The organism is Ruegeria sp. CH8, assembly GCF_056536985.1.
Genome location: NZ_JBQFQR010000005.1, coordinates 1 through 56487, shown reverse-complemented (window position 1 = coordinate 56487; position 56487 = coordinate 1). Strand labels below are relative to the sequence as shown.

General features: G+C 56.6%; 58 protein-coding genes, 3 tRNA genes, 1 pseudogene and 1 riboswitch (1 of these 63 only partly in view). Of the genes and pseudogenes, 38 read left to right on the top strand and 24 right to left on the bottom strand.

Annotated elements, in window-relative coordinates:
- Positions 1-376, bottom strand: partial view of an arylsulfatase gene (locus ACR0ER_RS07105; RefSeq protein ID WP_480768321.1) — the beginning only. It extends 1061 nt beyond the left edge of the window; the window shows 376 of its 1437 coding nt (coding positions 1-376); its start codon is at positions 374-376; its stop codon lies off the left edge, out of view.
- A 253-nt stretch (positions 377-629) separates the two neighbouring features.
- Here ACR0ER_RS07105 and ACR0ER_RS07100 point away from each other — a divergent pair, with 253 nt between their 5' ends.
- The 3 genes from ACR0ER_RS07100 to ACR0ER_RS07090 all read left to right on the top strand — a co-directional run bounded on the left by ACR0ER_RS07100 (position 630) and on the right by ACR0ER_RS07090 (position 3718).
- Positions 630-2576, top strand: a complete 1947-nt coding sequence (locus tag ACR0ER_RS07100; RefSeq protein ID WP_480768320.1) for a DUF3604 domain-containing protein — start codon at positions 630-632, stop codon at positions 2574-2576.
- Between the two features lie 579 nt (positions 2577-3155).
- Complete coding sequence (locus ACR0ER_RS07095; RefSeq protein WP_480768319.1) at positions 3156-3425, top strand: tyrosine-type recombinase/integrase; 270 nt, start codon at positions 3156-3158, stop codon at positions 3423-3425.
- Positions 3426-3553: 128 nt separating this feature from the next.
- On the top strand, positions 3554-3718 hold the full coding sequence (locus ACR0ER_RS07090) for a hypothetical protein (RefSeq protein WP_480768318.1): 165 nt from the start codon (positions 3554-3556) through the stop codon (positions 3716-3718).
- A 527-nt stretch (positions 3719-4245) separates the two neighbouring features.
- Here ACR0ER_RS07090 and ACR0ER_RS07085 read toward each other — a convergent pair.
- Positions 4246-5004, bottom strand: a complete 759-nt coding sequence (locus ACR0ER_RS07085; protein ID WP_480768317.1) for a 1-(5-phosphoribosyl)-5-[(5-phosphoribosylamino)methylideneamino]imidazole-4-carboxamide isomerase — start codon at positions 5002-5004, stop codon at positions 4246-4248.
- Positions 5005-5103: 99 nt separating this feature from the next.
- The gene (locus ACR0ER_RS07080) at positions 5104-5922 is read right to left on the bottom strand and encodes an alpha/beta hydrolase (RefSeq protein ID WP_480768316.1); all 819 of its coding nucleotides are present in this window, start codon (positions 5920-5922) and stop codon (positions 5104-5106) included.
- Positions 5923-6020: 98 nt separating this feature from the next.
- Here ACR0ER_RS07080 and ACR0ER_RS07075 point away from each other — a divergent pair, with 98 nt between their 5' ends.
- Together ACR0ER_RS07075 and ACR0ER_RS07070 are read left to right on the top strand one after the other, a co-directional pair.
- The gene (locus ACR0ER_RS07075; protein ID WP_480768315.1) at positions 6021-6323 is read left to right on the top strand and encodes a TetR/AcrR family transcriptional regulator; all 303 of its coding nucleotides are present in this window, start codon (positions 6021-6023) and stop codon (positions 6321-6323) included.
- The gene (locus ACR0ER_RS07070) at positions 6275-6697 is read left to right on the top strand and encodes a TetR/AcrR family transcriptional regulator C-terminal domain-containing protein (protein WP_480768314.1); all 423 of its coding nucleotides are present in this window, start codon (positions 6275-6277) and stop codon (positions 6695-6697) included. The genes ACR0ER_RS07075 and ACR0ER_RS07070 overlap by 49 nt, the downstream gene beginning before the upstream one ends.
- Positions 6698-7234: 537 nt before the next feature.
- On the opposite strand, the gene ACR0ER_RS07065 is transcribed toward ACR0ER_RS07070, so the two are convergent.
- The 4 genes from ACR0ER_RS07065 to ACR0ER_RS07050 form a co-directional block, all read right to left on the bottom strand.
- Positions 7235-7642, bottom strand: a complete 408-nt coding sequence (locus ACR0ER_RS07065; RefSeq protein WP_480768313.1) for an adenylate/guanylate cyclase domain-containing protein — start codon at positions 7640-7642, stop codon at positions 7235-7237.
- Between the two features lie 873 nt (positions 7643-8515).
- Positions 8516-9118 (bottom strand): NAD(P)H-dependent oxidoreductase, encoded by a 603-nt coding sequence (locus ACR0ER_RS07060; protein WP_480768312.1) that lies wholly within the window; start codon positions 9116-9118, stop codon positions 8516-8518.
- On the bottom strand, positions 9115-9507 hold the full coding sequence (locus tag ACR0ER_RS07055) for a nuclear transport factor 2 family protein (RefSeq protein ID WP_480768311.1): 393 nt from the start codon (positions 9505-9507) through the stop codon (positions 9115-9117). The genes ACR0ER_RS07060 and ACR0ER_RS07055 overlap by 4 nt, the downstream gene beginning before the upstream one ends.
- Before the next feature lie 20 nt (positions 9508-9527).
- On the bottom strand, positions 9528-10022 hold the full coding sequence (locus tag ACR0ER_RS07050) for a nuclear transport factor 2 family protein (protein ID WP_480768310.1): 495 nt from the start codon (positions 10020-10022) through the stop codon (positions 9528-9530).
- A 141-nt stretch (positions 10023-10163) separates the two neighbouring features.
- On the opposite strand from ACR0ER_RS07050, the gene ACR0ER_RS07045 reads away from it, so the two are divergent.
- The 7 genes from ACR0ER_RS07045 to ACR0ER_RS07015 all read left to right on the top strand — a co-directional run bounded on the left by ACR0ER_RS07045 (position 10164) and on the right by ACR0ER_RS07015 (position 16612).
- Positions 10164-11060, top strand: coding sequence for a LysR family transcriptional regulator (locus tag ACR0ER_RS07045; RefSeq protein WP_480768309.1), 897 nt, complete (start codon positions 10164-10166; stop codon positions 11058-11060).
- A 544-nt stretch (positions 11061-11604) separates the two neighbouring features.
- A complete protein-coding gene (locus ACR0ER_RS07040) occupies positions 11605-12789 on the top strand; it encodes a tyrosine-type recombinase/integrase (protein ID WP_480768308.1) in 1185 nt (394 codons plus the stop codon).
- 813 nt (positions 12790-13602) lie between these two features.
- Positions 13603-13968 (top strand): hypothetical protein, encoded by a 366-nt coding sequence (locus ACR0ER_RS07035; protein WP_480768307.1) that lies wholly within the window; start codon positions 13603-13605, stop codon positions 13966-13968.
- A gap of 287 nt (positions 13969-14255) precedes the next feature.
- Positions 14256-14924 (top strand): hypothetical protein, encoded by a 669-nt coding sequence (locus ACR0ER_RS07030; RefSeq protein ID WP_480768306.1) that lies wholly within the window; start codon positions 14256-14258, stop codon positions 14922-14924.
- A gap of 103 nt (positions 14925-15027) precedes the next feature.
- Positions 15028-15252, top strand: coding sequence for a helix-turn-helix transcriptional regulator (locus ACR0ER_RS07025; protein WP_480768305.1), 225 nt, complete (start codon positions 15028-15030; stop codon positions 15250-15252).
- Between the two features lie 133 nt (positions 15253-15385).
- Positions 15386-15607: a hypothetical protein gene (locus ACR0ER_RS07020; RefSeq protein ID WP_480768304.1), complete on the top strand. Its 222-nt coding sequence runs from the start codon at positions 15386-15388 to the stop codon at positions 15605-15607.
- Between the two features lie 183 nt (positions 15608-15790).
- Positions 15791-16612 carry a hypothetical protein gene (locus ACR0ER_RS07015; RefSeq protein ID WP_480768303.1) on the top strand — a complete coding sequence of 274 codons (822 nt, stop codon included), beginning with the start codon at positions 15791-15793 and terminating at the stop codon, positions 16610-16612.
- A gap of 366 nt (positions 16613-16978) precedes the next feature.
- Here ACR0ER_RS07015 and ACR0ER_RS07010 read toward each other — a convergent pair.
- Positions 16979-17054, bottom strand: a tRNA-Lys gene (locus ACR0ER_RS07010).
- Positions 17055-17266: 212 nt separating this feature from the next.
- On the opposite strand from ACR0ER_RS07010, the gene dapF reads away from it, so the two are divergent.
- Positions 17267-18109, top strand: a complete 843-nt coding sequence (gene dapF, locus ACR0ER_RS07005; RefSeq protein WP_480768302.1) for a diaminopimelate epimerase — start codon at positions 17267-17269, stop codon at positions 18107-18109.
- Positions 18106-19362, top strand: coding sequence for a tRNA (N(6)-L-threonylcarbamoyladenosine(37)-C(2))-methylthiotransferase MtaB (gene mtaB / locus ACR0ER_RS07000; RefSeq protein ID WP_480768301.1), 1257 nt, complete (start codon positions 18106-18108; stop codon positions 19360-19362). Before dapF ends, mtaB begins: the two co-directional genes overlap by 4 nt.
- A gap of 12 nt (positions 19363-19374) precedes the next feature.
- Here mtaB and ACR0ER_RS06995 read toward each other — a convergent pair whose 3' ends face one another.
- The 4 genes from ACR0ER_RS06995 to petA all read right to left on the bottom strand — a co-directional run bounded on the left by ACR0ER_RS06995 (position 19375) and on the right by petA (position 22666).
- Positions 19375-19788, bottom strand: a complete 414-nt coding sequence (locus ACR0ER_RS06995) for a nuclear transport factor 2 family protein (protein WP_480768300.1) — start codon at positions 19786-19788, stop codon at positions 19375-19377.
- 144 nt (positions 19789-19932) lie between these two features.
- Positions 19933-20718: a cytochrome c1 gene (locus ACR0ER_RS06990; protein ID WP_480768299.1), complete on the bottom strand. Its 786-nt coding sequence runs from the start codon at positions 20716-20718 to the stop codon at positions 19933-19935.
- A gap of 17 nt (positions 20719-20735) precedes the next feature.
- On the bottom strand, positions 20736-22067 hold the full coding sequence (gene petB, locus ACR0ER_RS06985; RefSeq protein WP_170329788.1) for a cytochrome b: 1332 nt from the start codon (positions 22065-22067) through the stop codon (positions 20736-20738).
- 14 nt (positions 22068-22081) lie between these two features.
- Positions 22082-22666 (bottom strand): ubiquinol-cytochrome c reductase iron-sulfur subunit, encoded by a 585-nt coding sequence (gene petA, locus ACR0ER_RS06980; protein WP_480768298.1) that lies wholly within the window; start codon positions 22664-22666, stop codon positions 22082-22084.
- A gap of 484 nt (positions 22667-23150) precedes the next feature.
- On the opposite strand from petA, the gene ACR0ER_RS06975 reads away from it, so the two are divergent.
- Complete coding sequence (locus ACR0ER_RS06975; RefSeq protein WP_480768297.1) at positions 23151-23597, top strand: c-type cytochrome; 447 nt, start codon at positions 23151-23153, stop codon at positions 23595-23597.
- Between the two features lie 50 nt (positions 23598-23647).
- Here ACR0ER_RS06975 and ACR0ER_RS06970 read toward each other — a convergent pair whose 3' ends face one another.
- On the bottom strand, positions 23648-24256 hold the full coding sequence (locus ACR0ER_RS06970; protein WP_480768296.1) for a glutathione S-transferase: 609 nt from the start codon (positions 24254-24256) through the stop codon (positions 23648-23650).
- Positions 24257-24368: 112 nt separating this feature from the next.
- Positions 24369-24513: riboswitch (FMN riboswitch) on the top strand.
- A 72-nt stretch (positions 24514-24585) separates the two neighbouring features.
- Between ACR0ER_RS06970 and ACR0ER_RS06965 the strand changes: the two genes are divergently transcribed.
- From ACR0ER_RS06965 to cobO, 5 genes are all read left to right on the top strand, one after another.
- Positions 24586-25026, top strand: coding sequence for a 6,7-dimethyl-8-ribityllumazine synthase (locus ACR0ER_RS06965; protein WP_480768295.1), 441 nt, complete (start codon positions 24586-24588; stop codon positions 25024-25026).
- Between the two features lie 94 nt (positions 25027-25120).
- Positions 25121-26221: a chorismate synthase gene (gene aroC, locus ACR0ER_RS06960; protein WP_480768294.1), complete on the top strand. Its 1101-nt coding sequence runs from the start codon at positions 25121-25123 to the stop codon at positions 26219-26221.
- On the top strand, positions 26205-26879 hold the full coding sequence (locus ACR0ER_RS06955; RefSeq protein WP_480768293.1) for an HD domain-containing protein: 675 nt from the start codon (positions 26205-26207) through the stop codon (positions 26877-26879). Before aroC ends, ACR0ER_RS06955 begins: the two co-directional genes overlap by 17 nt.
- A 32-nt stretch (positions 26880-26911) precedes the next feature.
- Entirely contained in the window at positions 26912-27847 is a 936-nt protein-coding gene (locus ACR0ER_RS06950; protein ID WP_480768292.1) for a DMT family transporter, read from the top strand.
- Between the two features lie 58 nt (positions 27848-27905).
- Positions 27906-28505, top strand: coding sequence for a cob(I)yrinic acid a,c-diamide adenosyltransferase (gene cobO, locus ACR0ER_RS06945; protein ID WP_480768291.1), 600 nt, complete (start codon positions 27906-27908; stop codon positions 28503-28505).
- 33 nt (positions 28506-28538) lie between these two features.
- Here cobO and ACR0ER_RS06940 read toward each other — a convergent pair whose 3' ends face one another.
- From ACR0ER_RS06940 to ACR0ER_RS06920, 5 genes are all read right to left on the bottom strand, one after another.
- A complete protein-coding gene (locus ACR0ER_RS06940) occupies positions 28539-28733 on the bottom strand; it encodes a hypothetical protein (RefSeq protein ID WP_480768290.1) in 195 nt (64 codons plus the stop codon).
- A 201-nt stretch (positions 28734-28934) separates the two neighbouring features.
- Positions 28935-30503 carry an alkaline phosphatase D family protein gene (locus ACR0ER_RS06935; protein ID WP_480768289.1) on the bottom strand — a complete coding sequence of 523 codons (1569 nt, stop codon included), beginning with the start codon at positions 30501-30503 and terminating at the stop codon, positions 28935-28937.
- A gap of 133 nt (positions 30504-30636) precedes the next feature.
- Positions 30637-31002, bottom strand: a complete 366-nt coding sequence (locus ACR0ER_RS06930; RefSeq protein ID WP_480768288.1) for a hypothetical protein — start codon at positions 31000-31002, stop codon at positions 30637-30639.
- Positions 31003-31111: 109 nt separating this feature from the next.
- A complete protein-coding gene (locus tag ACR0ER_RS06925; protein WP_480768287.1) occupies positions 31112-32062 on the bottom strand; it encodes an AraC family transcriptional regulator in 951 nt (316 codons plus the stop codon).
- Between the two features lie 125 nt (positions 32063-32187).
- Positions 32188-33054 (bottom strand): branched-chain amino acid aminotransferase, encoded by an 867-nt coding sequence (locus ACR0ER_RS06920; protein WP_480768286.1) that lies wholly within the window; start codon positions 33052-33054, stop codon positions 32188-32190.
- 159 nt (positions 33055-33213) lie between these two features.
- Between ACR0ER_RS06920 and ACR0ER_RS06915 the strand changes: the two genes are divergently transcribed.
- The 7 genes from ACR0ER_RS06915 to ACR0ER_RS06885 all read left to right on the top strand — a co-directional run bounded on the left by ACR0ER_RS06915 (position 33214) and on the right by ACR0ER_RS06885 (position 39165).
- Positions 33214-33726 carry a MarR family winged helix-turn-helix transcriptional regulator gene (locus ACR0ER_RS06915; RefSeq protein WP_480768285.1) on the top strand — a complete coding sequence of 171 codons (513 nt, stop codon included), beginning with the start codon at positions 33214-33216 and terminating at the stop codon, positions 33724-33726.
- Positions 33723-34424, top strand: a complete 702-nt coding sequence (locus ACR0ER_RS06910) for a response regulator (RefSeq protein ID WP_170329803.1) — start codon at positions 33723-33725, stop codon at positions 34422-34424. Before ACR0ER_RS06915 ends, ACR0ER_RS06910 begins: the two co-directional genes overlap by 4 nt.
- Positions 34425-34493: 69 nt before the next feature.
- Complete coding sequence (locus ACR0ER_RS06905) at positions 34494-35420, top strand: histone deacetylase family protein (protein WP_480768284.1); 927 nt, start codon at positions 34494-34496, stop codon at positions 35418-35420.
- Positions 35417-35659 carry an exodeoxyribonuclease VII small subunit gene (locus tag ACR0ER_RS06900; RefSeq protein ID WP_058272726.1) on the top strand — a complete coding sequence of 81 codons (243 nt, stop codon included), beginning with the start codon at positions 35417-35419 and terminating at the stop codon, positions 35657-35659. The genes ACR0ER_RS06905 and ACR0ER_RS06900 overlap by 4 nt, the downstream gene beginning before the upstream one ends.
- A complete protein-coding gene (locus ACR0ER_RS06895; protein WP_480768283.1) occupies positions 35660-36526 on the top strand; it encodes a polyprenyl synthetase family protein in 867 nt (288 codons plus the stop codon). It begins immediately after the preceding gene.
- 16 nt (positions 36527-36542) lie between these two features.
- A complete protein-coding gene (gene dxs, locus ACR0ER_RS06890) occupies positions 36543-38471 on the top strand; it encodes a 1-deoxy-D-xylulose-5-phosphate synthase (RefSeq protein ID WP_480768282.1) in 1929 nt (642 codons plus the stop codon).
- Between the two features lie 268 nt (positions 38472-38739).
- Positions 38740-39165: a hypothetical protein gene (locus ACR0ER_RS06885; protein ID WP_480768281.1), complete on the top strand. Its 426-nt coding sequence runs from the start codon at positions 38740-38742 to the stop codon at positions 39163-39165.
- A 62-nt stretch (positions 39166-39227) separates the two neighbouring features.
- On the opposite strand, the gene ACR0ER_RS06880 is transcribed toward ACR0ER_RS06885, so the two are convergent.
- A tRNA-Thr gene (locus ACR0ER_RS06880) sits at positions 39228-39303 on the bottom strand.
- A gap of 183 nt (positions 39304-39486) precedes the next feature.
- Here ACR0ER_RS06880 and ACR0ER_RS06875 point away from each other — a divergent pair.
- Genes ACR0ER_RS06875 through arsB form a run of 4 tightly spaced genes read left to right on the top strand, consistent with a single transcriptional unit; the run spans position 39487 to position 43626 of the window.
- A complete protein-coding gene (locus ACR0ER_RS06875) occupies positions 39487-40320 on the top strand; it encodes an arsenate reductase/protein-tyrosine-phosphatase family protein (RefSeq protein ID WP_480768280.1) in 834 nt (277 codons plus the stop codon).
- Positions 40317-41315 (top strand): ArsJ-associated glyceraldehyde-3-phosphate dehydrogenase, encoded by a 999-nt coding sequence (locus tag ACR0ER_RS06870; RefSeq protein WP_480768279.1) that lies wholly within the window; start codon positions 40317-40319, stop codon positions 41313-41315. Before ACR0ER_RS06875 ends, ACR0ER_RS06870 begins: the two co-directional genes overlap by 4 nt.
- The gene (arsJ, locus tag ACR0ER_RS06865) at positions 41312-42577 is read left to right on the top strand and encodes an organoarsenical effux MFS transporter ArsJ (RefSeq protein WP_480768278.1); all 1266 of its coding nucleotides are present in this window, start codon (positions 41312-41314) and stop codon (positions 42575-42577) included. Before ACR0ER_RS06870 ends, arsJ begins: the two co-directional genes overlap by 4 nt.
- Positions 42574-43626 carry an ACR3 family arsenite efflux transporter gene (arsB, locus tag ACR0ER_RS06860; protein ID WP_480768277.1) on the top strand — a complete coding sequence of 351 codons (1053 nt, stop codon included), beginning with the start codon at positions 42574-42576 and terminating at the stop codon, positions 43624-43626. The genes arsJ and arsB overlap by 4 nt, the downstream gene beginning before the upstream one ends.
- 18 nt (positions 43627-43644) lie before the next feature.
- On the opposite strand, the gene ACR0ER_RS06855 is transcribed toward arsB, so the two are convergent.
- Positions 43645-44658, bottom strand: a complete 1014-nt coding sequence (locus ACR0ER_RS06855) for a LacI family DNA-binding transcriptional regulator (protein WP_480768486.1) — start codon at positions 44656-44658, stop codon at positions 43645-43647.
- Positions 44659-44875: 217 nt separating this feature from the next.
- Between ACR0ER_RS06855 and ACR0ER_RS06850 the strand changes: the two genes are divergently transcribed.
- The 5 genes from ACR0ER_RS06850 (at position 44876) to ACR0ER_RS06830 (ending at position 50110) form a co-directional block, all read left to right on the top strand.
- On the top strand, positions 44876-46180 hold the full coding sequence (locus tag ACR0ER_RS06850) for an extracellular solute-binding protein (protein WP_480768276.1): 1305 nt from the start codon (positions 44876-44878) through the stop codon (positions 46178-46180).
- 72 nt (positions 46181-46252) lie between these two features.
- Entirely contained in the window at positions 46253-47134 is an 882-nt protein-coding gene (locus tag ACR0ER_RS06845; RefSeq protein WP_480768275.1) for an ABC transporter permease subunit, read from the top strand.
- Between the two features lie 11 nt (positions 47135-47145).
- Complete coding sequence (locus ACR0ER_RS06840) at positions 47146-48039, top strand: ABC transporter permease subunit (protein WP_480768274.1); 894 nt, start codon at positions 47146-47148, stop codon at positions 48037-48039.
- Positions 48040-48050: 11 nt separating this feature from the next.
- On the top strand, positions 48051-49097 hold the full coding sequence (locus ACR0ER_RS06835; protein WP_480768273.1) for an ABC transporter ATP-binding protein: 1047 nt from the start codon (positions 48051-48053) through the stop codon (positions 49095-49097).
- A complete protein-coding gene (locus tag ACR0ER_RS06830; RefSeq protein ID WP_480768272.1) occupies positions 49094-50110 on the top strand; it encodes an endonuclease/exonuclease/phosphatase family protein in 1017 nt (338 codons plus the stop codon). Before ACR0ER_RS06835 ends, ACR0ER_RS06830 begins: the two co-directional genes overlap by 4 nt.
- Positions 50111-50438: 328 nt before the next feature.
- Here the strand turns inward: ACR0ER_RS06830 and ACR0ER_RS06825 are convergent, their stop codons facing one another.
- Both ACR0ER_RS06825 and ACR0ER_RS06820 read right to left on the bottom strand, forming a co-directional pair.
- On the bottom strand, positions 50439-51125 hold the full coding sequence (locus ACR0ER_RS06825) for a LamG-like jellyroll fold domain-containing protein (RefSeq protein WP_480768271.1): 687 nt from the start codon (positions 51123-51125) through the stop codon (positions 50439-50441).
- 165 nt (positions 51126-51290) lie between these two features.
- Positions 51291-52433, bottom strand: a complete 1143-nt coding sequence (locus ACR0ER_RS06820; RefSeq protein WP_480768270.1) for a helix-turn-helix transcriptional regulator — start codon at positions 52431-52433, stop codon at positions 51291-51293.
- Positions 52434-53064: 631 nt separating this feature from the next.
- On the opposite strand from ACR0ER_RS06820, the pseudogene ACR0ER_RS06815 reads away from it, so the two are divergent.
- Both ACR0ER_RS06815 and ACR0ER_RS06810 read left to right on the top strand, forming a co-directional pair.
- Positions 53065-54282, top strand: a pseudogene (locus ACR0ER_RS06815) (IS3 family transposase).
- Positions 54283-54413: 131 nt separating this feature from the next.
- Entirely contained in the window at positions 54414-55247 is an 834-nt protein-coding gene (locus ACR0ER_RS06810) for a class I SAM-dependent methyltransferase (RefSeq protein WP_480768269.1), read from the top strand.
- 665 nt (positions 55248-55912) lie between these two features.
- On the opposite strand, the gene ACR0ER_RS06805 is transcribed toward ACR0ER_RS06810, so the two are convergent.
- Positions 55913-56053 carry a hypothetical protein gene (locus ACR0ER_RS06805; protein ID WP_480768268.1) on the bottom strand — a complete coding sequence of 47 codons (141 nt, stop codon included), beginning with the start codon at positions 56051-56053 and terminating at the stop codon, positions 55913-55915.
- Positions 56054-56381: 328 nt separating this feature from the next.
- Positions 56382-56458 (bottom strand) — tRNA-Met (locus ACR0ER_RS06800).
- Positions 56459-56487: the final 29 nt, after the last annotated feature.

Genomic DNA, 56487 nt, shown 5'->3' with positions numbered 1-56487 from the left:
TGGCCGTGTTGTATCCTGCATCCTTTAGCATCTCGGCCATCGTGATTTCCCACTGAGTTAGGCCGTAGACGCCGCCCCCCAGTGGGACCGTGTGGTTGCCGCTTCGGATACCGTATCGGCCTGTCATGGTCGCTGCACGGGACGGCGTGCACTGGCTTTCCACATTGAAGTTTGTGAGTCGTAATCCCTCCGCAGCGAGGGCGTCCATCTCGGGAGTCGCTGTACCTCGGATTATGCCGCCTCCATTGAACCCTGGCTCGCCCCAACCAAAATTATCTAGAAATATGAATACGATGTTTGGTTTGTCTTGAGCTGAAGCGACCGTGGAAAACAAAAGAGTTAAGGCCAGTAGGAATGTTCGCGATAACCACTTCATAACAGCGCCTCCAATCAAGATCACGGGCTCAAGACTGACGAACCAAATCACCAGTCGTCAAGAAAGTCGTCTCATTGCGGTACTTTTTCACCGCGGCTGAGCGTCAGAGGTAAGGGCGAAGCTGCGGCCCCGGACTAGTCGAACTTCTCCTGAGGTCTTTTGAGTTCATCTAAGAAAAACCGCTGTTTTCCTTGACGAACAGTCGGCTCAGATGTTGCCATAGGCTGGCATTCAGTGCGGCTGGGAGGTTCCAATGAAGTTTTTTCTGACGACATCGACAGCAATAGTTTCCGCAGCATTCATATCAAGTTTTTCAAATGCTCAAGAGGCCGCACAAGGCGGGCAAGTCGGAGAGATGACCATATCGGTTGATGATATGCGCGAACCCGCGCCTGCTGATTTCTCACCTTATGCAGGTCGAGACTTTCCTACACGACCTCTGTGGGGTGACACTCACCTGCACACGTCAAATTCGCTCGACGCGCGCGGGTTTGGCGTCATCCTGAGCCCAGACGATGCTTATAGATTTGCACGCGGTGAGGAAGTCACTACCTCGCACGGCCTTCGGGTGCAGTTATCGCGTCCCCTCGACTGGCTTGTCGTTTCCGATCACTCGGACGCCATGGGCGCCATGAATGAGATCGTCGCAGGGAATTCTACCCTGATGCGTGATCCAACACTTCGAGACTGGAACGAACGTCTTAACGCCGGTGGAGATGTTGCTCTCGGCGCAACAATGGAAGTTATAGAAACCTTTGCGGGTATAACCGGTGATGCTCTTCCCGAGGCTGTTTCAGATCGCAGGTTCGTACAATCCGTTTGGGACGAATTCACGCAAACTGCGGATCATCACAACGACCCTGGCTCATTCACTGCGTTCATCGGGTACGAATGGACGTCCACAGAAGGAGGCAACAACCTCCACCGTAACGTGATCTACCGAGATGATGCCATTCGCGCACGGCAGATGCTGCCATTCACAACCGCAGAAACCTTTAATCCCGAACGTTTGTGGGACTGGATGGAAACTTATGAACTAGAGACTGGCGGCCGTGTATTGGCCCTTGCCCACAACGGCAACGTCTCCAACGGCCTGATGTTTCCGGTCGAAACCAACCCGGAAACGGGTGAGCCTTTGACCGAAGACTACGCGGAGCGGCGTGCTAAGTGGGAGCCGATGTATGAGATCACCCAGATCAAGGGTGACGGAGAAACTCACCCTTTTCTCAGCCCGAACGATGAGTTTGCCGACTATGAAACCTGGGATAAATCCAATCTGGGTCCGACACCCAAAGAAGACTGGATGCTTCAGTACGAATACGCGCGCGAGGCTTTGAAGAATGGTCTCAAATTAGAGGCTCAGCTCGGCACCAATCCATACAAGTTCGGAGTAGTGGGCTCGACCGACAGCCATACGGCTTTGGCAACGGCGGAAGAAGACAATTTCTTTGGCAAACACTCAGGTGTCGAGCCGGAACCTGGCCGTTGGCAGCATGTCGTTGGCGAGTTTGATGCCTTGAGGATTCTCGGGTGGGAAATGGCGGCCTCTGGCTACGCAGCAGTTTGGGCTGAAGACAACACACGCGAAGCCATATTCGACGCCATGGAACGGAAAGAGGTTTATGGGACAACCGGTAGTCGCATAGCGGTCCGTTTCTTTGGTGCCTGGGACTTTACGGAAGAAGATGCAAGATCCCGTTTGCCCGCCGAAATAGGATACGAAAAAGGCGTTCCGATGGGTGGGGACCTCGCCGACGCGACAGAAGGCGCGGACGCCCCAACCTTCCTCATCGCTGCCCTGAAAGACCCGTTTTCCGGCAATCTCGACCGTATTCAGATTGTGAAAGGTTGGTTAAATGCCAACGGCGACACTGAAGAGCGGGTCTATGATGTGGCTTGGTCGGGAGATCGAGAACCTGATGCGGACGGCAAGCTTCCAGCGGTGGGGAACACCGTGGATGTTGCAACGGGCACGTTTACCAATTCTATAGGGTCTCCAGAGTTGATCACTGTTTGGAAGGATCCTGAATTCGATCCTTCAGTTAGGGCTTTCTACTATGCCCGTGTCCTAGAAATTCCCACACCGAGGTGGACAATTTATGACGCAGTTCGGTTTGGAGACGAGTTGCCTGCCGAGGTGCCCACGTCAACGCAAGAACGCGCTTATACTTCGCCAATTTGGTATTCTCCCAAGGGCTAAGGCCTTCAAATACTCACGTTGATCACAACTAGTGCCTTGCAACCCCTCGGGTAAATTCGGTTGGCATACTCTATCCACACTAACGTGCGCTTAGGGCTCGAAGCAGTCATTCATCGAATTCTGTCGGGCTAATGGTCTGTCCCGACATGGCCATTGGCAGGTATGCGGACAAAGCTGCCGACCGAAAATTCGCCCGCTCCCACCGATCCGTGCTACCCATTCTTCGCCGTCAGCCAGTGGAGGAGAAAGATGAACTACAAGCGAACGTTGGTATCCAACGGAAATGGGACAGTTTAGGTTAATTTGATAAGAGAGGGTTTCTGGCTCATCGTAACCGCCAAGGAGTGGAGATGAGAAAGAAACCCGGAACCAAGAAGAGCTACGGTGAGAAAGTCGTCAAAGACATCCGCCGAGCCACCCGCACGCAGTATTCAGCGGAAGAGAAGATCAGGATCGTGCTGGACGGACTGAATGGTTGGTGTAGTTCTGTGCCGTCCGTAGATCCAACACCCCCCATTGGAAGGTGGCTACGCAGAGCGTTTCATACTTCAATCACGATGTGCAACGTCTGTTACGAAAATGGTGCTGGCAGCCATTCTGTTAGCGAACCTGTCAGAACCTTGGAAAGTGATCTATAAAGCGGCAGAACCGAAAGACTTATGGATACACGGTCTTCGCCACACTACGCCTAGTATCGCTGTGGGCCAAGGTGTGGCCTTTCCGATTATCGAGCGCTTGCTTGGCCATACACAAACACAAACTACAGCTCGCTATGCGCACGTTGATAGCGATCCCGCTCTTGCTGCCGCTAATGCAATTGGAAACGTTGTCGGTGACACACTTAGATAAGGGTGGCTGATAGCGGCTTATCTGTCAGGCGCGCGGCCAAGAGTATTGGAAGCGATGTGAAGACAGCCGCGCGGGCTTTCCATGACCTACAGGCTAAAGGGTTTATAGTTCTCACTGAGCACGCCCGAATGGGTGACAAGGGGCGTCCGACCTCACCGGCTTATGTGTTGACTGAATACCCGCTGTCGCATTCCAAATGCGGTCGCAAGCTCTATGAGAACTGGTGTGAAGGGTATGACTTCCCAGCACATAAAGCACCCGCGTTGAACCCGACCGGTAAGAACGGGCAATGACTTCACAGTAAAACGGAACTGGAATTGGGGATTAGGTAGCTGTTCCACTGGCTGCTCTTATTTAAAGAGTACGGCCATTCCAATCACTGCGACAATGATGGCACCGCCCAAGAAGGCGCTGGCTTGCTTAGCCCAAAAAAAAGAAAATTCGACCCTTGTAGGATGGTGACTTCGGATCATACAGGAAGTTGTCACTATCCCGCTTCAACGCATGGTTCACTGAGAAGTACCCGCAAATGTATTGCAGATAGTCGAACAAGACGGTGAGACATCCAAGAAAGCCAGACATATTCAAGAGAAACTCGTAACTTTGCACAATTGACTTAGGGAACTCGTTACTAGACCCGTGAATAGTGAATGTTAGGGCGATTAGGCCAAATCCAATGAAACGGCTACTTTCTCCAATACGGCCACTTACATCCTTTTTATCAAGTAGACGATTGTCCCGGCTCCTTTGTTTTTGCTCATCAGGATCTACACTTTGCAAGGCTATCTCCTATTTTTTCTTAGTTGATGGCCCTGGATCGTCAGTCCCCCCCGACCTTGACAAAATCTGTCGCAGGTTCATTCGCGGTCTTGGCAACCTCCAACGCCTCACCCAGATCAATCGACTTGCGGAACAATGCGCGCCCAATCAGCGCACCGGAAATGTTGTGGATATAGGACAGTCGCAAGATGTCATCGACGGTGCGTACCACACCGCTTGCGATGATCGGAGTTCGGGATTTTTCGGCTAGACCGGAGATAAGGCCAAGCTGAGCTTCGACATCTTCCATATCGCTGTCGATGTCCGTCACGACGATGGCAGCAAACGGTGTATTCTCGAAGGCTTCGATGAACGCTTCAGGTGTAAAGGCGCTCTGACTACGCCAACCCTCGGTCACCACCAAGCCCTGCCAGACATCCACCGCCAGAACGATCTGATCCGGATAAAGCTTGGCCAGCTCTTTCACCAGAATGGGGTCTCGCGCGGCAAGAGTGCCGATGACAATCCGGCCCGCGCCTTTGTCGATCCAGTGTTCGACCTGCTCGCGCGAGCGCATACCACCGGCCAGTTGTACGGGTATTTCGGCACTTCGAATGATCTCTTCGACCAGCTCGGCATTGGTGTCCCGGCCTTCGATTGCGTCTAAATCTGTCAGATGCATCCAATCGGCACCGGCTGATGCCCAACTCCGGGCCTTCACGACTGGATCGACGTGCCACAGAGTCGCTGCGTCCAGCCGCCCCTTGTCCAGCGTTACGCAGCGGCCCTGCTGCAACTTCATCGTAGGGTAAATCATCATTCTTAAACGACCTCACCTTTAAAAATGCTCTTTGGAAATCAGTCAAACGAAGAGATTTCTCAAGCTGCCCAAGGCTCTTAACGGTATCAGTAACTAGAATTAAATACTGGAGACACCAAATTCTATCTGACTGAAAGTTGGACTGCCAAACGCAAAGTACGATCTCACAACAAAGAGCTCTACATAATGAACGAGTCCAAATAGATTGCCTGCATCTGGTCCCAATGCCCCGGCCTTCGGGGGGGGGTGTGCGTCGCGGGGGGTAGTCCTATTCACATTTTTTAGTTCTGGGGGCTTTTTTGGCTTAATGGCGAGGGCTTCAAAGGAAGCTATGTAGGCCGTTAGGTTCCTGTCAAAGCTGAAGATTCCACAAGGACGGCTTGGAATAGTACGAAATACAGCGTGTTTTGATGCCATTTCCATAAATTTAGGCGCTATAATCAGTAAAAAGACGGTAAAATCCCACGTTCTAATCACTCCGCTGTCGTCCCTTTGCCTCTGGTTTCCAAAATGATTGAAATGGGGATACACACAAGAAGTGGGGGCACTGGTCTGGGCAGAGAAAACCCTGAAGATTGAACCACCCTGACACACGCCGAGACCATAGATTTCCTCAACGATGGGCAGCGTGCCGAGGTAAGACACAGCATCCCATATGTTTTCGATCAGCCGGAACATGTACCGGCTTTTCTTGTACTCACCCGGCAGCGCCGGAGAGTCGCCCATACCCAAGTAGTCAAAGCCCAAATAGATGAATCCTCGCGCTGCCATCTCTGGGCCATTGGTCGCAGGGATTTGCCCTCTGACTTGAGGGAACGGGCTCGCGCCAACGAGTGTCTTGTACTTCTTATTCGGATCAAAGTCGTTGGGGAGGTACAGCTCGCCGACCAAATCCACACCGAAGAATTTGAAGGTCACTTGGTTTTTACCTGCGCTGAGAGTTTAGTCTGTCATGGTTTTGGTCCTTTCGGGTTGAAGGCGCTTTGCCTTGCAAAAGTAAATTGTGATGTTTACTTATGGAGTGGCGGAGCATTTGTAAACACATCTTTTTACTTTTTGAGGCAAAACCTGTGAAGCGTACTGAAAAGAAACGGAAAGATATCATAGACGCAGCCGTCGATGAGTTCCGTGAGCAAGGGTTTCTAGGGGCGAAAACCACTTCCATCGCGAAGAAAGCGAACGTATCGAGTCGCACGCACTACAATCACTTCGAAAGCAAAGAGGTGCTGTTCGACGCGATCTCAGAGATCAGTTGGAGCAAAACCAGAGCATGGAGCCGGTCGCCTACGACCAGGATCGCGACATCGCCCAGCAACTAAAGGACGCTCTTTGGCGATACATCGCGGTTATAACAGACGAGACAGCCATTGGTTTGAACCGAATGGTCTTGTCAGAGCTGATCCGCGACCTCGACCGGTCTCGTAAGTTCTTCACAGAAACCGAAACCCACGATTATCCGATAACGCGGTTGATCGGAGAGGCCATGGAAGCTGGAGTGATCCGAAAGGCCGATCCGGTTTTTGCAACCAACCAGCTCCTCGCGCTTGCAAAAACTTCTTCTTCTGGCCGGAGTTTTTCCTGGGCGAGAACCCGACGCCCAAGAACGTACTGGACGATTGCGTCGCCATGTTTCTGGCGCACTACAAATCGGACGTTTGATTGGCGAAAACGAACGGCAGCAAAGTCCCGATAGCGGTTATCGCCGCCACCGACGCGCAAAGGCTGCAATTCGGGATGAATCAGGCAGTCAGATTGCAAGCTTCCACGTCGACAAACCGGCCCATTATGGTCTTTCATCCTAACCGTATCCGCCGCGTTGCAGCTTCCTCAAGGCAGACATTGATTGAAGTCGCGGCATTCCAGTATCGCCCGCATTGCCGCCGACGTTCCGAGCATTCTCTTTAAGCGCATCATGAGGAAGTTGTAGTAGGCCAGCACCGAGGCACGAAGCTTCCGCTCCCCTCTACGTCCGCCTTGGAGGCAGCGCCATCAGCGAAATCACACCTCGGATGGGCTGCGTTCATTCTTTATTGGCCCGTTTCAATAGTTGAACTTCACCTGAAACAGACATTCGTATTTCAACCAAATCCAGAAGAATGTGGCCAACCTGTGTTCTTCTCTACTTCCGTCGATTGGTATCAAAGTGCAGAAGTAGCTACCTGCCCCGCGCAAAAGAAACACTCTTGCAATCGGTAGAAAAATAACAACCGCGTTCGCCTAATAGTTGATTTCAGGAGCGTTTCTCTCGGGTCTTAAACACCTCGATTTCCTCGGGCAAACCGCGGACAGAATGATAGCTAGCTGACTGGGTACTATGCGCCATGTGCTTGGCGACGCCCTGTGTCACCAATATCTTTTCGTCCAGTTTCTTACACAGGTCCTGAACCCGACTAGCCACGTTCACAGCCTGACCGACGACCGTGAAATCCAAGCGATCAGGGCTGCCGATGTTACCAAAGGCGACGCGATCGAAATCAATGCCTGTAACGAATTCGATTGGCTCCTTTCTCTTTTCGACGGCCGTATCGTTGTAGTCGCACAGGTTGGCCAGGGCTTGTTCAGCCGCCTGCACCGCAGATCCGCACGAGGCTTCCGCGTCGTCATCAACATTGAATACAGCAAGTATGCCGTCCCCCATGAATTTGAGAACATCACCTCCATTTTTTTCTGGATGGGTGACACAACCATCTCGAAATACTCACCCATCATGACAAGCAAGTCGCCTTCGGGCCAAGATGAGGCTTTCTCGGTAAAGCCACGGAGATCCGCAAACAGGATGGCGGCGGAAACTGTTCTGTGTTCTCCGCGCTTTATGTGCCCCTGACCGACTTCTTCGGTTGGACCGTGACCCAGATAGGTTTGAAGAAGGCTCTTTTGCGACTGGCGCATCGCGATGGGTTCCAAAGCAGCAGCAAGTGCGTATCGCGTGTCGTCGATGTATCGGATATGTGCGTCCGAAAACCCTGCCTCCGCGTTCGAGGTGAAGCTGGTGCCCTGCACCGATCCATTGCCATGCTCCAGCGGGATGGCCAGAAAATCGGTGGCGCCTGTTTCGGCTAGCTCGGCATAGACCGGATGTTCCGTCAGAAGGTCGAGATTCGTCAGGCTTTTGCGCAAGGTGCGCCGCTGCGTGACGACATATTCAAACGGGCTGCCGTGCCACGCGCTGGTTGCCAGAACCGTGGTCGGCACGGTGTAGCGGCGGGTTTCTTCTGGTGTCCAGATGATCCCCCACGCGCTGAGCAAAGGGTTGGAGTAATTCTGGGCGATCCGTGCGCGGGCCAAAGGTACGCCAAGCGCTGTCAATCCTTCGCAATACCCTTTGACGATGAGCCTCTCGTCGCCCAGCAGGCGGCCTTTGGAAATCAACCAGTGGTTCAAGTGATCAGTCTCGGTCACTGTGGTCTCACACTCTGGTACTGCGCTGATAGTCTACCTGTCATTGACCGCGAAAGAACCCGCGTCGGTTGAAAAATTCGCCTTTTTTTACCCGACGCGGGATCGGCCGGCATCAGCTCACTGCCGCCGCCAGTGAGGGGTCGTCTTCCAATTGCTTGAGCAAACGGGCCTGTCTTACCTTGGGGTCCAGCTCGGGGTCGCTCAAATAGGCCAGCATATGGGGCACGTTTTCGTCAATCTGTTCCTGACAGGCCACCGCCATGCCATGGGCCGCGAAAGGCCTTAGATACGTCATATCGGCCAGGTTCGCCGTCTGTTGGAACGGTTTCAGAAACTCTGCCATCGTAAAGTTGTTGTATCCGCCAGCGTGATAGCTGTGCTCGGGACCTCCGGTCGAGACAAGGATGAGGAACTCGCGGCCTTTCAGTTGATCACCGCCCGGCCCATAGGCGAAACCATAGTTCAGCACCTGATCCATCCAGGCTTTCATCACCGGGGGCGCGGAATACCAGTAGAATGGAAACTGGAACACGATCCGGTCATGGGCCAGCAAGAGGGCCTGTTCGGCTTCGATGTCAAAACGCATCTCACCGCCGCCAATGGCGGTCAGATCGCGGGTTGTCACGTCGGCGGCTTCTGAAAGTGCATCAAACCATGCGCGGTTGATGCGCGATTTGCTTAGGTCCGGATGAGCTGTGAGCACGAGGGTTTTCATGTATCTGCCTCTTGCAGGAGTGTTGCGGAATAATGGGTGATCAGCGGGCGGCCATCGGGTCGTTTTTCAAAGCGCCAGTTTTCCTGAACGCGGGCTTCAATGTGGTCCCCCGCAAAGGTCGTGGCGCGAAACAGAACTTCGAACTGGGCTGCGCCGGGTGTGATTGTGATCTTGCTAACGTGATGCTCGGTTGGACGTTGCAAGGTTTCAAGCACGTCACGATACCAAGCACGCACGCGATCATGCCCGTTGAGAGTGGTATCGACGTCAGGCATGTCCCAGTCCACATCTGGGTGGAGGTCAGGCAGGAACGCGTCGATCGGATCCAGCCTGTCAAACCGGGCAAACCAGTCGGTGATGAAACTGCGGATTTCGGGGTAATCGGTCACTTGAATCACCTATTGATGGTTTACTTGGCCAGTCGCTCAGGGATCGGAGCCAGTGAGTATTGGGACCAGAAAAACGTGTTTGCCGCATCCTGATCGGCGGACAAGTTGGTGGCTTCGACGATCTTGCCATTCTCGATCCGGTAGACGAGGGCCCATGTCGTATCGACATTCGGTTTGCCATCGGCGTTCGACCAGCCACGGTGGATATCGACCACATGGGTCTCGTCCGCGCCGAAATAGATGGGTTCGGCCTGAAATCCGGCGGTGCCCAGTTGTTCGAAAAAGGCCAGCACCTCATCCCGACCGGTCTTGGTTCCAGACAGGGGATGGCGGCCCGGGATGTGCCATTTGACGTTCTCGTCCATCACGGCTGCGATGCCGTCCAGATTGTTGGCGCCATAGGCGGTAAAGAAGTCCTGTACGACCTTGATGTTGTCTTCGGGGGATGCGGCCATGGTAGTCTCTCCTGTGATCAGCGCAGCGGTGAGGGCAGCAACTTTGGTCAGAGTGTTCATCTTGTTTCCTCCTGAATACGTGGTGACAGCCTTCTGGGCTGCGATGACACGAAGATAATAACTCCGATGGTACGTGATAATTCATTCTTCATTCACTTCTTTCATGTATACAGTCTAATAATGGAGTAATTCGGGGACACTATGCGCCTGCCACTTTCCACCCTCGAGATCTTTACCGCCATCGCGCGCCATGGGTCGTTGCGTGCTGCGGCCGAGGTGCTGGGCATAAAACCGTCGACCGTCAGCCATCAGCTGAAAGCGCTGGAAGAACAGCTGGGCACCGCGCTTTTTGTCCGGACGACCCGCTCAATCAGCTTAACAGAAGCCGGACAGGCCCTGATCCGTGGCGCAGGCCCTGCCTTCGACCAATTGTCCGAAGCAGTCGAAAGTGCCCGCAGCACCGGTCACGCCGCGCGGGGCACGTTGAAACTGGCGATGCCGGAATTCGCCTACCACCTGTATGTTGGTCCGGCGCTCAAGAGTTTTTGCGGCGAATACTCCGAAATCGAACTGGAACTGTCGCTGACCGATGCGCTGTCAGACATACTCGGCGAGGAGTTGCATGCTGGATTCCGTCTGGGGGATCGTGTGGCGCAGGATATGGTGGCAGTGCGGTTGACGCCGCCGCTGGTGGTGACCGTTGTCGCCAGCCCGGATTATCTGGCGGCACGGGGCATCCCAGAAACGCCGCGTGATCTGCTGGGGCACACCTGTATCCGCTACAGGTTCCAATCCTCGGGCCAAATAGCCCCGTGGAGCTTTCAATCGAGCGAGGGAGCGTATGACGTCGATGTGCAGGGCAATCTGATCGCCAACGCGCTTCCAGCCTCCGTCGATCTGGCTAAACGAGGGCTGGGCCTCGCCTATACATTCAAGGACTATGTCGACACCCAGATCGCTGCAGGAGAGTTGCAATCGGTTCTGGACGACCACATGGGCCCCACTCCTGGTATTTTCATGTATTTCCCGCGTGAGTATAAATCCATGATGCCCCTGAGGCTGTTCATCGACCACATAAAGACCCAGCAACGTATTTGAGCCTGCGCGCGCAGGCCCCACATATCGAATATTGCCAGCCGGAGCCGCCCTTGCCCCTAAGATACGCTGATACTACCCGTCAGAACCGTTGCTGAACAGTGATGCGATGCAGCGCCCTTCGGCGGCTGGATTGATGTCCGTGCGGTGTTTTCGCGCCGAACCTGATCGGATGCCAGAGGAGGTGTTTTCGGAACACCACACACGTTTAATGAAACGGTTTTCTACACGTTTCTACGTCAATCTATGCAGCGTGGTTGCTAGGTGGTTGCTGTAAGCGTGAGAAGATCTCGCTTATTTTTGCCAACCCTTTGAAAAAAGTGGTGAGCCGTGCAGGATTCGAACCTGCGACCCACTGATTAAAAGAACGGCCAGAGCCATTTCTCCGCTTTTCGCCAGATTTCGCCACATTAACAAAAATGAAGCGAAAACAGTAATTTACATTGACCACGCTTGCGCCTTGAAGTCATGACTTACTCCAGAATTCGCCGCCATTTGCTTCCGTATAGCTTCCGGAAGCAGGCCGGAAGCAAGGAGTGTTCTGGATATGTTCAAACTGACCAAACGCGCGGTAGAGGGGCTTTCTATTGAGGCCAAGGAATACCTTGTCTGGGATCGGGACATGCGCGGCTTTGGCCTGCGGGTCTATCCGTCCGGCAAGAAGACTTATCTGGTTCAGTACCGGGCTGGACGCCGGACGCGACGGATCACCATCGGGCAGCACGGCGTCCTGACTGCCGAGGAAGCGCGGACGCAAGCCAAACAGCTTTTGGGTGACGTGGCGCGCGGGTCGGACCCTTCAGCCGAGAGGCAGGCCAAACGGCGCGCTCCGACCGTGGCGGGGCTCTGTGACCGTTTCCTAGAGGAATATGTCGACCAGCACTGCAAGCCGACCACTGCCCGCGACTATCACAGTGTGATCCGCCGGTTCATCCGGCCCAAGCTTGGCCCTATCCCGATTGCCGAGGTGACCCGCGCCGATGTGGTGGCCTTTCATCACGGGCTGCGCAAAACGCCCTATCAGGCCAACCGGGCGGCGGCGATGTTGTCAAAGCTGTTCAATCTGGCCGAGGATTGGGGATTGCGGCAACCCGGATCGAACCCCGCACGCCGGATCAAGAAATTCCGCGAAGAAGAAAAGAAACGCTACCTGTCCGACGCGGAACAAATACGGCTTGGCGAAGTGCTGGCAGAGGCGCTGGAAGATGGCACAGAGACTGTTTACGTGGTTTCGGCACTGCTGTTGCTCATTTACACCGGATGCCGCCTCAGTGAGATTCTGACGCTGCGCTGGGACTATGTAACGTCGCACCATCTGGAATTGCCGGACAGCAAAACCGGACGCCGCCGCATCCCCCTGCCGAGGGAAGCCTATGACATCCTGATGGATCTGCCCCGGCAACCGGGCAATCCCTACGTCATATTGGGCGAGTCAGAAACCGGGCCGCTCAACAACCTGCAAAAGCCGTGGCGGCGTATACGTAAGGCGGCTGGTCTGGACGACGTCCGTATACACGATCTAAGGCACACATACGCCTCAGTGGCGATGAGAGACGGGATCGACCCGTTCACCCTTAAGGAGATTATGGGACATAAGAACCTGACCACGACCCTGCGGTATGCACATCTGGCAGATGATGCGGTGCAGCGGGCGGCGGGATCGGTGGCATCGCGGCTGGCTCGCGCCGTACGGAAAGACGTGCGGGTCACCCCTTTGCGGGTCGTTCAATAGTCTCAGATTGCTGCGATCCGCCGCTTTGGCAGCAAAGTCGCAAGGTGAAACTTGGGAGCGGGTATTTGGAGCGGATGCCGCTAGGTAAGGTTGTGCACCGAATCTCTGAACCCCAATCGCGTTGCCAAAAAACAACGCGCAACACCCGAGTTCTTTTTTTGACGCGAGAAAAATAGGCACAAAAAGTCTTTGTAAAACAAACATGAAATTTGCCGCTTAAATTTTAGGCAAACAGAACGAAACCTTTAGTTTTTAAGATGAAACGCGTATTCAACACCAATTTATCCGCGCACTTATCCACAGAAGTCGTGGATGTCTTACGTGTTGATTGAAGTCAGCAGTCATGTAAAACAGGTGATTCCAAGAATCTGGGTTACAGACCTGCATGATTCATCGTTGGAACTCCCCCGCGAATTATCGGAAGTGAGCTTGGCCCGGCTTGCTGGTTTCAGCGCCAATTGACCCTGCGCTTCGTATGGAGCAAAGCGCGCAGGGCGTCGTGATGATTTACGGCTTTTGAGTTCGGTGCTCCTGCGACACCACCAAGGGTTGTTGTGTTCACCTACATTACACAGGGACCAACTTAGGAGCCGCGACACCCTACGTATAGGTATAGCTGATTAAGTGATGACCCCAAATCGGTCGCGGTGAAACTCTCCACCTTGCGTGCAATCGCTAGGCAAACACCGATATGAATCAGTGCCTGCGAGAGATTTCAAACCGGACACCGAAAAAAGTCTCAGATTGCCACTGTTAAGCCTCATTCTCGTAGTCAGTCCGAACCATAACCGCATGTATGTAAAGGAGTATTTCATGCGCAGGTTTTTCACTGCCGTTGCCCTGTTGTCTTTTGTTGCTGCCTGTGCGCAGTCGCCAGATAAGGTCGGTGCCACGTATGTCAGCCCGGCTATCTTCGATGGGCGTTCGTGCCAGCAGTTGCACGCCGAGCGCAACCAGATTGCAAGCAACGTTAACAAGTTGACGGCAGACCAAAAGAAAGCCGCGACGGATGACGCAGTTATTACAGGCGTGACACTGGTTCTGTTCTGGCCTGCCGCGTTAGCAATGGCTGCCACACAGGATCATGCCGACCAGTTGGCGGCGGCCAAGGGGAACTACGACGCCATCACGCAGGCCATGCAGGCGAAGAATTGCCCGCAAGTCGGGGTGACTGGTTAAAGCTAACTAGTAGCAACAAGGAAAGGGGGGCGGTAAGGCGTGCTCCCTTTTCTTACGGTGCTTTGCCGCCGCCAACTTTTCCAGCAATACGGCACGTCTCCAAGACTGTACTCAAGAAACTCAGCGTGCGCGGCCAAGAATAAGAGAAACTCAGCACAGCGGGTTGTTCAGTAACGTTACCTTACATAGGGAAAGCAGCAAGGAACTCGGCGCTCTACATATAGGTTACGTTACATAGAGCACCACGCGGCAACCATAAGATAGATAACAACATAGGCTCAGGACATATGCTGGGTAATCACGACGAGAAAAGCGAATTAGACTTAGAAAACATGTGGAGCCAGATGCGTCTCCCCTTACCCGTCGCGGAAGGGTTTATTACGGACATTGGTTGGATTTCTCAGCACTACCACCCCAAAGATCGGCGAATAGCACCACTGCCAGCGAAAGAGCGCAAAGCAATCTACAGCAAGCTAGACAAGACCGTCAGTTCTTTGCTGGACCAGCTTTCCAACTTACCGCCTTCTATCCAATGGGAGTTTGACGAAGTAGGTATGGGCAACGAGCCGGAAACCTACTTTGAAGACTCGTTGGGTTCTGATCACGAAGGTCTTGGCTACAGCGAGCATCTCGTAGATGTGGTTCAAGAAAAATTGCCAAAGATACAATTCCTGATTGGCGAGGCACTGGAACAGCACAAGCGTCCGCGTGCCAGACCGAAGCAAAATGAAAGTCTGGAAGAAACAATCCAGAGGCTCGCGCAGGTCTTCCAACATTATACTGGCCGCAATCCGATGGAGAAACGCCGCTACGACGAAACCGACTTGGATCAGCCTTACAAAAGTGACTTCTTTAGTTTCCTATATGCATTCTTCTGGGTTGATCCCAACCACAGGTTCCCGACATCGCAAGCCATCGGCAACGCGACATTGCGCGTGTTTGGCCTTAAAAAATAGGGGATGTCATAAATGGACAGATTTTGAGCCATATATGACATTAGAATAATCCGCGCCTACGCTGCATTCTGGTTGCAACGAAACGAAATGCAGCGAGGCGACCATGCAAGCACAGATTGACCCAGATTACTTCGACCGGCTTATCGACGAAAAAGAAGCCGCCAACTACCTTTGCTACTCCGTTCGTGCCTTGCAGAACTGGCGCGTGCGAGGCGGTGGCCCAATGTTCGTAAAAGTGTCCGGTCGCTCTGTCCGCTATACGCGTCGCGATCTGCAAAAGTGGATTGCCGAAAAGCGCATTGCTAACACCAGCGCCGCACCTTCCTAACATTTGAGTTTTGCCCGCTCAGAGTTGGCAGCGCTGAGCGGGATTTTGGGGCCGGATGGCTCTCAGGGGCGCGGGGTGTCGCCACCTCGCGCCCTTTCTGTGCCTGCCAAACGGTTCAAACAAGGAGTTCACCATGACACAGCAACCCGCATTCAAATTCAAAATCGGGCTGATCAACGCAACGATCTGGGACAATGACGGGTTTTTCTCCGTCGATATCTCACGGTCCTACAAGAACGGGGAAGGTGACTGGCGTACCACCAGTGCGTTTTCTCACAATGATCTACTGAACGTCGCCAAATGTGCTGAACGAGCAGAGAATTGGATTTCTCGGAAGCAAGCTGCCACCAGCTAATAGCATCCGCCGGGCTTACTGCCCGGCCCTAAAACAATGGCTGCCCCGCCGGAGGCACTATTGAAGGGCGCATCAGCGCCCGCCACTTTGCAAACCCTAACCAAATCACGCGGCGTTCGCCGAAAGAGGGGGGTGATTGTAGCACCCCCCTCTGGAAATACCGAAACCCAAGGAGACCCAAAAATGCAAGTTGTTCATCGAGGCTTCGACACAATCGCACTTTCGATTCAGGCGAATATCTCGCAGGAGCTATTCGACATGTTGAATACCGAAAGGGAAAGAGCCGAAGAAGTGCGGCATCCCGTTCCGTTCAGCTATGGTGGCGCGGACTTTGATTTGTTGCCCCACGGTGGCAACGGATATCGCTTTATCCTCAAGGGCGGGCCCTTGGACGTTACTTGGTTCATCAAGAAGCCAAATGCGCGCGACCCGTGGGGCATTCGGGTATCAGTCGGCTCAACGCTTCTTGCGACGCAAGGACTCGGGTATGCACGAGCCTACATAGACAAGACCCTTGCTCGGCTCGGAATCCGCTTCGAGTCTCACCAAGTCAGTATCAGCCGCGCCGATTTTTGCGTTGATATCCTCGCGCCGGAATTCGAACTTGTTCCGGAAAATTTTGTCATTCACAGCCATACGAACCGAGCGGATTATCTTGCCGCTCAAGATGACATGCGCAGCAACGGTAAATCCGGTCAGTTTACGTCTGTCACGGTTGGTAAAATGCCGGGACGGCAAGTCATCATCTATGACAAACGCAGAGAAGTCATCGACAAGAAAAAGCCGATCTGGTGGGACATTTGGAACACCAATCTTGAACGGGATGGTTCATCCCATTTGGATCATTCTAATACCTCTCAGAGTCGCGTGTGGCGTGTTGAGGTTCGTGCGGGAAAAGACTTGCTTAGCCGCTGCAATGAGATGCGCTGTCCCTTAATATCCGCAACGGCGTACATGTGTTCTTCCCGCGATATCACCGCATACCAATTGTGCTGCAGTACTTGATGGGCAAATCTCTTGTCCACCAAAGCAACAAGATTACGACTTGTCGGTATCAGAGAAAATTCTTCGGGTTCGAGTGTATCGGCCAGAGCGAGAATGCTCCGGCGCATACGATCTATAAAATCAGTCATGGCAGCTTCAATGTTAATACAAGAGCAAACGGTTCTTAGGCCCGGATGCAAATAGTAGACCCGCCTGCGTTGCGCTGCAAAACTGCTACCACGCGCTCATCACTGATGCTGGACCTGTGACTCTACCGCAACGTATTAATTCTTGGTCGCGGTGCTTCCGTATTGCTTCCGGTATTCAGTCAGCCAGAATCAACAGCGCGCGAGCGACTGCACAAGATTTTGATATTACTGAAAAAAGTGGTGAGCCGTGCAGGATTCGAACCTGCGACCCACTGATTAAAAGTCAGTTGCTCTACCAACTGAGCTAACGGCCCACTCTTTTGTCTGGATCTTGTCGATCCGTGGCGCTCTCTAAGGCATTTTCCCGACCGGGTGCAAGTCCTTATTTTACGCCTCGTTTCGCCTTCACTTAACTTGTTTCCAGCGTCCCGATAGGCGGCCTAATTAGGCAGGTGGCGAGGGGGGGTCAACCCCTTTTTTCAGGAATCTTCACCGCAGGGTGGATTCCTTTCCAACGCAGGGTTATATGCGCGCCATGCAACGAATGCTGACCTCCGGTTTGCCCTTCATGAAGATGCACGGGCTGGGCAATGACTTTGTCATTGTCGATGCGCGCGCGCAAAGCGTTGAGATTACACCCGCCCTGGCGCGGGGAATCGGACATCGGCAGTTCGGTGTCGGATTCGACCAGCTGGCCGTGATCGAAAACGGCGAATCGGATGCGCATCTGGTGTTCTACAATGCCGATGGGTCGACCTCGGCCGCCTGCGGGAATGCCACGCGCTGTATTGCGCGTTTCCTGATGGAGGAAACCGGCAAATCCGAGCTGACGCTGACCACCGAACGCGGCACTCTGTATGCACGCGATGCAGGCGAGGGGCTAACCTCGGTCAACATGGGCGCGCCGCAACTCGACTGGCAAGAAATCCCGCTGGCCGAAGAGGTCGACACGCTGGAACTGCCGATTGAGGGCGGACCAACCGCCACCGGCATGGGCAATCCGCATTGCACCTTCTTTGTTGAGGACGCCGAGGCCATCCCGCTGACAGAATTCGGTGCGCGCTACGAATACCACCCGCTCTATCCCGAGCGCACGAACGTGCAGGTGGCACAGGTTATCGGCCCCGACCACATCCGGATGCGGGTGTGGGAACGCGGCGTGGGCATCACGCTGGCTTCGGGATCGTCTTCCTGTGCAACCGCCGTTGCCGCCGCACGAAGGGGTCTAACCGGGCGCAAGGTGCAGATCGACCTGGACGGCGGCACCATCTGGATCGACTGGCGCGAGGATGGCGTCTGGATGACCGGACCCACGTGTCACGTATTCTCGGGCACCCTGACACCCGAGTTTCTGAGGACGCTGGGATGAGTGCCCCCAAATTCACCACTCTGGGCTGCCGCCTGAACGCCTATGAAACCGAGGCGATGAAAGAGCTGTCGCAACAGGCCGGCCTGACCGATGCGGTTGTGGTGAATACCTGCGCTGTCACGGCCGAGGCGGTGCGCAAGGCGCGGCAGGAGATTCGTAAACTGCGGCGCGAAAACCCCAACGCACGGCTGATCGTGACGGGATGTGCGGCTCAGACCGAGCCCGAAACATTCTCACGGATGGACGAGGTCGATGCTGTCATCGGTAACACCGAGAAAATGCAGCCCGAGACCTGGAAAGGCATGGCGGCGGATTTCATCGGCCAGACCGAAGCGGTGCAGGTCGACGACATCATGTCGGTCACCGAAACCGCCGGCCATCTGATCGACGGATTCGGCACCCGCTCCCGCGCCTATGTGCAAGTCCAGAATGGCTGCGATCACCGCTGCACCTTCTGCATCATTCCCTTTGGCCGTGGCAACTCACGCAGCGTCCCTGCTGGCGTGGTGGTAGACCAGATCAAGCGGTTGGTGGACCGGGGCTATAACGAGATTGTTTTGACCGGCGTGGACCTGACCTCATGGGGCGCCGATCTGCCCGCGCAACCCAAGCTGGGCGATCTGGTGATGCGTATCCTGAAGCTGGTGCCGGACCTGCCGCGCCTGCGGATCAGCTCGATCGACTCGATCGAAGTGGATGAAAACCTGATGCAGGCCATCGCCACCGAGCCCCGCCTGATGCCGCATCTGCACCTGTCGCTGCAACACGGGGACGACCTGATTCTGAAACGGATGAAACGCCGCCACCTGCGTGACGATGCCATCCGCTTTACCGAAGAGGCTCGCAAACTGCGCCCCGCGATGACCTTTGGCGCTGACATCATCGCGGGCTTCCCGACTGAGTCCGAGGCGCATTTCGAAAACTCGCTGAAGCTGGTCACCGACTGCGACCTGACCTGGCTGCACGTCTTCCCCTATTCCAAGCGCGAAGGCACCCCCGCAGCCCGGATACCGCAGCAGATCAACGGAAACCTCATTAAGGATCGTGCCGCCCGTTTGCGTGCTGCGGGTGAAGCTCAGATCGCTAAACACCTGAGAGCCCAAGTTGGCGAAGCCCATCGCATCCTGATGGAAAACCCGCATATGGGCCGCACCGAACAATTCACCGAGGTCACGTTCAGCGCCCCTCAAACTGAAGGGCAGATCGTAACCGCCAGAATTTCCGGTCATACGAACACTCAACTGACTGCCTGAGCGGGACCTTGCTCAACCGGTGACAGCTGATACGGCGGCGGTGTCGTAGAATTCCTCGTATTCGCAGACCAATCCGTCGCGAAACCGGCAGATGATCACAATCGGTGTTTCCACCTTCTTGCCGGACACCTTGTGCTTCCAGGCGCATTCACCGATTCCGACGACTCGATCATCCTGAGCGATAGTGTCTTTCAAAGTCCAGTGTTCCATTTCGAACGCGGCTGTCAGGTCTTCTAAATACTCCCGCATCTCAGCCCTGCCATCGCGCGAGCAGCTGAAATCCAACCCGTACTTTCCCCGGCCCAGCGAGCGCATACACAGATCCTCGGTTGTGTACTTTTCCCACATCCCTACGTCCGAAGCCTTACAGTCGTTCCACTCCTCAAAAGCCTTCCACATCTTTTTGACATTGTTCTGCGTGTCCATAACCCGCTCTCCCAAATGAATTGCACTAAAAATACATGCCCTCAAAGCATTCAGGGCGGGGTGAGTATAGCATCGTGAAACTCTCAAACAAAAAAAGGCCCGGCGCAACGCACCGGGCCTCTATGAATTCATAGGTTAAAGCGATCAGACGGTCTTCTTACCCTTCACAGCGGCCCAAAGGCGCTTGTTGACAAGGTACAGCAGCACCGACAGCAGCGACAGGAAGATGACGCCGACGAAGCCCGAGTATTTGCGCTCCATCATCTTCGGCTCGGCCGTCCACATCAGGAAGGCAGCGATATCCTCGGACATGGCTTCAACTGTGGCCGGGTGACCATCGGTGAACTCAACCTGATCGTCGGCTAGCGGCGGTGCCATCGAAATCCAGCCACCGGGGAAGGCGGTGTTTTCGTAAAGAACCGTGCCCGCCTCTTCTTTTTCGTGGCCGGTATAGCCATCCAGCAACGAGGCGATGTATTCCGCGCCACCCATGCCTTTGAAGAACTGGTTGATACCCAGACCGTAGGGGCCGTGGAACCCGGCGCGGGCCTTGGCCATCAGGCTGAGGTCCGGAGCGCCAACGCCGTCATTGGCCGGGAAGTGATCGGTCGGGATCGCCGGGCGGAAATCGTCCAGCTCAGGATCGAACACTTCGAAGTTGCCCGCCGCATAGGCGATGACTTCTTCTTCCGAATAGCCCAGATCTTCCAGCGTCCGCAGTGGCACGTATTTCAGACCGTGGCAGGCCGCGCAAACCTCGGTATAGACCTGAAGGCCACGCTGCAGCTGGTTTTTGTCCCAAGTGCCGAAGGGGCCTTCGAAGGAAAAGCTGAAGTCCTCGATATGCTGCTCGCCGCCACCTGCTGCGAAGGACGCAGCAGGAGCAAGGGCCAGAGCAAACGCGGCACCGATTGCAAGTTTCTTGAACATGATTCCGGTCCCTCTTCTTACTCGGCCGGCGTGGCGTCGGCGTCAGCCTTGCCATAATGCGCGTTGAAGTCTTCTTCGATGGTCTCGGGCTGGGCCAGAGGTTTCTCGATCACACCGAGGATCGGCAGGATCACGAAGAAATAGGCGAACCAGTAAGCGGACGCGATCAGCGAGAAGGTCGCGTAGGGCTCTTCCGCGGGCATCGCACCCAGCCACATCAGGGCAAAGAAGTCGATGACCAGCAGGTAGAACCACCATTTGAACATCGGACGGTACTTGCCCGAACGCACGCTCGAGGTGTCCAGCCAGGGCGCCAGGGCCATGGCCAGGATCGCACCGAACATCGCAATCACACCAAAGAACTTGGCGTCAACGATGCCGCCGGTGATGAAGCTGGCGAACTGAACAACCCAAACTTCACCGGTGAAGGCGCGCAGGATCGCGTAGAACGGCAGGAAGTACCATTCAGGCACGATGTGTGCAGGCGTAACCAGCGGGTTGGCTTCGATATAGTTGTCCGGGTGGCCCAGATAGTTCGGCATGAAGCCGACAACCGCCCAGAACACGACCAGGATCACGGCCAGTGCGAACAAGTCCTTGATCACGAAGTAGGGCCAGAACGGCAGCGTGTCTTTCTCGGCCTCGGCTTTGGAACCGCGACGCACATCAACACCCGTGGGGTTGTTGTTGCCGGTGGTGTGGAAGGCCCAGATGTGCACGATCACCAGCGCCGCAATAACGAACGGCAGCAGGTAGTGCAGCGAGAAGAAACGGTTCAGCGTGGCGTTGTCCACCGCGGGTCCGCCCAGCAGCCAGGTCTGGATCGCCTCACCCACAAACGGGATCGCGCCAAACAGGCCAGTGATCACGGTCGCGCCCCAGAAGGACATCTGACCCCAGGGCAGAACGTAACCCATGAACGCGGTGCCCATCATCATCAGGTAAATGAGCATACCAACGATCCACGTGATCTCACGCGGGGCTTTGTACGAGCCGTAGAACAGGCCACGGAAGATGTGGATGTAAACCGCGACAAAGAACAGCGACGCGCCGTTCATGTGCAGATAGCGCAGCATATAGCCGCCATTCACGTTGCGCATGATGTGTTCGATGCTGGCAAAGGCCAGATCAACATGCGGGGTGTAGTGCATCACCAGAACGATACCGGTGACGATTTGCAACGCCAGGCAGAACGCAAGGACGATGCCCCAGATCCACCACCAGTTCAGGTTCTTGGGGGTGGGGATCATGATGGTGTCGTAGATCAGGCCGACAATCGGCAGGCGGCTGTTCAGCCACTTCTCGCCGTTTGTCTTCGGCTCGTAATGATCGTGGGGAATTCCGGACATAAGTTGGGTCTCCCTTAGCCGAGCTTGATGGTGCTGTTGTCCACCCATTCAGCGGGCGGGACGGGCAGGTTTTCAGGCGCGGGGCCTTTACGAATACGTCCGGCTAGATCGTAGTGCGATCCGTGGCAGGGGCAAAACCAGCCACCAAAATCACCGGCATCGCCCAAAGGCACACAACCCAGGTGGGTACACACGCCCATCTGAACGATCCATGCGCCCGCTGCTTCGCCCTCAGGCGACGGCATTACGCGGTTGGCATCGGTCGCCGGGGCGTCCGCATTCAGGTTGAAGTTGCGCGCCAGCGGGTCAGGCAGGGCGCCGACGCCTTCGGCATCCTGTTCCTGCGCTTTCTGGATCTCGGCACCGGTGCGGTGACGGATGAACACGGGTTTGCCCAGCCATTTCACGGTCAGCTGCGTACCCGGCTCAACGCCGCTCACGTCCACGCGGATTGAGGACAGCGCCTGAACGTCTGCCGATGGGTTCATTTGGTTGATCAGGGGCCATACGGCTGCACCCGTCGCAACGACACCTGCGCCGCCAGCGACGTAGTAGAGGAAATCTCTGCGGGTGCCTTCGTTGTCTTCTGCGTGGGACACGAGGTTTTCTCCGATTCCGGCGCCCGCAATTGCGGGCAAACATGCATCAGCACCGCATCAAAGCGGCGTCTCATCGCGGCTATCTAGCCGGGAGAAATCGGTTCGTCCAGCGGTCATAGGCGCGCACTACGCCGCATCTGGGCATTCATGTCACAACGAAAGGGTTATTTTTCAAGTTTTGGACAGGTTTAAGTGGGGAAATCCGCCGGTCACCGGAAGCAGGGGCCAATGTGATTCGCGTCCACTGCGCCGCGCCGGGAAAACCCCGCCGGGCCGGTTTCCATCTGACCGGCAATGTCGGATCTGCAAGATTCTGACCCAGTTTCGCCACGCAATTTTCACCTTTCTGGAAATCTGTGACCGCGAAAAAACTGAGTTAAAAATAGATATTTTATAGGGGCTTACCCGGGTCTGATTTCGATTGCACTTTTAACGGGAATCTACGAAGGGCCGGATAAATCCCAACCTCAGCAGGACGTTTTCCATGCCAAAACTCATTCCAACTGCGTTGTCCCTTGCAATTGCCCTGGCGTCACATGCCGCAGCCGCCGGCGACCCAGCCAAAGGCGAAAAACTCTATAACCGCTGCTCTTCCTGTCATGCGATCATTAAAGATGGCGAGGTTCTTGTCAAAGGCGGCATCACCGGGCCGAATCTCTTTGGTGTTGTCGGCCGCGTCGCCGGAGCCGAGAATGACTACCGCTACGGTAGCGAGCGTCTGCCCGTCGGCATGTTCACCGATGACATGATCCGCGCCGGCGAAGAGGGTCTGGTCTGGACCCAGGAAAACATCGCCGCCTATTCGCAGGATCCGATCGGTTTCATTCGGGAATATCTGAATGACGAGACCGCGCGCCCGAACATGAGCGTGAAGCTGAAAAAAGGCGCCGACGACATCGCCGCCTATCTCGCCACCTTCAGCGCCCCTTGATCTGCCATGCGCTGGCCCTGCACGTCACGGCCAGCGCATCTGAAGCAGGGTCAGCCCTCGGGGCGGGTCGCCACCATGCTGGGCCGTTCGTTGAACGCAGCAAACCACTCACTCAGCGCGTCGTTGCCCTTACGCCAGTTCCGCGCATCGTGGCGCAGGTCCAGATAACCCAGCGCACAAGCCACAGCCACTTGCCCCATATCCAGCGGCCCCGAAAGATGCGCCATCCAGCGCTGATTAAGCGCTGCACAGGCCCGTTCGATCTTGCCCCATTGCGCATCCAGCCACGTGTCCCACTGCTTGTCTTCGGGGCGCAGACGCGCCTCGTAGGCCATCCCAACTGCCGAATCCAAAATACCGTCGGCCAGCGCCTCCAGCGTCAGCACGTCCCACCGTCCGGCCCCTTCGGGATACATCCCCGCCTTGGCACGTGCGTCCAGAAAGGCGCAGATCACCCGGCTGTCGAACAGGGTCGGGCCATCCGGCCGCTCTAGCGCCGGAATGCGTCTCAGCGGCACCTTGCCCTGCAGCTCGCCTGCAGGAGCCAACGGAGTGGTGGCGACGTTCAGCACCTCGACATCTTCAAGCTGGCCAGTTTCGTGCAGCAAAACCATCACCTTGCGGACATAGGGCGAGGTTGGACTGTGATAGAGTTTCATTCGCGCGCTCCTTGGTTGCTGCGACCTTACAGGACGACCATGAAAACAAAACCCGTCAATTGGGCGGGACGCAAAGCCTCTTGCAGAAGTGAACGCACCTTGGCACATTCCGCCCTGTTCTCAGGGCGGGGTGAAATTCCCCACCGGCGGTATGCGGGCATGACCTGTAAGCCCGCGAGCGGCCCCATGCCGGGGTGTCAGCAGATCTGGTGAGAGGCCAGAGCCGACGGTTAAAGTCCGGATGAAAGAGAACGTGCAGCGTGCCGGTGATGCGGCGCGCCTGCCCGTGATCGCCTTGGGTGACGTGTCTGTTACGAAAGGAGATCATGATGACACACACCCGCTATGCTTTTATCAAAGCCAACTGGCATTCCGATATCGTGGACCGCGCGCTGGACGGTTTTCTGGAGCTTATCCCCGCTGAGCAAGTCGATGTCTTCGACGTCCCCGGCGCTTTCGAGATGCCGTTGCTGGCCCGCGATCTGGCCCAAACCGGCCAATACGCTGCCGTTGCCTGTGCCGCCTTTGTGGTGGATGGCGGCATCTACCGGCATGACTTCGTGGCGCAAGCCGTGGTTGAAGGCCTGATGCGGGCTGGCATGGACACCGGAGTTCCGGTCCTGTCGGTGTCGCTGACTCCGCATCAATATCAGGAAACCGATCACCACAACGCCATCTACCGCGCGCATTTCGTGGATAAAGGGCGCGAGGCCGCGCAGGCCGCCCTGAAAATCACCGAAACTCGCGCCACGCTGACCCGTGCGGCTTAACTACAACAGGTTGGGGCACCCCTGCCCCAACCGCAAATCCGCTTGAGGCCCCGGGCCTTGCCCGCTAATCACAACCCTCAAAGGAGCACGCCCCATGTCGATGAACAGCTTTGGACACCTCTTCCGCGTCACCACCTGGGGTGAAAGCCACGGGCCCGCCTTGGGTGCAACCGTTGACGGCTGCCCGCCGGGTGTGGAAATCAACGAGGCGATGATCCAGCACTGGCTGGACAAGCGCAAACCGGGGCAGAACAAGTTTACCACTCAACGGCGCGAGCCCGATCAGGTGAAAATCCTCTCCGGCGTATTCGAAGGTCAAACCACTGGCACGCCTGTGCAGCTGATGATCGAGAACACCGATCAACGATCCAAAGACTACGGCGACATTATGGATAAGTTCCGTCCTGGCCACGCCGATATCACCTATTGGCAGAAATACGGCATCCGCGACTATCGCGGCGGTGGCCGCAGCTCGGCCCGCGAAACCGCGTCGCGCGTAGCCGCCGGAGGCTTGGCGCGTGAGGCGATCAAGCAGATCGCGCCGAATGTGCAGATCACCGGCTATATGACCCAGATTGGCCCGCACAAGATCGACCGTGCCTATTTCGACTGGTCGCAGATCGAACAAAACCCGTTCTGGACGCCCGACGCGCAAGCCGCCGAAGACTGGGCGACCTATCTGGATGATTTGCGCAAATCCGGCAACTCAGTCGGTGCGGTGGTCGAAGTTGTGGCTCGCGGCGTCCCAGCCGGGCTCGGCGCACCGGTTTATGCCAAGTTAGACACTGATCTGGCCGCCGCGATGATGTCGATCAACGCCGTCAAAGGCGTTGAAATCGGTGAGGGCATGGCCGCTGCTGAACTGACCGGTGAAGCCAACGCGGATGAGATTTTCATGGGTCAGAATGGCCCGCAATACAGCTCGAACCACGCGGGCGGCATTCTGGGCGGCATCTCGACCGGACAGGACGTTGTGGTGCGGTTTGCAGTGAAGCCGACCTCGTCGATCCTGACTACCCGCAAGACGATTACCAAGTCCGGTGAGGAAACCGAGATCATCACCAAAGGTCGCCATGACCCCTGCGTCGGTATCCGCGCGGTGCCGGTGGGTGAGGCGATGATGGCCTGCGTGATCCTCGACCACATGCTGCTGCACCGCGGCCAGATCGGAGAGAACCGTGGACGGATCGGCTGATCTGCGCTCCCGCCTGCGCGCGGTGGTCGCGCAGCGGATGGAAACCGATCCGGCGCATGACCTTGCCCATCTGGACCGGGTCTGGGTCAATGCTCAGAACATCGCAGATGAGGCGACAGACCTGTCCGTTTTGCTGGCCGCCTGCTACCTGCATGATCTGGTCAACCTGCCGAAAGACGACCCCGAACGTCATCTGGCCTCGCGCAAATCCGCGCAGGATTCAGAGCCTTTTCTCAGGGAACTGGGCTATAATGAGACCCAGATCAGCGCGATACAACACGCTATCGAAGCGCACAGTTTCTCGGCCAATATCACACCCGAAACGCCCGAGGCCTGCATTCTGCGCGACGCAGACCGGCTGGATGCACTTGGGGCCATTGGGGTTGCACGGAACTTCTCCGTCTCGGGCGCATTAGGGCGGACGTTGTATGACGCGGCCGATCCTTTTGCTGCAAACCGCCCGCTGGACGATCTTGCCTTTTCAATCGACCACTGGAAGGTCAAGCTGTTGGCTCTGCCCGATGACATGCTGACCGAAGGCGGCGCGGACTTGGCACGGCGACGAACCCAACGGATGATCCGGTTTCTGGAAGAGTTTGCCGACGAGATCGGACATCCCTTGCCCGCCGACTGGTCTAATTCCCGCACCGAATATTGATCTTTGACAACCAAAGGCGCAGGGTCGCGCCGATGGCAAAACCCTTAACATCGCATCGACCTGTACTGGCCGTGTCGCTGAAACTCAGCGCGCTGGTGCTGTTCACCGCAATGCAGGCGCTGGTCAAAGCGTTGTCAGTCGACTTCCCGCCCGGAGAGATGGTGTTCTTCCGCTCGCTCTTTGCGGTTCCTGTGATCATCGGCTGGCTGGTCTATAGGGGAGAGCTGGCGCAAGGGTTGGTGGTCAAAAAACCCATGGGGCATTTCTGGCGCGGCGTTCTGGGCACCAGCGCCATGGGCCTGACTTTTACCGGCCTCAGCTTGCTGCCATTGCCCGAGGTCACAGCAATTGGCTATGCCACGCCAATATTCACCCTGATTCTGGCCGCGGTCATGCTGGGCGAGCGTATCCGCATGATCCGCATCGGCGCGGTGGCCATCGGCCTGCTGGGGGTGCTGATCATGATCTGGCCACGGCTGGGCGGCAACAACATGGACACTGCCGCCACCATCGGTGCGCTCTGCGTGCTGGCGGCGACCATGGCGCGGGCCTTTGTGCAGATCCATATCCGGCAACTGGTGCAGGTCGATCACCCTGCTGCGGTGGTCTTCTACTTCTCGATGACTGCCACGCTGCTGTCATCCCTAACAGCCTTTTGGGGCTGGACTATGCCGACGTGGGAACAGGCTCTAATACTGGCCTGTATGGGGTTGATCGGCGGCGTGGCGCAAATCCTGGTGACCTCATCCTATCGCTTTGGGCAGGCTTCGATGCTGGCGCCTTACGATTACACCACCATGCTGTTTGCCATTGTCATCGGCTATGTGTGGTTCGATGAACTGCCGACGCTTGTCATGCTGGGCGGCGCGGCGTTGGTGATCGCAGGCAACGTGCTGGTCATCTTGCGGGAACGGCAATTGGGCGTCGATCGCGGCAAGGACAAGTCGGCACCGGACCCGAAGTCCTGATCTTTACCTTTGGCAAACATCGCTTAGGTTGGGCGCAACATCAGGAAAGGTTCCGCCCATGAGCGACGCACAAGATCACAAGGAAAAGATGCAGAAGGTGCAGGCCCAGCACCGTAAAAAAGTGTCCGAGGCCGTCGACCCGAACCGCGGTCTGGTTCTGATCAACACCGGTAAGGGCAAAGGCAAATCCTCGGCCGCGTTTGGCGTGGTGATAAGGGCGCTCGGCTGGGGCCAGAAGGTTGCCGTGGTGCAGTTCATCAAGGGAAAGTGGAAGACCGGCGAGCGGCGCTTTTTCGAAGAACGTGATCTGGTGACCTGGCACACGATGGGCGAAGGCTTCACTTGGGACACGCAGGATCGCGATCGTGACATCGCCGCCGCCAACGCCGCCTTTGACAAGGCCCGTGCGCTGATGGCCAGCGGTGAGTATGATCTGGTGGTTCTGGACGAGATCAACATCGCCCTGCGCTATGAATACCTGACGGTGGATCAGGTGATCGACGGGCTGAATGAACGGTCCGACAAGACCAGCGTGTTCCTAACCGGCCGCGATGCCCCGCAGGCGCTGCGCGACTATGCTGACCTGGTTACCGAAATGACCGAAGAAAAGCACCCGTTCCAAGCTGGAATCAAAGCCCAGCGCGGCGTGGATTTCTAAGAATAGAGCCAGAACAGCCCCAATCCGGGGCTGTTACCGGTCCGGGTTTTCGTTGAGATACCGAACGGAACCGCGCCGACTTGCAGCACTAGCCGGCAAGGTTTCGGGTAGGTCGCGTTCTGCTTTGGGTGTCTTGTCGACATAGGCGCAAAAATCATCGTCACAGCAACCGCCGCAAGCGGTGGCTGCCTCGTGCCGTGCCATGATTTGATCCAGTGGATCGCCCATATCTTACCCCGATCATTCGTTTCCGAGGCGGTGGCAGGCCGTCACCTATTCATGCGCTAAGCCCGCAAACCGCCTCGAAACCCTGTGCCGGATGCTCGCGCAACTGGCGTTGCTCGCTATCTGACTATTTTAGTCGGGAATTTCAAGAGTAAAAAAAAACCGCGCCCCAAAACAATCCTTGGGGCGCGGTGGGACGAACGATCAGATTCCTTGCGGCTGCGGGTCCAGTGTGACCGACCACAGCTCGGTATCGGCGCGGTCCATCAGACGCACAGTCATCTGCTGGGTTGCGCCGTCGATATCGACCAGACCAAAGAACTGCAGGCCGGCGCTAGGGGGCAGGTTTGCGCCCTGTTCCTTAGTCGGCGCTTTGACGAACTTCACCTCTGGCCCAAAGGTTCCGTCCAGCGCGTTCGGGCCAAAGGTCCCGGCATGCAGCGGGCCGGACACAAACTCCCAGAAGGGTTCAAAATCCTGGTATTGTCCCTTGTTAGGGTCATAGTAGTGCGCCGCAGTATAGTGAACATCGGCCGTGAACCAGACCGTGTTGGCAACGCCTTCGGTCTTGATGAAGCGCAACAGATCAGCGATTTCCAACTCGCGCCCTTTGGCGGGGCCGCTGTCTCCGTTTGAAATCGCCTCTGCCCCGGCCTGGTCCTTCCAGTTGTCCCAGACGATCAGACCGATCGGCATGTCCGAGGCGATCACCTTCCACGTCGCCTGCGAAGCGGCCAGTTCGCGTTTCAGCCAGGCCAGTTGCTCAGCACCCAGAATGCGCGACTTGTCGGTGATTTCATCCTCCATCGACGCGCCGTTCGGCCCGCGATAGCTGCGCAGGTCCAGGAAGAACACATCCAGCATCGGACCATAAGAGATCCTGCGATACACACGCCCCGGCTCGGCCGGCGTGATCCGCAGCGGGGTCATCTCGTGAAAGGCACGACCCGCGCGAGATTGCAGCACATGCACCGATTTCTCGGTGTAACGGTCATCCGAGATCAAGTCCTTGGCGTCCGACCAGTTGTTGACAACCTCGTGGTCATCCCACTGAAAGAAGGTCGGGCAAACGGCGTTCATGGCGCGCACATGCGCGTCCATCATGTTGTATTTCCACTGGGCGCGGAATTCGTCCAGCGTTTCGGCCACCTTCCGCTTCTCATCGATCAGGGTGCTGTTTTGCCAGATCAACTGACCGTCTTTCTCGACCTCATCCTGCATCGGGCCATCGGCATAAACCGTGTCGCCAGAATGAATGAAGAAATCGGGCCGGTGCTGCGCCATGGTGGCGTATGTGCGCATCCCTTCGTCATCAATGCCCCAGCCCTGCCCCGCCGTGTCACCCGACCACGCAAAGCGAATGTTGCGACGCTCGGACGGCGCAGTGCGGAATTGACCAATAATAGGCTCTGATCTGACGTTGATGTCGCTCAGATCAGCAGCCACGAAACGGTAGAAGATATCCTGATCCGAGGGCAGCCCCTCGACCAACCGCTTCACTGCAAAATCGCTGTTCGGGATGGCGTCCATTGGGGTCAACTGGCGGGCGTCGGCAAAGCTTTCGGTGGTCGACACCTCCATCATCACACGCGCAGGACGATCCGTACGGGTCCAGATCATGCCCGCGCTCATGTCAACATCGCCCGACTGCACGCCGTGGGTAAAGACGGGGCGGGATGAGGCGCGGCTGATCGCGGGCATGGACAGCGACGCGGCAAAGGCAGTGCTTCCAGCCAGAAAGGCGCGGCGGTTGGGGCGAAGGATTCGGGTCATGGGGGCTCTCCTGTCTGGTGACCCTTGTGGGCCACGCGATTGGTGAGCGGCAGTGAGCCGCTTGTTTGTAAAACAAGCGGCTCAGATTCTTGAAAGTATCACGATGATATTGTGACACCTGTGGATAACTTGCTCAGGCAGCAACCCTCTGTTCCGGCGTGCTGACCGAGATGACGGCGACCACCGCCGCGCCGTTCAACCAATAGTATATCGCATCCAGGCCTGAGAACCCAAACAGGCTGGGCGCGGCCAGGAACACGACGCCGACCAGCAAATCAACGGCCAGGTGGACCTTGTAGGGCAACACCCGCCAGATGCCGAGGTGGTGATCGGTCAGCACGGTCAGCACAAAGGCCGCGACCCCGGTTGCCACAGACAGCCACAGGGCCATCGGGTTGGATTGTCCCAGCCCCAGCACGAAGGGTAGCCCCATCAGCGCAAAGGCGACGGGGTAGTCCAGATAGGCGTGAATGGAGCGGGTAACGAAACGAACAGACATTGAAATTTCCTTTCCTTGCTTGGCATGATCCCAAGTTAGGAAAGGGCGTTCGGACGTTTAATTCCGGATCGTTCGTGAAATCTTGCAGATCGTTCAGAATCGTGTTCGATCAGTGCATCGACCGATAGGCCGCCGGGGACAGGCCAATCTGTTTTTTGAACACGCGCGAAAACGCGGCCTCAGAGGCATAGCCGACCTCGGCCGCCGCATCCGCCACGTTCCAGCGGGCCTCGGTCAACCCGTGGCAGGCGATCTGCATCCGCCAGTCGGTCAGGTATTGCATGGGGGTGGTTCCCATCTTCTCGGCAAACAACTGCGCGAAGGCGGTGCGCGACATTCCGGCCTCACGGGCCAGCGATTCAACGCTCCACTCCTGCGCCGGGGCTTGATGAAAGGCGGTCAGCGCGCGGGAAATGCGGGGGTCGGCAAACCCAGCCAAAGAGGACTCGCTGGGGCTTTGATGTTCCAGATGGGCGCGGATGGCTTGTGCAAACAGCACTTCGGACAGTTTAAGCGCGATCAGGTCTCCGCCGATGCGGGCACCACTGATTTCGGACCCGATCATGCGCAATGTAGCCTCGATCCAGGCGCCGGCTTCCTCTCCGTAGTTTTCGATCAGGATGTAGGGCGGTAGCCGGTCGATAAGCATATGCCCGCTCCCTTGCCGCCCAGGCGGTCCGGTAAAGGAGAAATGGCCGCAGATAAGTTGCGTGTCGCGGCTCTTGTCCTCGCCGCCATATATCAGCACGCCATCGCCCTGATATCCGGCTTCGTCCAACACCTGCTCAAGCGGCAGCGCGTCCGTCGGTTTGACCTCGTTGCACAGCAGCGCATGGGCGGCGCCATGCGGGATCAGGATCAGGTCACCTTGCTTCAAACGCAAGGTTTCACCTGTGTTAGAGACTGAAACCTTCAGCTCACCTCGTTGAACGAAGTGAAACCGAGCCACGTTTTCGAAGGCAGGGACCTGAACGCCAAAGGGCGGCGTGAAAGAGGTACGGAAATAGAATGTGCCGCGCAGAGACAGGCGGGTGAGGATATCGCTGAGCAAGTCCAACATGCGGTAAACCTAACCCCGACTGCGCATTCGTCCAGCCATCTGAACGATCTGCACAAAATCTTGAACGGCAGGCAAAGAAAAACCCCCGCGAAAGGCGGGGGTCTCGATGACGTTCCAGGGCCGGATCAGGCGCGGACCAGCGCCTCATACTCGGCAGCGATCTCGCGGGTTAGGTCTCCGACCTCGAACGTGTAATCGCCGATCTGCCCGACCGGGGTGACCTCGGCCGCGGTGCCGGTCAGCCAGCACTGTTCGAAATCGGCCATCTCTTCGGGCTGGATGCGGCGTTCGTGGACGGTGATGCCCTTGTCTTTCAGCATCTGGATCACGGTCTGACGGGTGATGCCGTTCAGGAAGCAATCGGCCAGCGGGGTGTGAACCTCACCATCTTTCACAAAGAACACGTTCGCGCCGGTCGCCTCGGCCACGTAGCCGCGCCAGTCCATGAACAGCGCGTCCGAGCAGCCCTTGGCCTCAGCCTTGTGCTTGGAAATGGTGCAGATCATGTAAAGACCCGCCGCCTTGGCGTGGACCGGGATGGTTTCGGGGCTGGGGCGTTTCCATTCCGCGATATCCAGCTTGGCGCCCTGCATCTTGGCGTCGCCGTAATAAGCACCCCACGGCCAGACAGCCACGGCCATGCGCACTGGGTTCTTGGCCGATGCGACACCCATATCCTCGCCCGAACCACGCCAGACCAGTGCGCGGACATAGGCGTCCTGCAACCCGCTGGCTTTCAGGGCTTCTTCCTTGGCGGCCTCGATCTCGTCCACCGAATAGGGCATCGGCATGTCCAGCGCCTCGGCCGAGGCGATCAGACGCTCGGAATGTTCGCGGCTTTTGAAGATCTTGCCGTTATAGGCACGCTCTCCTTCAAACACCGAGGACGCATAGTGCATCGCATGGGTCAGGATGTGCACATTGGCCTCGCGCCAGGGCACAAGTTTCCCATCCAACCAGATGGTGCCATCACGATCATCATACCCCGCCATGCGAAACCTCCAGCCTTGGGTTGAATTTTTCGATTGTTGCGCCAATTAAGTCCGATGCGGACATAAAATTGCGCAGAAACTGCGATTCGATACCTGTCCACTCTTGGAATGTCAACAACGCTGACATAAACTTGGAACGAGTAACGAATGAGGCATACTATGTCGGATACGCGTCCCGCCCAAGTCTTTGGCGGTGAAAGCCTGTTGTTTTTAACCGACGAACAGCTTCGGCAGGGGATCGAGGCGATGTTTTTCGCATATCGCGGTTTCACCGCGGACCCCGATCGCATTTTGACGCAGATGGCCTATGGCCGGGCGCATCACCGGGCGATTCACTTCATCAACCGCGCACCGGGCACCACGGTGAACAACCTGCTGGCCATTCTGGGGGTGACGAAACAGTCTCTGAACCGGGTGCTCCGAACGCTGATTGAGGATGGTCTGGTCGAAAGCCGCGTGGGCACTGTGGACAAGCGCGAACGGCATTTGTTTCTGACCGAAAAGGGCAAGGCGCTTGAGGCCAAACTGTCCGAGGCCCAGCGCGTGCGGATGCGTGCAGCATATAAGGACGCGGGCCCCGAGGCCGTATCAGGATTTCGTAAAGTGCTTGAAGCGATGATGGATGCTGATATGCGTCATGCTTACACGAAACTGCGGGATACCACCTCATGAGCGAAATGGACGCCCATCTGCTGATCGTTGACGACGATGAGCGTATTCGTGATCTGCTCAAGAAGTTTCTGATGCGGAGCGGTTTTCTGGTCACCGCGGCCCGGGATGCGGCACACGCAAGGCGGGTCTTGTCGGGACTGGATTTCGATATGATTGTGCTGGACGTGATGATGCCCGGCGAAGATGGCGTGAGCCTGACCCGAACGCTGCGTGAAACCCATACCACGCCGATCCTTCTGCTGACTGCACGCGGCGAGACCGAGCACCGGATCGCCGGGCTTGAAGCCGGAGCGGATGACTACCTTGCCAAACCGTTTGAGCCGAAAGAGCTGCTGCTGCGGATCAACGCGATCCTGCGGCGGATGCCGGAAACGCCGGCGCAGGACACAGCAACCAAGATTCTGAACCTCGGACCAATCCGGTATGACGTGGAACGTGGCGAGATGTGGCAGGGCGAAGAGCCCGTGCGCCTGACCGCAACTGAGAGCCAGTTGATGAAGATTTTCTCGGCCCAGCCGGGGGAGCCGATCAGCCGCGCCAAATTGGTTGAGGATCTGGGCCGCGATAAGGGGCAGGCGCAGGAGCGCGCGGTGGACGTGCAGATCACCCGCCTGCGACGCAAGATTGAACAGGACCCGAAGCAACCTCGGTATCTGCAAACGGTGCGCGGCGCCGGATATATGCTGGCACCGGATTGATTTGGCCGCTGCGCGGCGATTTTATGCCTTCGGCGAGGATATTTTTAGCCAGATGAACAGGGGATTCCGATGAAAACTGCCCTTCTGACTCATGCGGATTGTTTGGGGCATGTGACGCCGGACGGGCATCCGGAACGGGTGGCGCGTTTGGAGCACATCCTGCACGCGCTGGAATCGCTGGACCTGAACCGGGTGACGGCCCCCTTGGCAGCGGATGATGATCTGTTGCGGGTGCATCCGGAAAGCTACATCCGCGATATTCGCAGCGCCCGCCCGGCAGAGGGGTTTGCTCAGATTGACGGGGATACGTTCATGTCTCCGGGTTCGGTCGATGCGGCCTATCGTGCCGCCGGGGCCGTGGTGCGGGCGGTGGATATGGTGCTGGGCGGCGAGGCTCCGAATGCATTTTGTGCCATCCGCCCGCCGGGGCATCATGCCGAGACTGATACCGCCATGGGGTTTTGTCTGTTCGGCAATGCAGCGCTGGCGGCGAAATATGCGTTGCATCATCATGGATTGAAGCGGGTCGCGGTGGTGGATTTCGACGTGCATCACGGCAATGGCACTCAGGACCTGCTGTGGGATGAGAAGCGCGCGCTGGTTATCACCAGCCAACAGATGCCATTGTGGCCCGGATCCGGACGTCCGGACGAGACCGGTGCTTTTGAGACTGTTCTGAACATCCCTCTGTCGCCGGGCACTGGCGGGGCTGAGATGCGGGCAGCTTATGAAACACAAGCCTTCCCGCGTCTGCGGGCTTTCAAGCCTGAACTGATCATCATCTCAGCCGGGTTCGACGCGCATCAGGACGATCCGCTGGCCAATCTAAACTGGTCAACCGGCGATTTCACCTGGGTCACGGCTGAGTTGTGCACGATCGCTGATGAGCTGTGTGAGGGACGTATCGTCTCGACTCTGGAAGGCGGGTATGATCTGAACGCACTGGCCGAGGCCACCCGCGCCCATGTGGAAGAATTGATGAAGGCAGTCCGATGACCGATACCCCCGTTGATCAGATGACATTCGAACAGGCGATGAAAGAGCTTGAGGCCGTGGTCGGCCAGTTGGAGCGCGGTGACGTGGCGCTGGACCAGTCGATTGCGCTATACGAGCGCGGGGCTGCGTTGAAAAAACGGTGCGAGGATGAGCTGAAAAGGGCCGAGGAAAAAGTGGCCGCGATCACTCTGGACGCCAATGGTCAGCCGACCGGGACGACGCCTGTCGAAGGTCAGTAAATGTTTCGCGAAAAGCTAGCGCAGGATGCGGCGCGGATTCAGGACCAATTCGATTTGGTTCTGGGCGCACTGGACGATCTGCATGTGACCCGAGCGATGGCCTATGCCACCGAAGGCGGCAAGCGGCTGCGCGGGTTTCTGGTGCTGGAAAGCGCGCGCCTGCATGGCGTGGACGCGGGCCGTGCGATCTGGCCTGCCGCAGGGATTGAGGCGCTGCATGCCTATTCACTGGTGCATGACGACCTGCCCTGCATGGATGACGATGACCTGCGGCGTGGCCGTCCGACCGTGCATGTGAAATGGGGCGAAGGCACCGCCGTTTTGGCGGGCGATGCGTTGCAGACGCTGGCCTTTGAGCTGTGTACCCGGCCCGCGGTCGGCAATGCCGAAGTCCGCGCGGATCTGGCCCTAACACTGGCCAAAGCCAGCGGAGCGCAAGGTATGGTGCTGGGTCAGGCGCTGGATATTGCGGCGGAATCGGCGGCGGCTCCGCTGACGCTGGAGGAAATCACGCGCTTGCAAGCGGGCAAAACCGGGGCTTTGATTGAATGGTCGGCTTGTGCGGGAGCTCGGCTGGCACAGGCCGATCCCGCCCCCTTGCGCCAATATGCCCAAGCTCTTGGGCTTGCTTTTCAGATCGCGGATGACATCCTTGATGTGGAAGGTGACGCCGAAAAGGCCGGAAAACGCCTGCAAAAGGATGCCGAGGCTGGCAAAGCCACGTTTGTATCCTTGCTGGGTCTGGCTGCGGCCAAGGCCCGCGCTGCAGAACTGATTGATCAGGCCTGCGCCGCGCTGGATGGGTACGGTGCTTCGGCTGAAACCTTGAAGGACGCCGCCCGCTTCGTTATTGCCCGGGACAGCTAAGCCAGGAACGCGCCAAATGTCTGACCGCCCGAACACGCCCCTGCTGGACCTTGTGAACCGCCCTGCGGACCTCAAGCAGTTCTCAGATGCGCAGCTGCATCAGGTGGCGCAGGAATTGCGGGCTGAGACGATCTCGGCCGTGTCCGTCACCGGCGGCCATCTGGGTGCGGGTCTGGGCGTGGTCGAACTGACCACCGCGCTGCATGCCGTCTTTGACACCCCCCGCGACAAGATCATCTGGGATGTCGGCCACCAATGCTATCCGCACAAAATCCTGACCGAACGGCGCGACCGTATCCGCACACTGCGTATGAAAGACGGCCTGAGCGGTTTTACCAAACGCAGCGAAAGCCCTTATGACCCGTTTGGCGCAGCGCATAGCTCAACCTCGATCAGCGCTGCGCTGGGCTTTGCTGTGGCTCGCGATCTGGGCGGCGTGACGCCGGAGGGACTGGGCGACGCAATTGCTGTGATCGGCGATGGCTCAATGTCTGCGGGCATGGCCTTTGAGGCGATGAACAACGCGGGGCATCTTGGGAAACGCCTGATCGTCATCCTCAACGACAATGAGATGAGCATCGCCCCGCCCGTTGGTGCGCTGTCCAGCTATCTGTCGCGGATTTACACCGAGGCCCCTTTTCACGACCTGAAAGCCGCCGCTAAAGGTGCGGTCTCGCTGCTGCCCGAACCGTTCCGCGAAGGGGCGAAACGCGCCAAAGAAATGCTTAAAGGCATGGCCGTGGGCGGCACGTTGTTCGAGGAACTGGGCTTTTCCTATATCGGGCCGCTGGACGGTCATGACATGGACCAACTGCTGCCGGTTCTGCGGACGGTCAAGGCGCGGGCAACCGGCCCGATCCTGATCCACGTATTGACTAAAAAAGGCAAGGGCTACGCCCCAGCTGAGCAGGCCCGCGACAAAGGTCATGCGACGGCCAAGTTCGACGTGGTGACCGGCAAGCAGCACAAGGCGCCTTCCAACGCACCGTCTTATACCTCGGTCTTTGGCAAGACACTGGTCGAAGAGGCCGGACGCGATGACAAGATCGTTGCCGTCACCGCCGCGATGCCGGACGGCACAGGTTTGAGCCTGTTTGCTGAACGCTACCCGTCGCGCTGTTTCGACGTGGCGATTGCGGAACAACATGGCGTGACCTTTGCCGCCGCGCTGGCGGCAGGGGGGATGAAGCCATTCTGCGCGATGTACTCCACCTTCCTGCAACGCGGCTACGACCAGGTCGTACATGACGTCGCCATTCAACGCTTGCCGGTACGTTTCGCCATTGATCGCGCGGGCCTTGTGGGTGCCGATGGTGCAACCCATGCTGGGTCGTTCGACATCGCTTATCTGGCCAACCTTCCCGGGATGACCGTCATGGCCGCCGCAGATGAGGCCGAGCTGGTGCATATGGTCGCCACTGCCGCGGCCCATAACGACGGCCCCATTGCCTTCCGCTACCCGCGAGGAGAAGGCGTTGGCGTCGACCTGCCCGAACGCGGCGAGGTGCTGGAAATCGGCAAAGGCCGCGTGATCCAGACCGGTGCGCGCGTGGCGCTGTTGTCCTTTGGAACCCGCCTGACCGAAGTGCAGAAAGCCGCCGAGGCGCTTTCAGCCCGGGGCATCACCCCCACCATCGCCGACGCCCGCTTTGCCAAACCGTTAGACCGCGAGTTGATCCTTGATCTGGCGGCGAACCACGAGGCCCTGATTACCATCGAAGAAGGCGCGGTTGGCGGGTTCGGCAGCCATGTGGCACAACTGCTGGCGGATGAGGGCGTGTTTGATCACGGTCTGAAATACCGCTCAATGGTGTTGCCGGATATCTTCATCGATCAGGCCAACCCGGCGGATATGTATGCTGTCGCGGGCATGAATGCTGAACAGATCGAAGCCAAGGTTCTGTCGGTTCTGGGCGTGACAACCATCGGTGAAAAACGCGCCTGAGTCAGTTCGGGGCGGCCCGCGCATCGCCCCTCAGGCCCGCTTACGGCCAAGGTCGGAGAATCAGCGGCAGCTGTTGCGCAGGTTGAAATCCCCCAAGGTCGTTCCTTTCCGCGTTTTGAAACTCCGCGTTTAACTGCGATTTGGGGGTGAGTCATTGTGATCACAGGATTAACTCGCTTTTCCGGGCCATATTTCTGCCTGCCGAAGTTTCTGCTAGGGGTTAAGAAAACGAAAACTCCACCCTTGAGCAGGCGGGCGGATGAGAAACATGATCGCGGCGTTGGCGGTACTCATTCTTATGAGTCTTCCGGCGACTTCAAAAGAGATTCAAATTGGCAATGACCCCGGCGGTCGCATCATGGATCGGATGGTCCAGATAGAAATCGCCAATCGAACCGACGTGCAATTCCAGATTATCGGAGACTATTGCAACTCCAGCTGCACCATGCTGTTGGGCGCGAATGATGTTTGCGTATCATCCGAAACGATTTTTGGGTTTCACGGCCCTCACAGGTTGGACCGGAAAAAAATGTCGACCGATGAATTCGACAGGAAAAGTGTAACGCTCTCAAGTTACTTCCCAAGCCCGGTCAGCAGCTGGTTCATGTCCAAAGCAAGATTTGCAGGTCCGGGTGAGCTGCTCTTTGTATCGGGAGAATACCTGATCGGTCTCGGAGTGAAGGAGTGCGTATGAAGCACAAATGCGCACCTTTGTTCGGAGCACGTGGTTAGCACCAAGTATTTCTTAGGCAATTGTGGTGCCTCAAGAGGGACTCGAACCCCCGACCTTGTCCTTACGAAGGACCTGCTCTACCAGCTGAGCTATTGAGGCAAGCGACGGTTCGTTTAAACGGTCAGAATAGCGCGCGCAAGTCTCGATCTTTGTGATTTTCATCTGCAGGTTTTTTGGCGCCTCACGTTTCCGCACCCTGATCTATTGGCCAGTCTGTGAAGATTTTGTGACGGTGTATTTTCCGGCTTGTCACACAATTTTTATTTCTATATTTCATGAAATATGATAGAACAGATAACCGATCAACTTGCCATCCTCGGCCACCCGCAGCGCATCTCGGTGTTTCGCATGTTAATGCGACGCTTTCCTGACACTGTACCCGCAGGAGAACTGGCGGCAGAGCTGGATATCAAAGCCAGCACCCTGTCGAACTATCTGAACGCACTGCAGCGTTCGGGGTTGGTGACGCAGGAACGGTCGGGAACGTCCCTGCTCTACTCGGTCGATATGAAGAACGTGCAGCACATGCTGGATTTTCTGGTCCTCGATTGCTGCCGTGGCCGCCCTGACATCTGCATGCCTTTCAGCCAAGGAAATGACACCATGACGGACCGCAAGTTCAATGTACTGTTTCTGTGCGTGGGCAACTCCGCCCGCTCGATCTTTGCCGAATCGCTGCTGCGCGAACTGGGCAGCGATCGGTTCAACGTCTATTCTGCTGGAACCCAGCCGACATCGGCGCTCCATCCCTTTGCCGTGCAGGTGTTGAAAGACAAGGGGCACGACACCTCGGTGCTGCGCTCGAAACACATGTCCGAGTTTGCCGCGCCGGACGCGCCGGAAATGGATTTTGTCTTTACCGTCTGCAACCAGACCGCCAACGAAGAATGCCCGGCGTGGGAAGGCCAGCCAATCAGCGGCCATTGGGGCATGGTTGATCCGGTCAAGGCCACCGGCACCGATGCCGAGAAAAGCCTGGCCTTCCAGAACGCTTATGGCGCGCTGAAGCGTCGGATCGAGGCCTTTACCTCTCTGCCGGTCGAAAGCCTTGATCGGATCGCATTGCAAACTGCTGTCGATGACATCGGCAGGACGTCACTTGAGGACACGAAATGACGACTTACGCTGTAAACGGCCTGGGCCGGATGGGAAAACTGGCCCTGAAACCGTTGCTGGAGAAGGGCGCAAAGATCGCCTGGATCAATGACGGGGTTGGCGACCCCGAGATGCATGCGCATCTGCTGGAGTTCGACACGGTGCATGGTCGCTGGGATGCCGAGTTTTCCCACGACGCGGAAAGCGTCACCATCAACGGCACCCGCCTGCCCTTTATCGGCACCAAGGACCTGAACGATCTGCCTTTGGATGGCGTGGACGCGGTGATCGACTGCACCGGCGTTTTCAAGACCGAGGCCAAGCTGGCCCCCTATTTCGAGGCGGGTGTAAAAAAGGTTGTTGTCTCGGCGCCGGTCAAGGATGGCCCCACCGCCAATATGGTCATGGGTGTGAACGAAGACGTCTATGATCCGGCCACGCATCACATCGTGACGGCGGCCTCCTGCACCACCAACTGTCTGGCCCCGGTCGTCAAGGTCATTCACGAAAACCTCGGCATCCGCCACGGCTCGATGACCACGATCCACGACGTGACCAACACGCAAACCATCGTGGACCGCCCGGCCAAGGACTTACGGCGCGCGCGTTCGGCGTTGAACTCGCTGATTCCGACCACCACCGGCTCGGCCACCGCGATCACGCTGATCTATCCAGAATTGAAAGGTCGCCTGAACGGCCATGCGGTGCGGGTGCCGTTGCTGAACGCCTCGCTGACTGATTGCGTGTTCGAGGTTGAACGCGAAACCACCGTTGAAGAGGTCAATGGCTTCTTCAAGGCTGCCGCCGAGGGCGAGTTAAAGGGCATTCTGGGCTTTGAAACCCGGCCTCTGGTGTCGACCGATTACACCAATGACGAGCGGTCTACGATCGTCGACGCACCCTCGACCATGGTGGTGAACGGGACGCAGGTAAAAATCTATGCGTGGTACGACAACGAGATGGGCTATGCCCACCGTCTTGTCGACGTCGCGCTGAAGGTTGGGGCATCGCTGTGACAACCCGGCCCGAAGGACTGTCGGCCTATATCGCGGTCACGGCGGCCTATTGGGCCTTTATGCTTACCGACGGAGCCCTGCGGATGTTGGTGCTGCTGCACTTTCATACGATGGGGTTCTCGCCGGTTCAGTTGGCGTATCTGTTTGTTCTTTATGAAATCGCGGGCATGGGCACCAACCTTGCAGCGGGCTGGATTGCGGCGCGGTTTGGGCTGACCTCAACACTCTACGCTGGGTTGGCGTTGCAGGTTGGGGCGCTACTTATTCTGACCCAATTAGACCCTAATTGGGCAATTCCGGCCAAAGTTGCCTTTGTGATGATCGTGCAGGGGGCCAGCGGCGTGGCCAAGGATCTGGCCAAGATGTCCTCGAAATCCGCAGTGAAACTTCTGGCGCCGACCGAAGGTGGTGGGCTGTTCCGCTGGGTTGCTGTTCTGACCGGATCGAAAAATGCTGTCAAAGGCCTGGGCTTCCTGCTGGGGGCCGCTTTGCTGGCGACGCTGGGCTTTGTCTGGGCCACGCTGGCCATGGCGATTGTGCTGGCGGTCATTCTGGTTGCCGTCATCCTGTTCATGCCTCCGGGTCTGCCCAAGGGGCGCAAGGGTGCGAAATTCTCTGAGGTTTTCTCGAAATCCTCCAACGTCAACTGGTTGTCGGCGGCACGGGTGTTTCTGTTCGGCGCGCGCGACGTGTGGTTTGTGGTCGGTATCCCGATCTATTTCTATGCGGTCCTGTCCGACGGCACCGAGGAGGGCAACCGCGCGGCCTTCTTCATGATCGGTACCTTCATGGCCGTCTGGGTGATCCTTTACGGAGCCGTTCAAGCCAGCGCGCCCAAAATCCTGCGTGCGTCCGAGCGCACCGAGGGCGACCTGATCCACACCGCCCGCAGCTGGGCCGCCGCCCTGTTCTGCGTTCCAGCGGCGTTGACGGTTGCGGTTCTGGTGTCCCAAGGGCCGCAGACATGGCTGACAGTCACGCTGGTACTGGGACTGTTGGTGTTCGGGGCGATCTTTGCGGTCAATTCCTCGCTGCATTCCTACCTGATCCTGGCCTTCACCAAATCCGAGCGGGTGACAATGGATGTGGGGTTCTATTACATGGCCAACGCAACGGGCCGCCTTGTGGGCACCGTGCTGTCGGGCCTGACCTATCAAATCGGCGGGCTGTCTCTGGTTCTGGGCACCGCGGCCGTGATGGTCGCACTTGCGGCGCTGACCTCGGGCAAGCTGACCGATCAAACAACTGAGGCATACACATGAGTATCTTCGAGCGCTACCTGACCGTCTGGGTCGCATTGGCCATGATTGGCGGAGTTCTGATCGGTCTGGCCGCGCCCGGGCTGGTGGGTCTGATCGCCTCAGCCGAGGTGGCCAGTGTCAATCTGGTGGTGGCCCTGCTGATCTGGGCCATGGTCTATCCGATGATGGTCGGCGTTGATTTCGGCGCGGTTGCGGGCGTGGCGCGCCAGCCGAAAGGGCTGATCGTGACGTTGGTGGTCAATTGGCTGATCAAGCCCTTCACCATGGCCCTGCTGGCGGTGCTGTTCTTCGACTATGTCTTTGCGCCGTGGATTCAGCCCGAGGATGCCGCGCAATACACTGCCGGTCTGATCCTGCTGGGCGCGGCCCCCTGCACCGCTATGGTATTTGTCTGGTCACAACTAACCAAAGGGGATGCGACCTATACGCTGGTGCAGGTCTCGGTGAACGATCTGATCATGGTCGTGGCCTTTGCCCCTATCGTGGCCTTTCTGCTGGGCGTCACCGATATCTCGGTGCCATGGCAGACGCTGGTGCTGGCAACCGTGCTTTATGTGGTGCTGCCCCTTATCGCGGGGCTGATAACGCGACGGAAACTGGGATCGCAGGACGCCATTGACGCGTTTTCGGCTCGAGTGAAACCGTGGTCGGTGGTGGGCCTGATTGCCACCGTGGTCATCCTGTTTGGCCTGCAGGGGCAAACCATTTTGGCCAAACCGCTGGTGATTGTCCTGATCGCCGTGCCGATCCTGATCCAAAGCTACGGCATCTTCGCCCTGGCCTACGGAGCGGCCTATGCATTGAAAGTCCCCCACCGTATCGCCGCCCCCTGCGCCATGATCGGTACGTCGAACTTCTTTGAACTGGCCGTCGCCGTTGCCATCAGCCTGTTCGGCCTGAACTCGGGCGCGGCGCTGGCAACTGTGGTTGGCGTTCTGGTTGAAGTGCCGGTGATGCTGTCACTGGTGGCCTTTGCCAACCGAACCCGTGCCCGGTTTCCCGAGCCCACCGGGGTCGACGCGCTGGATGCGGGAAAACTCAACCCCTAGCGCGGGCACCTCATGTGATCAGTGGGTTCCGCGCGGCATGAAATAGGGATCGATCAGAAGGGTTTCGCTGGGCCTCCCAGGCTCGGACAACCGGCGTTCCAGCAAGTGGATTACGTGCTCGACCGCCTCATCGATGGGGTTATTTACGGTGCTCAGGTTAAAGGTGGGCCACCCGGCCATCTCGATATCGTCGAAGCCCACAATCGACAGCGCGCCCGGCACATCCAGACCAAGCTCCCGTGCTGCGGTCAGCGCGCCGATTGCGCTGGCGTCATTGGCACAGACCAGCGAATCAAGACGGTTGCCCCGCAACAGGGTCATCGACGCATCATACCCGACCTCGACGGTAAACTCGCCCGCCTCTTCCGCGATCAGCGGCAGCCCGGCCTGATCCAGTGCCTCGATCAAGCCTGCCCGGCGATCGGCAGATGAGGCAAAACACTCCGCTCCGGCAATGAACCCGAACCGCTTGCGCCCCCGGTCGATAAGGGCCTGTGTGGCGATGCGCATCCCCTCGGCGTTCCGGCAGCACACGTTATCGACCCCCGGCGCATCCACGATCCGGCCGGATGAGATCATCGGAACACCGAACTTGCTGCATTGCTCGACCAGCGCGCCGGGCATACTGCCACCGCGCAGAATCAGAGCATCCAGCGGGTATCGCATCACCTGATCAATGGCTGCTTTTGCTCGGTCGTCACCGCCATCAATCAGAATTGGCCACTTGTTCAACGCGTTTAGCTGACCCACCAAACGGTTCACGAATTCAGAATCGTAGGTGCTGCGCATGTTGCCGACAAAAACCGCTACAAGATGCGACCGACCACCTTTCAACCCCGCTGCCAGAGCGTTGGGCTGATAGCCCATGCTCGCGGCCATGTTGTGGATCTTCGTTCGTTTGTCCGCATCAAGATAAGCGCCCGGCGTGAAAGCCCGCGAGACGGCGGAACGGGACACTCCGGCCGCGTCGGCAACGGCTTGCGCCGTCACTCGGCGGGGCCTTTTGGCAGGTTTGGCGTTGTCGTCCTCCACGTCCAAGCTGTCGTCCGTTTTCGCGTAATTTGTCAATATTGCTAAAAAAGTTTCACCCAACTGTCACACGATCCGCGTACGTGACCACGTGTGCACATCCTGTGCATTGTGCCCGGGTTTTTCCCCGATTGCATCAGACTTTTCACGACGAGGGCACGTCCCCTCAGCACGGCGTATCTGCCAACAATCGGGGCTGCTCCCGAACCGGAGGATCGAAATGACCAACTTCACGTTCAGCGCAACCGCTGCCGCTGTCGCCTTTTCCGCGACCGCAGCTTTTGCCGAAACCGAAATCACCTGGTGGCACGCGATGGGCGGCCAGTTGGGCGAAACCGTCAACAAAATCGCCGAGGATTTCAACGCCTCGCAGGACGACTACAAGATCACTCCGGTCTATAAAGGCAGCTACGAAGAGACACTGACCGCAGGTATCGCCGCCTTCCGCGCGGGCGAGCAGCCCAACGTCATGCAGGTGTTCGACGCCGGCGCCGCAACCGTCATCGGTGCCAAGGGCGCGACCATCCCGGTTCAGGATCTGCTGGCCGAAAACGGCATTGAATTCGACATCAACGATTACATCGCCGGTGTCCGTTACTTCTATGCAGACAGCGACGACAAGATGATCGGAATGCCGTTCAACTCGTCGACCCCGATCCTGTATTACAATGTCGACGCTCTGGAAGCCGCAGGCGTCACCCCGCCGAAAACCTGGGAAGAGTTCCAATCTACCACCGCTCCGGCGCTGAAAGACGCGGGCTATATCGCACTCAGCCAGTCGCACCTGCCCTGGATCTTCACCGAGAACTTCATGTCGCGCCACGACCTGCCGTTCGCGACAAACAACAACGGCTATGACGGCACCGACACACAAATCCTTGTCAACAACGACGCGATCAAGGCGCACTTCACCGCCGTGTCCGAGTGGAACGAAAATGGCCTGTTCGAATGGTACGGCACCGGCTGGAGCGACAACGCCAAACCATTCGAAGAAGGCAAGGTTGCCATGTGGCTGGGCTCGTCGGGTTCGTTTGGTGGTCTGTTGCAGAAAGACCTGGGCTTCGAATTCAGCGCAGTCGAGCTGCCCTATTGGGAAGCTGTTACCGCCGAGCCGACCCAAACCTTCATCGGTGGCGCCGCCCTGTTCGCCATGTCGGGCAAGTCGGACGAGGAGAACAAGGCAACAGCCGAGTTCTTCCGCTTTCTCACCGCGCCTGAAACCCAGTATTTCTGGCATCAGGAAACCGGTTATGTGCCGATCACCGAGGCCGCCTATGAGCTTGCAAAGTCGGATGGTCACTATGATCGTTTCCCGGCCGCCGAAATTGGTGTGAACCAGCTGCAGGACAAAGCGGGCGACAACACCAAAGGCTACCGCATGGGGTTCTACGTCCAGATCCGCGACATCATGAATCGCGAATATGGCCGTATTCTGACCGGTGAAACCGACGTGAATACCGCCTTCGAGACCATCGAAGCAGAAGCCAACGCACTGCTGGCCCGCTTCGCCAAAACCCAAAGCTAAGCTTAGGGATCACCCCCAGGATGGTCGCGTCGTTCAGGCGCGGCCGTTCCCCTTTTTCGTATCGGACCACTCATGAAACGCGCGGGCTTCGACAATATCTGGTTACCTGTGGCGCTGCTGCTGCCACAATTGATGATCATAGCCATCTTCTTTTACTGGCCTGCGGGCTGGGCTTTGCAATCATCGTTCTACTTACAGGACCCGTTCGGGTTCGGATCAACCTTTGTCGGGGCGGACAATTACACTTCGCTGATCGGCAACGATCACTACATGCGCGTCGCATGGTTCACGGTTGTCTTTTCTATTCTGGTTACCTTTTTTTCACTGGCCATTGCGCTGTTGCTGGCGGTCAAGGCGGACAAGGTGCTGCGCGGGGCCAAGTCTTACCGGACGCTGCTGATGTGGGTTTATGCCATCGCGCCGCCGGTGGCAGGCTTTCTTGGCATTCTGTTCTTCGACCAAAGCACCGGTCCGATGACCAGGTTCTTCCAGATGTTCGGCTGGGATTTCAAACTGGGCGTTGATTACAACGCCACGGCCACGGCGATGATCATCGTGTCGGTCTGGAAACAGATCCCGGTCAACTTCATCTTTTTCCTGTCTGGCCTGCAATCCATCCCGCGTTCCGTGCGTGAGGCCGCGATGATCGACAATCGCTCGGCCACCGGACGTTTTTGGCAGGTCACCTTCCCGCTGCTGGCGCCGACTGCGTTTTTCCTGCTGATCATCAACATCACCTACGCCCTGTTCGACACATTCGGCATCATCGACGCACTGATGAAAAGCAACCCGGGCAACAACCCGATGACGCTGGTCTACAAGGTCTATCTGGACGGCTTCCGGGGCAATGATCTGGGCGGTTCATCCGCGCAATCCGTGGTTCTGATGGTGCTGGTGCTGGCGCTGACCGTTTTTCAATTCCGGCTGGTTGAACGCCGGATCCACTATACCTGAGGGGGTATATCATGGCTGACACAACGCTTGAAGCACCCGCCGCCACCCGTCGCCCCCGCCGCGTTCGGTGGGAGACGGTCGGAGATCATGTCGTTCTGATCCTCGGATCTCTGCTGATGATGCTGCCACCGCTGATCGCGCTCACCACAGCCAGTCATGATGCGGTGACGATCCACCGCGAAGGGCTGCAACTAACGCTGGGCAACGATCTAGGCAAGAACTTCAACAACGCCCTGTTTGAAAAAGGCGGATTCACCAAGAATGTGAACGGCATGTTGATGCTGATGAACTCGTTCATTCTGGGTATCGGCTTTGCCGTGGGCAAGATCATCATCTCGATGATGGCCGCCTATGCGATTGTCTATTTCCGCCTGCGTTTTGCCACGCTGGCCTTCTGGATCATCTTCACCACCCTGCTGCTGCCGCTTGAGGTGCGCATCCTGCCCTCATACGAGGCGATCCAAAAGCTGGGCCTGACCAACACCTATACTGGCCTGATTGTGCCGCTGATCGCTTCGGCCACTGGCACGTTCTTCTTTCGTCAGTTCTTCTTGTCCGTCCCTGAGGAACTGGCCGAAGCCGCCCGCATCGACGGAGCAGGTCCGTGGAAGTTCTTTATCGACATCCTCGTGCCGCTGAGCCGGACGATGATCGCAGCGATTTTCATCATCATGTTCGTCTTTGGCTGGAACCAATATCTGTGGCCGACTCTGATCACCACGGATGAAAGCTTTTTCACGCTGGTCCGGGGCATCAAGCAGATCGTTCTGACCTATACGGACGCCAACATCCCTGAACACGGACAGGCTCTGGCACTGGCCATCGTGGCAATGATCCCGCCCGTGGCCATCGTCATCTTTTTCCAAAACTGGTTCGTCAAGGGCCTCACAGAATCCGACAAATAAGGAATACGCGCATGGCTCAGGTTTCATTAGAGGGCATCCGCAAGGTCTATCTCAACGGCTTTCAGGCTGTTGAGAGCACCAGCTTCATCATTCAGGATGGCGAGTTCGTCGTTCTGGTCGGCCCCTCGGGCTGCGGAAAGTCCACACTTCTGAGGATGATCGCGGGGCTGGAGGATATTTCCGAGGGCACACTGAAAATCGGCGACCGGGTGGTTAATGACGTGGACCCGGCGGATCGGGACATCGCGATGGTGTTCCAGAACTATGCTTTGTACCCGCATATGACGGTGCGCAAGAATATCGGCTACGGGCTGAAAAACCGCGGCACGCCCGCAACCGAGATCGCGGCCAAGGTGGAAGATGCCGCCAAGATGCTGAACCTGACCGAGTATCTGGACCGCAAACCGGCGCAGCTATCCGGCGGCCAGCGTCAACGTGTTGCCATGGGCCGCGCGGTGGTCCGCGATCCGGCCCTGTTCCTGTTTGACGAACCGCTGTCCAACCTCGACGCCAAGCTGCGCAACCAGATGCGGATCGAGATTAAGGCCCTGCAGCGCCGCCTTGGCACCACCGCCGTCTACGTCACCCACGATCAGGTCGAGGCGATGACGATGGCCGACCGCATCATCGTTCTGAACGAAGGTCGGATCGAACAGATCGGCACCCCGAACGAAATCTATCACAACCCAGCCTCGACCTTTGTCGCCTCGTTTATGGGCGCGCCGCCGATGAACCTGATCGAGGCCGAAGTGGCCGAACAGCAGGTTCGGATCAACGGGTATGACGGGTTGATGCCCGCCCCCGCCGCCTATGTCGGCCCGGTCACGATGGGCGTCCGTCCCGAGGATGTGGAGCTGGACGATCAGGGCTCCGTCACCTTCCGCGTTGATATTCTGGAAGAACTTGGTGCCCACCGCCTGCTGCATGGTACGATTGCGGAACAACCCTTTACGGTAATGGTTGGCAAGGATGAGGACGTCCAAACTGGCGAGACCCGCGTCACCCTAAAACCCGACGCCTTGCGGCTGTTCGATGCGGAAACGGGAAAAACCCTGTGATCACTGACGTTTTGAATGTTCTTCCCGCTGTAACCCCGGATCAGCGCCGGGAAATTCTGGCCGCCCCACGCACGTCCGAGGCGCACCGGGGCCTGTTGTCCGGCCTGCCCGCGATGAACGCGCTACAAGTGGGGGGAGGCAGTTCGGCTGCCCAACTTCCCGCGCAATTTACCGTCGCGGCCTGGAATGTGGAACGCTGCTTGTTTCCTAAAGACACCGCCACCCACCTGAAACCGATCAACCCGGACGTAGTGCTGCTGTCCGAGGTCGATCACGGCATGGCCCGCACCTCTCAACGTCACACGACCGAAGAGATGGCGCGCGCCCTGGGTATGGTCTACGCCTTCGGGGTCGAGTTTCACGAGCTTGATCTCGGCGGCCCGACCGAGCGGGCGTTCTGCACTGATGAATTTAACGAACACGGCTGGCACGGCAACGCGATCCTGTCCTCGGTGCCGTTTGAACGCACCGACCTGATCCGTCTGGACGACCATGGCCACTGGTTCGCCCCCCAAGCCGGAGCGGCAGATCCCGAACAACCCCGCGTCGGCGGCCGGATGGCCATCGCCGCCGTGATTCCTACCGCCAGCGGCCCCGTCTGCGTGGTCTCGACCCATCTGGAAAGCAATGCGGATGCCGCACTAAGGCACGCACAATTTGACCGTCTGCTACAGGCTGTCGATACATTCGCCCCCGGTCTGCCGGTCCTTATCGGTGGAGACCTCAACACTGGTAACCACCTTCCGCCCGATTTCGACTGGCGGCAGGAGACCCTGTTCAATCTGGCCGAAGGTCAGGGCTATTCTTGGGCGTTCACTCCGCCGGGTCTCACGACGCGACCAAGCCTGATCACGCCGCACCCGGACCGGAAAATGAAGCTGGACTGGCTGGCAGGCCGTGGGTACGCGCCGGTTGAAAGCGGAATTCTGACCTCGATTTCCGCCTCGGGCACCCCCTTGTCGGACCACGATTGCGTCTGGAGCACCGTCAGACCGCAAGAAAAGTCAGATTAAAACTAGCGGCCGCGTCAGGTAACTCCCTCATTCTCGTTTTGACGTAGGATGCTATTATTATTACTATAATGTTAGAAAACTGTTTCATTGGATTCCTGCAACAAAGGGTAAACTAAATCGAATACTGCAGGAATCCTGAGCATAGTGTTGTAGCAGAAATATCAACAAAGGCTTGTATTAAGCATCAAAAGAGTAATCGTATGGGGTTGACTCTGATCTCACTAACGCTTTTTTCAGCTTACTGCCTGTTCGAGTCAGCGCTTTCCGGAGGAATTTCATGAAACTCCCCAATCGCGCTGATTACAAAAGCACTGCTTGGGGATGATGCCTAACTCTTCTGTGCCCGAGTTACTGTCCTGCGTCGGCGAAGGAAAGCTAATCCAGCAAAACCACCAATTAAAAGAATACTCGACGGTGGCAACGGTACAGGAGCCAGCACGACATCGCTAAAAACGGTTTTTACTTCACCAGAGCCCAGTGCGCCATCAAAAACGAGGAAGTTGTCGACTTGCCCCTGGAAGTACTCATTAAATGGCGTTGCTCCTGGCATATTAAATTGGGTACCAATTCGCGTCGGTGTTGAACCGCCAATTGAAATGGTCGTTGCAGATGAAAAAACTTCAGTCCCGTCTAGGTATAGCTTTGTTCCGACCCCTATTTCACTTGTGACCACGTAATCATGAAACAGCCCGTCCGTTGGGGTGGGTGTTGAAATTGCGCCAAATTGATCTGTGAAACGCACCTGTCCGTTGATATTGCCTACATAAAAGCCCGGTCCACCCGAAGTCCCTTGCGAGACTATTTCATGTATTCCAGATTGCGAAGTACGCGAGTTCAACGCCTGAAATGCCAATGTGAAGTCGCTTCCGTCTGTGGGAAGCAAATTACCTGACATCTGGAGGTAGTCATTCCCTCCATCCAAGTTAAGCACGCCGCCCGATACAGCGGCACCACCAATTAGGTTTCCCGTTGCTGATCCAACTTCGTCGTTCTCGTCCGTATCGAAAGTGAACATGTGCTGCAGTGTTGCAGCGCTTGCAGTGCCCACCGGATAAAGTAGAATGCATGCAGAAATCAGACACGTTCTTAACATTTTAACATTACCCCCAACTCGAAATTGCACACCGCATCATGTCGCAACAAATGACCTTGCGTCATCCCCTATGTGGAGGATTGACCGTCAATTTCGGATTGGAGGGCGGGCAGACAGCGCAAGACGAACAAGGTCCAGACGGGATTTACAGGCCAATTTTGCAGTAGAGGATTTGATCTGATCCCGCGTGGTATTGAGGCTTGTCGAACGGAGTTGGGCTATTTCTTCGGTTGTTGTGCCTCGGATGATATGTTCGCAAACCTCCAGCTCGGCAGGGCTCAGAAGATCAAAGGCTTCAAGACCTGAAACATTGAGGCAGTGTGAGTCTTCTGGGTCAATCAATACAAATAATGCCAGGGTTGCGGGGGCAACCTCGCTTTCCCGAATTGGCGCGGCTTTTGCGATGACAGGTAACCTGCCTGAACGCCGACGAAGTGACGTAATGAGGTGTTCCGGGCGCGCGCGTGTGTCGAGTGCCGACCTAAGAATTGACCGCAATGCGTCGGTTTCACTCGGCAATGCCGCGCCAACGGTCCCACTATGATCAGTTAGTGAATCACTTTCTGCAGCAGTCTCTTTGAACGCTTGGTTGGACACCAATATGCGGCCATCAGCCTTACACAATGCCACCGCAAAATCGAGTGCATCAAAGGCGTCCAATAGTGCTGCGTAACTTCGGGTAAGACCCCGTATTATTCGACCAGCCTCTATCGAATTTGACAGGATTGGTACCATGTCATCCATAAGGCCGCGCACTCTCGTAGGAATCTCAGCACCGAACTGCGCCATGTGTAACGCACCAATATCCGCCCAAGGACCGACATCGTTCATTTTTGCCACGTTGCGGCTTTTTGATTTTCCAGCCGCCAGTACGCGATCTCGAAAAGGGTTCTCAGGTAAGAACTGGTCATGTTCGAGATCGTAAAGCTCGAACTCAGAATAGAATTTTCCGGATGGCTTCCGCGCGAAACGTGAATACCCCTCCATTTCTTCGACTGGTATGAGGGTTGGCGACTTCGTTACCTCAATCACTTCTCGGCCATGAATGGAAAACTCGTAAGAGCTGTGGAAGATTTGGCTTCCAAAATCCTCGAAATCATACTCGAAAATCATAAAAGCTGTTGCATTGCCAATCAACGACACCACCTGATCGCAAACCTCAGGCCACAATTCAGGCCGGTAGGAGGCTTCGACAATACGTACGACCAGATCCGAGAAATTTTTATCCATAAGAAACACCTAGAAGGACGTAATTATGGAATTCACACCGCCACTAGGTCAAATTAATTTGTTGGACCAAAGATCTTCTAATCAATTTTTCACATACAGCCATCGATTGCTAATAAAGTGCGAAATCGTCTCTTTTATCACATCTCAAAGGACTCCGATTGTGGACATATATCCTGTTTGATCCAGATTTTCTGATGGCTTCCGTTGAGCTTATTTGTTTCCAGATCGACAAGCAAAATAATAACGCATTGGCGACCCCAGCAGGAATATTTTCTGTTTACGTTGGCATTTTTATATTTAATTGCAGAACCTGATATCAATCACTGTACTATTTGTGCCACTCTTTGTGCCACCTATCCGAGGTTTTGTGGAGGACTCTACGTCACAACTGAATTCTTCGATGCGAAAAATGCTGGCCCCAACCAAGTGATAGGTGTTTCGTCAAACGACCGCTTAAATGTGGAAACGCTCGCCAAGGTTTCTGGGTTTGTCCAAGTTGCTCAAGTTCGAAGAACCGGAGAGAACTTAATAAATGGGCTATGATGTGGACATGCTATATTTACAGATTGTGACTGAGCCCTTGAAACTCTTCCTGATTTGCATAGAACCCGCCCAACTGAAGGACGGACAAATGAAGACGAGATTCACTGACGAGCAGATCATACAGATGATCAAGGAGCAGGAAGCTGGCGAGAAGATGGCTGACGTGTGCAGGCGCTACGGGATCAGCCAGGGCACCTATCGTAAATATAAGCCGAAGTACGGTGGCATGGAACCGTCGGATGCCAAGAAGCTCCGGGCACTGGAAGCCGAGAATCAAAAGCTGAAGAAGCTGTTGGCCGAACAGATGCTCGACAACACGATGCTGCGGGATGTGAGCACAAAAAAGTGGTAGCGCCCGATGCCAAGCGGAAGGCGGGGGCACATTTAATGGGGGTTCATCGGGTGAGCCAGCGTCGGGCGCGTGCAGCCCTGAATGTGGATCGCTCAACGGTTCAGTATCAATCCCGCCGGGTCGGTGACGACAAACTGCGCGATGCGATGAAGGCGGTGGCAAAGGAGCGGCGCCGGTTCGGTTGTCGCCGGCTGCATGTCTTGGCACAGCGCCAAGACTGGCAGATGAACCACAAGAAGTTCAGGCGACTCTACCGCGAAGAAGAGCTTCTGGTGCGTCGTAGAGGCGGCCGGAAGCGTGCTTTGGCACCAGAAGACCGTTGGTTGTGCCGGATAGCCCGAACCAACGCTGGAGCCTGGATTTCGTCTCCGACGCTTTGACCTATGGTCGCGGGTTCCGCATTCTGGCCGTGGTGGATGACCATACTTGCGAAAACCTGGCTCTGTTGGCTGACACGTCCCTTTCAGGTTTGCGTTTCACACGCGCATTCGACCGGTTGATTGAACAAACAGGCCAGCTTGGCGCAATCGTATCTGACAATGGCAAGGAGTTCGCCAGCATGCTGTGCACAAGTGACTGCAGGAGACCGGGTTCGATTAGTATTACACCGCCCCAGGCAAACCTCAACAAAACGCGTTCATCGAAAGCTTCGACGGCGAGCTGCGCGATGAATGCCTGAACGAGACGCTCTTCAGCTCATTGGCTGAGACCCGTGACACGCTGAACGCGTGGCAGGAGGACTACAACACCCACAGACCACATGCGGCTCTCGGAAACCTGACGCCCAGAGAATATGCAAAGAAAACGATGATGGAAAAATGGTCGCTTGACGCCATCAAATCAAACCCAAGGACTCTCCCCAAGGTGGAGGAAACTTGGGGCTCAGGTCAATTACCTTTGTATTTACGTCCAGAAACGGAAGACTTGCACAAAAGTTTGCCACTTGTGAAATGACGGTTGATTCTTTTCAGGCTCCGGCCTAGTCGATATAAAGAAAGGACCAGCTATCGAGCTATGGAGGTCAGTTTAGAGGACAGACTTCAAGCCATGCTTTTCCAATAAGTTTTTTCATGGAGACACAGATAATGTCGGAAGAACAGACTGCAACTAGCGCTAGTACCAAACTGCTTTCTGACACAGACCTGCGCACACTATTTGAAAGCAAACAATACGACCAGATTGACTTTGGTTGTAGCAACGGAGGATCGTTGGCGTATGGACAGAAAGATCTGGGCGGATCTAGCGGTATTGGTCTTGATATAAACTGTTCAAAGGTAGAGCAGACACGAAATGCGGGTTACGATGCGGCTTTGGCTGATGTTACTCAACTAAAGGCCCAACCCAACAGCGCTCGGTTTGTCACGATGATGGACTTTCTCGAGCACTTGCCAAATGTTGATTTAGCGGGAAGCTGTATCGAAGCCGCCTGTGAGGCAGCAACAGACTTCGTATTCATAAGACAACCCTGGTTTGACAGCGACGGTTACCTTTTTGAGAATGGACTAAAGCTATACTGGTCCGATTGGGCAGGGCATCCAAATGCGATGACGTCACTAGAACTCTATCGTATGATCTCTCGTGTAAATTCTGCTCGTCGGTGGCGCATCTATTCAAGAACACCCGTCACCGACAGTTCAGACACCTGCGTCCATCCTTATGATGCGCCCCCAAATCAGCATAACTATGACGCGGATCTTCATGGACCAAAACCCACAATCGAATTCTCTCAACCCGTCTATCGGCAGATCGGAGCGATCATACTGATGAAAGATGATCCGGAATTGCTTGCTGATCTCGAAGCGAAAACAAAATGGACAGATCTTATCTACGATAGTTCTGGCGACATGCGCTTCAACGAAAAAGCGGTTGAACAGCCCGCCAAGAAGAAACGAAAACTGACATCTTTGTTCGGCGGTTGAACGCGATCAGCGACTCGGCAGAGATCATGAAAAACGTTTATCAGCAGCGGGAGGATGTCTTAGTGGGGCTGTTGTTCGATATAAACTAGAACAACCGGCAACTGTCGCCTGCTTGTACCACTACATTTTCTGCCAGAGACTTATGGGCGTCAGTAGTGGACAAGCCCTATTGAGATCAACGGTGTGTCAGTATGAATTGCAATAAAATATACTGCGATCCATCCTCGTTCTTTGATGTGAATTAGTCTCGATGTGATCTGACACCGCCCCCAATTCTTCAAATTGGATTGGGGGCGGTGGTTTCCTTGAAGGGAGATGGTTGTCCGATTTGATGGTGGTGCCAACCAAACCATCGAAACGAGGAAACCACGATGTTGAATACTACCGCCAAGATCATCAAACACAAAACTGGCTTGCTGAATCTGGCCGAGGAGTTGGGCAATGTCTCGAAAGCCTGTCAGGTGATGGGCTAACCCTAAGCACATGGCGCTGCACCAAACGCTATCCGCTGCCCTACGTGAAGGTCGGGCGCCTGGTACGTTATCGCGTCTCAGACGTCGAGGCGTTTGAAATCTCTCGCCTTCAGGAGATGGCCGCCAATGACAACTGACACCGCCAACCTGATTGGGCAGTGGAGCTTTACGGCTCCCGCCCAAGAACACCCGCTAATTAGTGGCACTCTTAATCACGCCGCGATAGCCATCAGAGGTTTCGCGGTGATCGGTTCCAGGCACAACCTGACCAGCAGGCAAGCCTTTTCCGTTGCCAGCCTTGCGGCTGACCTGCGTTCGTACATCGATGTTCATGGGATTAGCTCGTCGTTATGCGGGGGCTAGACGGCGCGCACTTATACGTTACGTTACCTAGAGACTTGCTGGCACCAAGCCGCCGAGACCTTGGCGACCCGCGCCCATGCGCTTGGCTGGCGTGTATCCCTTCTTCCCCCGCCTGACGGCTTCGATTGGAACGATGTACTATCCGGAAAGGAGGTGACTGCATGAACCCCTCGCCCAAAATTCACAGCTTCACACCGGATTGGCCCACCCCGGCACCGCTGTAGCACCGAGCGCGGGCGCTCCAAACGCAGAAAGCGCCCCTTGGGGCGCTAAGTGTTTGATATCTGACGCTTTAGGTTGGTTGCGGGAGTAGGATTTGAACCTACGACCTTCAGGTTATGAGCCTGACGAGCTACCGGGCTGCTCCATCCCGCGTCAGTGTCAGTTATTGTATCATCGTTTAG

Coding starts and splice junctions, on each gene's coding strand:
- ACR0ER_RS06835 (WP_480768273.1), top strand. CDS start 48,051: ATGGCTCAGGTTTCATTAGAGGGCATCCGCAAGGTCTATCTCAACGGC.
- cobO (WP_480768291.1), top strand. CDS start 27,906: ATGAGCGACGCACAAGATCACAAGGAAAAGATGCAGAAGGTGCAGGCC.
- ACR0ER_RS06885 (WP_480768281.1), top strand. CDS start 38,740: ATGATCGCGGCGTTGGCGGTACTCATTCTTATGAGTCTTCCGGCGACT.
- ACR0ER_RS06810 (WP_480768269.1), top strand. CDS start 54,414: ATGTCGGAAGAACAGACTGCAACTAGCGCTAGTACCAAACTGCTTTCT.
- ACR0ER_RS06910 (WP_170329803.1), top strand. CDS start 33,723: ATGAGCGAAATGGACGCCCATCTGCTGATCGTTGACGACGATGAGCGT.
- ACR0ER_RS07065 (WP_480768313.1), bottom strand. CDS start 7,642: ATGGGGGACGGCATACTTGCTGTATTCAATGTTGATGACGACGCGGAA.
- ACR0ER_RS06950 (WP_480768292.1), top strand. CDS start 26,912: ATGGCAAAACCCTTAACATCGCATCGACCTGTACTGGCCGTGTCGCTG.
- ACR0ER_RS06995 (WP_480768300.1), bottom strand. CDS start 19,788: ATGGACACGCAGAACAATGTCAAAAAGATGTGGAAGGCTTTTGAGGAG.
- ACR0ER_RS06840 (WP_480768274.1), top strand. CDS start 47,146: ATGGCTGACACAACGCTTGAAGCACCCGCCGCCACCCGTCGCCCCCGC.
- dapF (WP_480768302.1), top strand. CDS start 17,267: ATGCGCGCCATGCAACGAATGCTGACCTCCGGTTTGCCCTTCATGAAG.
- ACR0ER_RS07100 (WP_480768320.1), top strand. CDS start 630: ATGAAGTTTTTTCTGACGACATCGACAGCAATAGTTTCCGCAGCATTC.
- ACR0ER_RS06965 (WP_480768295.1), top strand. CDS start 24,586: ATGACACACACCCGCTATGCTTTTATCAAAGCCAACTGGCATTCCGAT.
- ACR0ER_RS07060 (WP_480768312.1), bottom strand. CDS start 9,118: ATGAAAACCCTCGTGCTCACAGCTCATCCGGACCTAAGCAAATCGCGC.
- ACR0ER_RS06990 (WP_480768299.1), bottom strand. CDS start 20,718: ATGTTCAAGAAACTTGCAATCGGTGCCGCGTTTGCTCTGGCCCTTGCT.
- ACR0ER_RS06905 (WP_480768284.1), top strand. CDS start 34,494: ATGAAAACTGCCCTTCTGACTCATGCGGATTGTTTGGGGCATGTGACG.
- ACR0ER_RS06875 (WP_480768280.1), top strand. CDS start 39,487: ATGATAGAACAGATAACCGATCAACTTGCCATCCTCGGCCACCCGCAG.
- ACR0ER_RS07070 (WP_480768314.1), top strand. CDS start 6,275: ATGGAGCCGGTCGCCTACGACCAGGATCGCGACATCGCCCAGCAACTA.
- ACR0ER_RS06805 (WP_480768268.1), bottom strand. CDS start 56,053: ATGAACATCGATGTACGAACGCAGGTCAGCCGCAAGGCTGGCAACGGA.
- ACR0ER_RS06895 (WP_480768283.1), top strand. CDS start 35,660: ATGTTTCGCGAAAAGCTAGCGCAGGATGCGGCGCGGATTCAGGACCAA.
- ACR0ER_RS06825 (WP_480768271.1), bottom strand. CDS start 51,125: ATGTTCACTTTCGATACGGACGAGAACGACGAAGTTGGATCAGCAACG.
- arsB (WP_480768277.1), top strand. CDS start 42,574: ATGAGTATCTTCGAGCGCTACCTGACCGTCTGGGTCGCATTGGCCATG.
- ACR0ER_RS06935 (WP_480768289.1), bottom strand. CDS start 30,503: ATGACCCGAATCCTTCGCCCCAACCGCCGCGCCTTTCTGGCTGGAAGC.
- ACR0ER_RS07045 (WP_480768309.1), top strand. CDS start 10,164: ATGCGCCTGCCACTTTCCACCCTCGAGATCTTTACCGCCATCGCGCGC.
- ACR0ER_RS07030 (WP_480768306.1), top strand. CDS start 14,256: ATGCTGGGTAATCACGACGAGAAAAGCGAATTAGACTTAGAAAACATG.
- dxs (WP_480768282.1), top strand. CDS start 36,543: ATGTCTGACCGCCCGAACACGCCCCTGCTGGACCTTGTGAACCGCCCT.
- ACR0ER_RS06870 (WP_480768279.1), top strand. CDS start 40,317: ATGACGACTTACGCTGTAAACGGCCTGGGCCGGATGGGAAAACTGGCC.
- ACR0ER_RS07015 (WP_480768303.1), top strand. CDS start 15,791: ATGCAAGTTGTTCATCGAGGCTTCGACACAATCGCACTTTCGATTCAG.
- aroC (WP_480768294.1), top strand. CDS start 25,121: ATGTCGATGAACAGCTTTGGACACCTCTTCCGCGTCACCACCTGGGGT.
- ACR0ER_RS07025 (WP_480768305.1), top strand. CDS start 15,028: ATGCAAGCACAGATTGACCCAGATTACTTCGACCGGCTTATCGACGAA.
- mtaB (WP_480768301.1), top strand. CDS start 18,106: ATGAGTGCCCCCAAATTCACCACTCTGGGCTGCCGCCTGAACGCCTAT.
- ACR0ER_RS07075 (WP_480768315.1), top strand. CDS start 6,021: ATGGAGTGGCGGAGCATTTGTAAACACATCTTTTTACTTTTTGAGGCA.
- ACR0ER_RS07050 (WP_480768310.1), bottom strand. CDS start 10,022: ATGAACACTCTGACCAAAGTTGCTGCCCTCACCGCTGCGCTGATCACA.
- ACR0ER_RS06930 (WP_480768288.1), bottom strand. CDS start 31,002: ATGTCTGTTCGTTTCGTTACCCGCTCCATTCACGCCTATCTGGACTAC.
- petB (WP_170329788.1), bottom strand. CDS start 22,067: ATGTCCGGAATTCCCCACGATCATTACGAGCCGAAGACAAACGGCGAG.
- ACR0ER_RS06925 (WP_480768287.1), bottom strand. CDS start 32,062: ATGTTGGACTTGCTCAGCGATATCCTCACCCGCCTGTCTCTGCGCGGC.
- ACR0ER_RS06915 (WP_480768285.1), top strand. CDS start 33,214: ATGTCGGATACGCGTCCCGCCCAAGTCTTTGGCGGTGAAAGCCTGTTG.
- ACR0ER_RS06900 (WP_058272726.1), top strand. CDS start 35,417: ATGACCGATACCCCCGTTGATCAGATGACATTCGAACAGGCGATGAAA.
- ACR0ER_RS07020 (WP_480768304.1), top strand. CDS start 15,386: ATGACACAGCAACCCGCATTCAAATTCAAAATCGGGCTGATCAACGCA.
- ACR0ER_RS07085 (WP_480768317.1), bottom strand. CDS start 5,004: ATGATGATTTACCCTACGATGAAGTTGCAGCAGGGCCGCTGCGTAACG.
- ACR0ER_RS07090 (WP_480768318.1), top strand. CDS start 3,554: ATGGGTGACAAGGGGCGTCCGACCTCACCGGCTTATGTGTTGACTGAA.
- ACR0ER_RS06820 (WP_480768270.1), bottom strand. CDS start 52,433: ATGGATAAAAATTTCTCGGATCTGGTCGTACGTATTGTCGAAGCCTCC.
- ACR0ER_RS07035 (WP_480768307.1), top strand. CDS start 13,603: ATGCGCAGGTTTTTCACTGCCGTTGCCCTGTTGTCTTTTGTTGCTGCC.
- ACR0ER_RS06920 (WP_480768286.1), bottom strand. CDS start 33,054: ATGGCGGGGTATGATGATCGTGATGGCACCATCTGGTTGGATGGGAAA.
- ACR0ER_RS06850 (WP_480768276.1), top strand. CDS start 44,876: ATGACCAACTTCACGTTCAGCGCAACCGCTGCCGCTGTCGCCTTTTCC.
- ACR0ER_RS07040 (WP_480768308.1), top strand. CDS start 11,605: ATGTTCAAACTGACCAAACGCGCGGTAGAGGGGCTTTCTATTGAGGCC.
- ACR0ER_RS06975 (WP_480768297.1), top strand. CDS start 23,151: ATGCCAAAACTCATTCCAACTGCGTTGTCCCTTGCAATTGCCCTGGCG.
- ACR0ER_RS06940 (WP_480768290.1), bottom strand. CDS start 28,733: ATGGGCGATCCACTGGATCAAATCATGGCACGGCACGAGGCAGCCACC.
- ACR0ER_RS07095 (WP_480768319.1), top strand. CDS start 3,156: ATGGTGCTGGCAGCCATTCTGTTAGCGAACCTGTCAGAACCTTGGAAA.
- ACR0ER_RS06845 (WP_480768275.1), top strand. CDS start 46,253: ATGAAACGCGCGGGCTTCGACAATATCTGGTTACCTGTGGCGCTGCTG.
- ACR0ER_RS06970 (WP_480768296.1), bottom strand. CDS start 24,256: ATGAAACTCTATCACAGTCCAACCTCGCCCTATGTCCGCAAGGTGATG.